Origin of the sequence: Alkalihalobacillus sp. FSL W8-0930 (assembly GCA_037965595.1) — a bacterium.
Classification (GTDB): domain Bacteria; phylum Bacillota; class Bacilli; order Bacillales; family Bacillaceae_D; genus Alkalicoccobacillus.
Genome location: CP150183.1, coordinates 3,573,014 through 3,630,684 on the forward strand (window position 1 = coordinate 3,573,014; position 57,671 = coordinate 3,630,684).

The window sequence follows — 57,671 nt, forward strand, 5'->3', positions numbered from 1 at the left end:
CCATTGCTCTAGTCACAAATGAAGGAAATGCTCACTTAACAGCAGATTTGCCAAACACTCAGATTGCCGTGATGGGAATGGAGCGGATTGTTCCAACATGGGAAGAGCTTGATGTGATGGTAACGATGCTATGCCGCAGTGCAGTTGGACAAAATCTGACGAGCTATGTAACCGGTCTGACTGGCCCTAGGCGAGAAGGCGAAACGGACGGTCCAGAAGAATTTCATTTAGTGGTGGTCGACAATGGCCGTTCTTCTATTCTAGGTACTGAATTTCAATCCGTCTTACAATGTATTCGTTGTGCTGCCTGTATTAACGTATGCCCGATTTATCGGCATATTGGAGGTCACTCCTACGGATCCATTTATCCAGGTCCAATCGGTGCAGTGCTCTCTCCATTACTTGGTGGGTACGATGATCATAAGGAGCTCCCTTTTGCTTCAAGCCTTTGCGCCGCCTGCACAGATGCATGTCCGGTGAAGATTCCGCTCCATTCTCTTTTAATAGAACATCGTCGCAAAATAGTCGAGGACGAGAAATTGAGTACGTGGGGTGAAAAGCTTGCAATGAAAGGCTTTGGCATGGCGATGAGTAACTCTAATCTGTTACGTACGGGTACAAAGCTTGCTCCAAAGCTAATGAAGCCACTCGTGAAAGACGGGAAGATTGTTCGCGGTCCTGGCCCTATGAAGCCATGGACTGACATCCGTGACTTCCCTACACCTGCTAGCGAATCATTCCGAAGCTGGTTTAAGAAAGAAAAAGGAGGTGCCTCACATGACAACTAAAGAAACAAACCAAGAGACCTTTTTAAATGAAATCGCTAAAAATCTCGGTCGTCCTAGAAAAAAAGAAGTCGTTCGTCCAACATGGAAAAAGCGTCCTCAATGGGAAGTATTAAAAAGTGCGAGCCAAGACGAGCTCGTATCCAAGCTTAAAGACAGATGTCTTGCCATCCACACTCAAGTGGAGGAAGCTACTCTTGATACGCTTGCAAGTACACTTGATAAGGTCCTGAATGATTACGAGGCTTCTTCTATTATAAGCTGGCAGGATCCTCGCTTTGCCGAGTATGGACTTGATTCGTTTTTTGAACAGCATAGAGAAAAGGGACACAATGTTCGTGAGTGGGACTCAAGTGATGAAAAAGGAAACATAACCTTCGCAGAACATGCGGATGTAGGCATTACGTTTTCCGATATGACACTTGCAGAGTCTGGAACCGTCACGTTGCTCCACGATTCGGGCAAAGGCCGATCTGTGAGCTTTCTTCCAAAATCGTTTATTGCCATCATTCCTAAAAGCACGCTTGTACCACGCATTAGCCAAGCAACCCGGATGCTTCATCAAAAGGTGGAAGCGGGAGAAGACATTCCTTCCTGTGTGAACTTTGTATCTGGACCCAGCAATAGTGCCGACATTGAAATGAATTTAGTGGTTGGAGTGCACGGACCCGTTCGCGCTTGCTATATCCTAGTTGATGACCAATAACATAAAACGGAGAGACTCAGTTAGTCGACTGAAATCTCTCCGTTTTTCTGTTTATATTCAACGAGAAGCTGGTTAATTGTGTCCAGATGGATCGCCATTGCTTCTTTTGCATTTTCTGTGTTCTTTTCTTTTATAGCTTTTGCGACTGCGAGGTGCTGGTCCATTAGCTTTTGTTGGATGGAATAGCCTTCAATTACTTTTGCCATCCAGACCTTTGTCACGACACTTGATATCTGAAGAACTTCCGTTAGAAAGGAGTTTCTTGCCATCTCTGCGATCAATCGGTGAAATTCTAGATCTAGCTCCAGAAACGCATTATGGTTACTCGCATTCCGCATTCGTTCAACGACATCATCAAGTCGTACATGATCTTCGTCTGTTGACTTTTTTGCAGCCATTTCAGCTAGGATTACTTCAACCCCTACTCTTGCTTCTACAAGCTCAAGAATGTTATCAAAGCTGATCTTCGACATAAGTTCAAGATGCTTTGTAAAAAAGTCCCCAAAGCTTTCCGCTACGAAGGTACCCTCTGGCACACGTACTTCAATCAATCCAAGTGCGGCTAAAGCACGATTCGCTTCTCTTAATGTACTCCGCCCCACGCCAAACATTTCCATTAGCTTTCTCTCGCTTGGCAGCTTCCCACCAGGAGGAATGGTTCCATTTATGATTAACTCCATCAACTGTTGAACAATATTCTGAGACATCGTTGTTTTCTTTACTTGATGAATCTGATCTTCAAGCATCTGCTCACTCCAATGATCTGACCTTAAGACCTTAATGATAACGTACGATACCACAAACAACAAGATGATCAGTTGCTCTCTTGTGGCGCCTCGTCCTTCTCGATTTGGCGGACAACCTGGTCCACTGTTGTTTTTTCTAATGATCGCTCTAAGGCTTGCTGTGCCTCATTGAAATGCTCACCAATGGAATGCTGTATGTTGCGTCCGACAATACACTTTGGATTCGGTTGATCGTGAATACTAAACAATTGATTTTCCTTCACTGCTTCTACGGCCTTGTACACGTCAAGCAGCGTCACCTCGGATAAATCCTTTGCAAGCTCCGCCCCTGCTTTACCTGGCCTTGTCTTCACAAGTCCAGCATTCCTGAGCATCCCGATGATTTTGCGAACAACGGCAGGATTTGTATTCACACTTCCTGCTAAAAACTCCGATGTATTTATTTCTGGTTGATCCTTATCTATATCTAAAAGAGATAACAGATGTATCCCTACTGAAAATCGACTACTAATCGACATATTGCACCATCCATTCTTGTAACAAATGCTATTACAAGTATAGTACAGTTTGGTAAGACGAACAATATGTGGGCTTATGAATGGGTCATACAATATGTTGACAAAAACAAAACTTGTAACTATTATAGATACATGTAATAAAAGTAATTACAAGTTGATTAAAAACTTAGGAGGCTTTTCATATGAAAACATTAATCACTGGTGCAACAGGCCGTCTTGGATCTAAAATTGTTCAATCTGTTCTTACTCGCATTTCTGCAAGTGAACTCGCAGTTAGCGTGCGTAACCCCGAGAAAGCTAAGGATCTAAAAGAATTAGGAGTTGATGTTCGCCAAGCGGACTTTAATGACCCTGCATCTCTTGAAAAAGCATTTACCGGTATTGATCGTCTGCTTTTAATCTCTGCAGACGGAGACAATGAAACAAGAATCAAGCAACATACCCAAGCAGTTGAAGCCGCAAAACAAGCAGGTGTTTCGTTTATTGCATATACAAGTTTAGCGGATGCAACCAACAGTCAAAATCTAATGGCACCGCCACATGTAGCGACTGAAGCTGCTATTAAAGAAACGGGTATTCCATATTCTTTCTTACGTAACAACTGGTATTTAGAAAATGAAGCGGACAGTATTAAAGCCTCCCTCCAAGGTGCTCCTTGGATTACCTCAGCTGGTTCAGGGAAAGTTGGCTGGGCACTGCAGCAGGATTATGCAGAGGCCGCTGCACGTGTGATAACAGAAGAGGGGCATGATTTTACAACGTATGAGCTTGCTGGTCCTCTTTACACGCAGGAAGAACTCGTTGGACATTTAGAGTCTGTTACTGGAAAAGATATCACTTTGAAGCAGGTTAGCGACGACGAGTATGCAGAAGCCATGAAACAAGCTGGCGTACCAGACTTTGCGATTCCGATTGTTGTTGGCATCCAAGAAAGCATTCGCGTAGGCAGTCTAGCAACAGAGAAAAGTGACTTTGAGACAGTTCTTGGTCGCCCTGTCACTCCAATCGAGGACGCATTAAAGCAACTAGTTTCTTCTTTGTCATAAGAAAAAGGACGAGCCAACTATCATTTGGTTCGTCCTCTTCTTTATTACCTTGTAAATGCTGCAGGAACTCCACCATCTACGGTAATCATGCAGCCTGTTGTTTTTTCTGATTTTGACGAGGATAAAAACAGAATAGCATCAGCAATATCCTTTGGAAGAATCATCACACCAAGTGTCGTACGCTTTTTGTAGTGATCCTCAAGCTCTTCTGGTTTAATGCCGTATGCTGCGGCACGCTCTTCGCGCCAAGCAGATCCCCAGATCGCTGACCCCTGTAAGACTGCATCAGGTAATACCGTATTCACACGGATTCCGAAGTCTCCACCCTCTGCAGCAATGGTACGTGCCAAATGAGCTTCAAGCGCCTTCACCGAGCTGTATGCAGATACATTTTTTCCTGCATACACTGAGTTTTTCGAACCGATAAAGACCATGCTTCCCCCAATGGACTGCTTCTTCATTAGCTTAAAGGCTTCACGAGAGACGAGGAAATAGCCCGTTCCAAGCACATTCATGTTCAAATTCCATTCTTTTAAGCTTGTTTCGTCAAACGGGCTTGATGTAGCTAGCCCTGCATTATTAACAAGCATGTCCAGTCCACCATATGTTCGGGCAACCTCAGCAAAAGCAGACACGATTGCATCCTCATCTGTTACGTCCATCTTAATGGCAATGGCACGTCCCGCACCATGTTCTGCATTAATCTCATCAGCCACCTTCTGTGCGCCCTCGAGATTTAAGTCTGCAATGACTACATGTGAACCCTGACTGACGTACTGACGGCATGTTTCACTTCCGATTCCTCCTGCTCCACCTGTAACAAAGGCAACTTTACGTGAAAATTCAGCCTCTGCTGGTGCAAGCGAAAGCTTATATAATTCAAGCGGCCAGTACTCAATTTGGAATGATTCTTCTTCATTTAAAGAAACGAATTGACCAAGAGCAGTTGTCCCTTTCATAACGGAGATTGCACGCGTATAAAGGGCTCCACTTACCTTAGCATTCGCAAGGCTTTTCCCTGTGTTCACCATTCCGATACCAGGTATTAAAATGACACGCGGAGATGGATCAAACATGATGTCGCCTTCTGACTGGTTTGCTTCAAAGTAGGCTTTGTATTCTTCTTTGTATGAAGCAATGCCCTCAACAAGCTTTTCCACCAAACCAGCTGTATCCTTTGCATCTGGCTCCCAATCAATAAAAAGTGGTACACGTTTCGTATGAACAAGATGATCCGGGCAGGCCGCACCTACTTGAGATAACGCTTTTGCATCGTGACTATTTACAAACTCAAGAATATGTTCACCATCATCATATGTGAGGAGCGCCTTTTCCTGCTGGCTTACTTGACCACGAATGACAGGCATCACGCTAGATAATAGATCTTTGCGTTCTTCTCCGGATAATGAGCTTACTTTTTCCCCACCAAAAGGGACATCCTGCTTTGACTGAATAAACGCTTCTGCTTCATTAATGGTTGAAATCGTTCGTTCATAGCTCTCTTGTGCCGTGTCTCCCCAAACAACCAGACCGTGTTTCTCCATCAGAACAAGCTCAGCGTTTGGATTGTTTTGCACACCTTCTGCAATCATTTTAGAGAGCGTGAACCCAGGGCGAATATAAGGCACCCATACAAAGCGGTCTCCGTAAATCTCCTTTGCAATCTCTTGACCATTGTCTGCGCAGCACAGGCTAATGATTGCATCAGGATGCGTGTGATCTACATGCTTAAAAGGAAGAAATGCATGAAGCAATGTTTCAATCGATGCACGCGGATGCTTTTGACTCAGCATGCAATTCTCTAAGTATGCCACCATTTCTGCATCTGGCATTTCATCTTTTTCAAACAGAGGATGAATGTCATCAAGGCGCAGCCCGGTAAAGTTCTTCGCACCCATCGTTGCTAGATCGGATCCGCTACCCTTCACCCACATGACGTCTACTTCGCGTCCACGAAAATCAATTTCTGTTGTTTTCATGGACGTATTTCCACCACCCCAGTTACATACTGCTCGGTCTGAACCAATTAGGTTAGAGCGGTAGACCAGTTCATCTAATCCTTGTTTTTGTTCTGCTTCTTGTTGATTCCAAAGGTTTTTTACCATTCTAATCAGTCCTTTTCTATTGGGTTTAACTATGCGCGTTTAGATTGAACGTTTTCCTCGTATTGCTTTACCTCGTTTAACCAGCTTTCTTTCACAGGCACTTGTTGTCTCAGGCAGTATTCATCCCAGATTGCTCCAAACGGATACGTCTTAAATTCCTCAAGTAATGCCAATCGCTCTGTGAAATTTCCTTGTTCTTGCAGTTCTTTTAAATGATCAGTTGGTTCAAGCAATGCATAGAGCAAGGCCTTCACTGTGTTCCGTGTACCAATGGTCCAAGCTGCGACACGGTTGATACTAGCATCAAAGAAATCCAGACCAATGTTCACTCGTTCATGTGCATCTGCTCGGATGATTTCATGAGCAATTTCTTTTAGTTCATCATCAAATGTAACAACATGATCACTGTCCCAACGAACAGGGCGTGACACGTGAAGTGCTACCTTTTCATTAAACAAAAGTAAGGATGATAGTTTATTTGAAATCGTTTCTGTTGGATGAAAATGTCCTGAATCAAGCAAACACAGCTTGTTATTCTGTTGAGCATAGCTTAGATAAAACTCATGAGACCCAACAACATAGGCTTCTGAACCAATACCAAATAGCTTGCTTTCAACTGCATCTAGGACAAGGCTCTCATCATATTCCTCTGAAAAAATTTCATCTAATGATTCTTTTAATCTCTTTCTAGGCGTTAAACGGTCACTAGGAGTGTCCTTATATCCATCTGGCACCCAAATGTTAACTAAGGAAGGTGTTCCAAGTTCTTTGCCAAAATAAGCGGCAATTTTCCTGCTTGCCTTACAATGGTTAATCCAAAACGTACGAATCTCTGGATCAGGATGACTAAGTGTCAGGCCATCCTCGGCCTTTGGATGAGCGAATACGGTTGGATTAAAATCAAGCCCGATTCCTTTTTCCTTTGCCCAAGAAACCCACTTTTCAAAGTGTTTAGGTTCAATTGCGTCACGATCAATCTCTTCCCCGTCTGTTTCTGCATAAATGGCATGAAGATTCACACGGTGCGTACCTGGTATTAGCGACAATGCTTTGTCTAAGTCTGCTCGAAGTTCTTCCCCATTACGAGCTTTTCCCGGGTAATTACCTGTGACATCAATCCCTCCCGAAAGCTCTCTTTTTGTGACTTCAAATCCAGCAATATCATCACCCTGCCAGCAATGCACAGAAATAGGGATGGTTGAAAGCTTCTGAAATGCGTCTTCCACATTTACTCCAAAACGCTCATAATGAGATTTTGCTTCTTCAAATGGTGTGTTAGCCATGAGGAATCTCTCCTTTTTGTGGGATAAATTGTTTTAGTGAAAAAGATGCTGCTACTAGCTTACGAGCATCCGCCAATGTGCTGATAAGACCTGCGGCACGCATCTGAACTAATAGATTGCCTATTGCCGTTGCTTCGATGGGCCCTGAGATGACTGTCTTTCCCGTTACGTTTGCGACGAGTTGATTTACGTATTCGTTTTGTGCACCGCCACCGATAATGTTCACTTGATCATAAGACCTGCCTACCATCTCTTCTATCTGGAGTATGGCTGCTTGATAGCTTTTTACTAAGCTATGAAAGACACAGGCCGCTATCTCTCCTGACCTGACAGGCACTGGCTGGTTACTTTCCATACAAGCCGCCTGAATTTCTTCAATCATGTTCACTGGATTCAAAAATCGTTGCTGATCCACATCAATGATAGATGGATTATTCACTTTTTTGCTTGCTTGGACAAGTTCATCAAAGGAATAGATATCGCCATATAGACGCTTAACCTCTTGGATCATCCAAAAGCCCATAATGTTCTTTAAGAACCGAAAGCGATAATCTACTCCACCTTCATTTGTGAAGTTATAGGCTTGTGCTCTCTGATTACATATCGGTTCCGCATTCTCCACGCCAAGCAAAGACCACGTGCCAGAGCTTAAATAAATCGTCTCTTTTGCTTCCGGTATAGCTGCAACCGCGGACGCCGTATCATGTGTAGCTGGAACGATAACCTCCAGATCAAAGCCAAATTCATGGACAAGCCCTTTCCTCAATCCTCCGAGCGAGGTTCCAGGTAGAACAATCTCTTCAAACAAATCACGGCTAATGCCCAAATGATTTAATAGAGATTGATCCCAATCCTTTGAATCTGCATGTAGCAGCTGAGTAGAGGTTGCATTTGTGTATTCGTTTACTTTTTTGCCTGTAAGAAGATAGTGAAAATAATCAGGAATCATTAAAAACGATCGAGCCTTCTCAAGAATTTCTGGATTTGACTGTCTTAAAGCAGCAAACTGATAAATTGTATTAAACGGTTGAAATTGAATTCCTGTACTGGTGTAGATGTCATCTTTAGATAGAGTCTCCGTCACTTTTTCCATGATGCCTTCAGTACGTGCATCACGATACGCAACCACTGGTCCTAACGGCTGTTCTTCTTCGTCTAATAACACAAAATCCACAGCCCATGTATCCACTCCAATTGTCTTTGGATTAAACCCTTTTTCATGGCAGATACGGATACCCTTCTTTATTTCAGCAAAGAGATCGTCTACATCCCAACATAAATGTCCTGAGCGATGAATCATCGCATTTTGGAATCGGTGAACTTCCTGAAGGTCAATCTTTTGATCTTGAAGTGTACCTACAAGCAACCGACCACTTGAAGCACCAATATCCACGGCAATATGAGTAGAAGACATGTTTTCAACCCTCCTTTTGTAATCGCTTTCTTGTTTTTAGTATATAAAAACTGCCTACTAATCTCTATGTCCGGAAAGATCTAAACATATGTCCTTATTTGCAAAAAGAAGACCTCCATTGGATTAGAGGTCTTCTAGGGATTCACGATAATTTTTTGGTGTCATTCCATATCTCTTACTGAAAATCCGATAAAAATAACTCACATTATCGTAGCCGACTTGATTCACAATCATTGTGATAGGAAGGTCTGTTTTTGCCATCAGTTCACAAGCAACGGATAAGCGCTTTTCTTGTAACAGTTCTTTAAATGTTTGGTTGGTCATCTGTTTAATGGCTCTACTTAACACATAGTCATGCTGATTAAGAACAGATGCGATCTCAGTGAGAGTAGCCGTACTATACGATTGGTTGATATACGTGTGGATTTCTTGCATCCAGTTGGTGTGAAGGGTGAACATCTCGCCACCTTCAATCTCTTGCTCGTTCTGAGAAATTTCAACAAGGACCAACCCAAGAAGAAGCTTCACCTTTGTCTCTGACACTTGATTCGGATGAAGAATTTCATGGATGATCGTATGAATATGCGTTTGTAGAACTTCGTGATTGGCTGTTTTAAAGGTGAGATACTGACCCTGATATGAATAAGTGTACAGACTATCCATTAAAAAGCGGTATACCGGCCCGCGAATGTTTAAAAAAGAGAAGATATACTCAAAAAAACTTGGCTGAATAATAAAGTTGATGATAATATCGTCCTTCTGGCACGGTTCAATCTCATGTTCAATGTGTTGATTCAAGAACATAAGCTCTCCTTCTTTTAATTGCATCCGTTTCCCAGCAATTGTTTGAGTGAGGGAGCCTTGGAGAACATAACTCATCTCTATGTAATCATGCCTATGCTTAGGAAACTCAACAAATCGAGTATGCTTTCGTACCATAATCGTTTCATTGTTCGCCAGGAACTTTTTACTTTCCACTGTCGTGAAGTGCTCCTGTGATGAATAGCGCGTGTGCGAAACCTTTGGATTGGCGAGAATGTCTCGTTCCTCATCCGTTAGTGGCATGAGATGCTTAAGGATTTTATTCTTCATTTACTCACCTCTTTATTTGCTCTTCCCTATGAAATGGACGTGTGTCGACTTGTGATATACTTCCATCAAAGCTATTCATACTACTTGGTAAAGTGAGGCACCATCTATGTTTGAACTACTTATTACAATGCTCGAGCGTCTTGGGATTATTGTTATGATTGCTTTTATCCTAACTCGTTTTGGTTTCTTTCGCCACTTAATTACATCTACCAAGCTAACGGTTCGTCAACAAGTGATTGCCGTGTGCTTTTTTGGTCTCTTTGGCATTATCGGAACGTATTCAGGTTTTACCTTTAACACATCAACCTCTGAGTTTGCAATCTGGGCAACAGATATCCAGACAGATGAAGCCATTGCCAATTTTCGTGTAATTGGAGTAGTGCTGGCTGGCCTTCTTGGGGGATATAAAGTAGGAATGGGTGCTGGTCTCATTGCGGGAGTGCACCGCTTTTTCTTAGGTGGGTATACGGCATTTCCATGTGGCATCGCATCCATATTAGCAGGTTATCTTGCCGGACTCTTTCGTAAAGACAACCAGCGTCCTACACTATCCAAGGCTTTATGGATCGGTGCCGGTGCAGAAGCGATCCAGATGCTGTTAATCTTCCTCCTGGCTAGACCTCTTGATCGTGCACTTGCATTAATTGAGATGATAGCCTTGCCCATGATTATCGCGAATGGGTTGGGTTGTGCATTGTTTCTTCTAATTATGAAAACAGTCATCCAACAAGAAGATAAAATCGGAGCATCCCAAACACAGCTTTCTCTTCGAATCGCCGATCAAACGCTTGTTCACTTGCGTAAAGGGCTGACAGCCAAATCCGCGCACGCCGTTTGTGAGATCCTTCATAATGAAACGCAAACAATTGCTGTTTCCATGACAAATCAGACAAACATTCTTGCTCATGTGGGGATGGCTAGTGACCATCATCAAGAAAAAAGCCCCATTCAAACGCAGGTAACACGAGATGCGATTAGAAGTGGTCAGCTTGTAATAGCTAAAGATCAGATGATCCACTGTGCGCATGCCCAGTGTCCGTTAGGAGCTGCCGTCATTGCCCCATTAAAACAGCGGGACAAAACAATCGGGACGTTAAAATTTTATTTTCACTCTGCTAAAGAAATTAGTCCTCTCTCGATTGAGTTAATCTCTGGACTAAGCTCTCTTTTAAGTAGCCAATTAGAAATATCTAGTGCGGATCAAGCGTATAAGCTGGCACAAGAAGCTGAAATTAATGCCCTTCAAGCACAGATTAGTCCGCACTTTCTATTCAACTCATTAAATACAATTACGTCACTCATTCGTGTAGATCCCATGAAAGCACGGAAATTGCTTGTTTCACTCTCACACTTTTTACATCAAAATTTATCTGCCACAACAGAAAGCTCGATTACATTTGAGCAGGAGCTCAGGCATATGAAGGCTTATCTAATGATTGAGGAAACACGTTTCCAGAATAAGTTTACGGTTGTTTATGATATTGATGAGAGCTGTTTGCACGAAATGCTCCCTCCATTGACTCTTCAACCGATTGTTGAAAATGCGATCAAACATGGGATTTATCCATTAGACAGACACTGTACATTAACGATCGAGATTAAAAGGCTACAGGACTGTATTCACGTCATGGTCACAGACTCAGGACAAGGCATGGATGACGATAAAATTGAATTATTAAAACACCGTCATGTCCCTTCAGAAACAGGATCAGGGCTTGCCTTGCACAATATAAATCGAAGACTTACACTTATGTTTGGCTCTAGAGCTGCACTTCAATTTGAGAGCGAACCGAACAAAGGGACTTGCGTACGCTTTGTTATTCCTTTAATGGAGGAAAAAGAACATGTCACAAACCATCCGAACACTCATCGTTGATGATGAACGCTATAATCGCGAGGAACTGATCTATCTTCTCAAGTCTTATGATCGCATTGAAATTATAGGTGAGGCAGATACGGGGGAAGCCTGTATCGTCCAAGCCACTCAGTTGCAACCAGATCTCGTTTTTTTAGATATTGAAATGCCTGTTATGAACGGAATGAAGGCCGCAGATTCCTTAAAAGAACTTCGTAACGTACCACTCATCGTATTTGCAACGGCTCATCCTCAATTTGCAGCCGAAGCATTTCGTTATGAAGCCATTGACTATTTACTGAAGCCCTATGACGAGGATCAACTCAAGGAGACGGTGAATCGAATTGAACAACGATTACTAGTAGAACCTTCGAGTACTCCTGTTACGACAGGTAAGCTTGCAGTAGAAGCCGAGGGGGATATCTTTTTCTTAGATCCTTTTGACATTCTCTACATCTATCGAGACGATAAAGTCACTCGGATTGTTTCTTCTAAAGGGCATTATGAGGCAAAGACAACACTTAAAGAATTAGAAACAAGGCTTGTCCCTTTTTCTTTCTTTCGCATTCATAAAAGCTATTTAGTGAACTTACAAGCTGTTACAAAACTAACTCCTTGGTTTAATGGCGCGTACCAGCTTGAGGTTGAAGGCCAAAAAGAACAATTAGCTGTAAGTAGAAACTATGTAAGAGAACTAAGAAAACGACTGGAGCTTTAATTTCAAAGCTCCTGCAACTTAACCTCTTTCTTCTACATCATACAGCTTCATTTCAACATGTTACCCTTAATTTTACCAATCGTGCTCCAATTCCTATTACAATAATGTAAACGCATTCAGATAGTGATAGGGGGAGCAAGATGTTTACATTTCTTGGTGGTATCGTCTTACTAATCGTAGGATATTTCACATATGGCAAGATTGTTGAAAAGATATTCGTTCCAAAACCGGAACGTACGACACCTGCTTACACGAAGGGTGACGGTGTTGATTATTTACCGATGAGTATCAACAAAAACTCACTTATTCAATTAATAAGTATTGCAGGGATCGGACCTATATTCGGACCGATTATGGGCGCTCTCTATGGTCCCGTCGCTTTCTTATGGATTGTGTTTGGCTGTATCTTTGCTGGAGCTGTTCATGATTACTTAACAGGAATGATCTCTATTCGCCATGGTGGTGCCCACCTTCCAGCACTGGCGGGTAAATTTCTTGGGAAGGTCATGAGACATGTTGTTAACGCCTTTTCCATTCTGCTTTTATTGTTAGTAGGAACCGTATTTGTTACGTCACCAGCTGATCTTCTAGTAGATCTAACAAACGGAACCGTACCAGCTATTATTTTTATTGTCATTATCTTTATTTATTTTATATTGGCGACGATTCTACCGATTGATAAAATCATCGGAAGTATTTATCCGTACTTTGGTGCCCTGTTACTTATTAGTGCGCTTGGGATTGGGATTGGTCTAATTGTGAATCAAGCGGCTATTCCTGAGTTGTCTATTACAAATTTTCATCCTGATAATGTTCCGATCTTTCCATTGTTGTTCCTAACGATTTCTTGTGGAGCTCTGTCAGGATTTCACGCAACACAGTCTCCTATCATCTCAAGAACGACTCAAAACGAAAGTCAGGGACGTAGGATTTTTTATGGCATGATGATTGCAGAAGGTATCATCGCGATGATTTGGGCAGCTGCTGCCATGAGTCTGTTTGATGGCCCTGTCAGTCTGAATGAATTAATCAATACCATTGGAACAGCAGGTATCGTAGCAGAAGCTTCTACACTTATGCTAGGCTCTGTTTTTGGAACACTTGCTATTCTTGGTGTAATCATTTTACCGATCACATCAGGTGACACCGCATTCCGCAGTGCGCGGATGATTATTGCAGATTACTTTAACATTTCACAGAAAAAGATTGCCAGCCGCCTTTGGATTGCACTTCCTTTGTTTGTCATCTCGGTCTTTCTGACTACCGTTGATTTCACTATGCTATGGAGATATTTCTCTTGGGCAAACCAATCAACCGCGGTTATTGCGCTTTGGGTAGGCAGCATGTATTTATTTATCGCTAAACGAAACTACTGGATTGCCGTCATTCCAGGTGTCTTTATGACGATGGCTTGTGCGACCTATATTTTAAATGCACCGATTGGATTCGGACTGAGTATGAACATCTCCTATTTAGTTGGAGCAGTGATCACGCTTGGTATCACGGCATTATTCTTCAAAGCCGCAACAAAGGCAAGAGCCGACAACCTATCTCTTGAAGAAGATATTACCAATTGGAAAAACCCAGCATAACCGATAATTCCCTGTTGACTTGATAGGCCAACAGGGATTTTTATATTGTCTGTCATGCTTTTTCACGTTATAGTGATAAAGGTTCAGATTATAGAGAGAATTAAGAGGAGTGGAAAAATGCAAAAGAAGTCATTTTTGGGGTTAGGGGCTGTTGTCGCCTCACTCAGCGCACTTGTACTGGTTGGTTGCGCAAGCGATAGCACGGATTCAGAAGGAACAGCAAGCACGACAGGAGGAGATCTTGTTGTTGACATGCAATCAGAAGCTGTGACGTTAGATTTGCATGGCTCAAATGATACAGCATCAAGTAATGTAACCTCCAATATATTTGAGTCTCTTGTCACTCAAGATGAGGAGCTAAATTTAGAACCTGGTCTTGCTGAAGACTGGAAGCAAATAAATGATACGGAATGGGAATTCTATTTACGAGAAGATGTGACGTTCCATGATGGGACTGAGTTTAATGCAGATGCCGTAAAAGCGAACCTTGATCGTGTACTTGATCCTGAGGTTGCCTCACCTCGAGCATTTTTGTTTGAGATGATTAGTGAAGTTGAAGTGATTGATCCATATACTGTCCGTGTACATACTGAATACCCGTTTGCTCCACTGCCTGCTAACCTGGCTCATTACGGAGCAGCAATGATGAGTCCTGTTGCAATTGAAGAAGATTATCAAGCCATGGCTGATGGCGAAGCACCAGGTAGCTATTTAAATGAACACCCAATCGGGACAGGTTATTTTACATTTGATAGCTGGAATTCAGGACAATCTATCAAGCTTTTAAAAAATGATGACTATTGGGGTGAGCCTGCTAAGGTAGATAGTGTAACCTTCCAAGTCATTCCTGAAGGGGGTACCCGAATTGCCAATCTGGAGACTGGCGCAAGTCACATTGTTAATAACGTAAGTGCAAGTGACTTGAATCGTTTTGAAGCGACAGACGGCATCCACGTGAATCAAACAGAAAGTGTTGCCCTTTTATATCTTGGATTTAACCAAAAGAATGAGATTTTAGCTGATCCTCTTGTTCGTGAGGCTTTTTCTTTAGCCATTAATCGTACTGATATTTTAGAAGGAATTTTTAACGGAGTTGGCATTGAAGCAAAGACTCCACTAGCTCCTAAAATCTTTGGACATGATGATTCAATTGTATTTAACGAATATGATATCGAAAAAGCAAAAGAACTCCTTGCAGAAGCAGGATACCCAGATGGACTCGACATTACGCTCAACACAAGTGATCAGCGTGAGCGAACAGATATGGCTGAATACATCCAGTCAGCGCTTAGTCAAATTGGTGTAAATGTATCGATCCAAGTTAATGAATGGGGTGCGTTCCTTGATTTAACGAATCAAGGGGAACAGGAACTCTTTATCTTAAGCTGGTCTACCGTAAATGGTGATGCAGATATGGGCTTATCTCTTTTCCACTCTGCTAACCAAGGAGCACAAGGAAACCGTACATTTGTGGCTCGCGATGACATAGATGAGCTGATTGAAGAAGCACGTAAAAGCGAGGACGAAGACGAACGCCTTGAGCTTTATAGCGAAATTCAAACAATGATTGCCGATGATAGTATCATCCAACCACTCATTCATGAGGAATTTTTAGTTGGTGTCAGAGACGAAGTAAAAGGCTTCTGGGAAAGCCCAACTGGCGTCTTAGTTTTACATGATGTATCGATTCAATAGGTAAGTAGGTTTAAGCCGAACCATTCTTATGGATGTGTTCGGCTATTTTATTCTTGCCCTCTTTTGTATAAGCTCGGTCGGAGTCTGTCCACTGTATTTTTTGAATGCACTTGAGAAATAGGCAGGATTCGTATATCCAACCTTTTCTGAAATCTCATAGATTAGGTAGGAACCCTCGTATATCATCTTTTTTGCCTTCTCCATACGAACCCGAAGCAAATAGTCCTTAAATGACTCCCCTACAATCTTCCTAAAAATTTGTCCTAGATAATTTCTAGAGATGAATAGTTCTTCTGCAAGATCTGAAAGCGTAATATTTTCATTCATACGTTGTTGAATCGACTCTAGCATTTGCTCTACTAATTGACGGTGCTTAAGATTCTCATCCCATTGTTGGCTTTGACATACCTCAACAACAATGCCCTCAAATAATTGAACAGATTCATTCCAGGATTGGTAATGAGATAAACGATTATAGATATCATCATCGCTTAAAGATAAGTCATCTAACCGTATACCAATCTCATATAAGCTGTACGTAATAATTGTCCAGATCTGTATCCCCAATTGAATGGCAGTTTGTTCGTGATAGGTCTCGTTCTCGACTACTTCATAAATCGTTCGAATCAGTTTGATCGCTGTTTTTTCATCTGCTTGTTTTATAGAATCTTGTAAATGTTGATTGCTTGTTAAAAAACGATCCGTAACATTAGCTCGAGTCAGTGCACCTGATGAATGTAAATTACCTTCACGAATGAGCGCCCAATTGATTCTCATTGCGTCAGTCATCATCGACTCCAGCCATTCTCGTTCCATCTGATCCTCCTGCTTCTTCTCCTCCAAACGAGCAATTGTTTGTTGAAACACTGTTCGAATGGTTTCCTTTGAAGCTGGCTTAGAAAGATAGTCATTGATTTGAAGCCGTAACGCTTTTCTGGCATATTCAAAATCATTGTATCCACTTAAAACAATGACCTGACCATCATAGCCCCAATCCTGCAGCTCTTCAATCATATCTAATCCATTCTTCACTGGCATGTAAATGTCTGTCATAATAACATCGGGCTTTGTCTCCTTCACAAGTTGAATGCCTTCTACACCGTCTCTAGCTTGCCCGGCCCACTGACATTCTAGCTCCTGCCAAGGAATAATCATTTTTAACCCGCGTAACACCCGTTCATCATCATCAATTAACACCACTTTCCACAATTATGTTGCCCCCTCCTCATCTTGATTTAGCAAATGAAAAAAATGAGCATCTACTTTAGGAATGATCACTTTAGCTGTTACACCTTCGATTTGATTATTTTCTAATGTAATCGAGGCTTTATCACCAAAATAGACTGCGAGCCTTTCTTTTACATTTGCTATACCGTAACCGCCTGTATCAAAGGATGTTCGCTCGTTCTGATTCCTTGATAACCCTCTACCGTTATCTGAGATATCAATGAGTAACGACTGTGATTTTTCTTCTATTGTCACTTGAATAAAACCATCATTTTTATTCGTTAAGCCATGAATGACTGCATTTTCAACAAATGGTTGTAGTGTTAGCTTAGGGAGATAATAGGAAGATAGGTCCCCACTCGTCCGTATTTGATAGTCTAACTTTCCATCCCTATTAATCTTCTGAAGCTCCAAATAATGCTTCAGATAGTCTAATTCCTCTGGTATAGATAGATGACTGATCCCCTTTGATAAACCAATACGCAACATGTTTCCGAGCAGCTCAAGCATCTTACTCATATCATCGTCGCCTCTTTCAATCGCTCGCCAGTTCAGCTGATCTAACGTATTGTAGAGAAAATGCGGATTAATATTTGCTTGAAGTGCCTTACTTTCTGCAATTCGCTGCCTTTTTGTTTTTTGTAATACAGATGCATACAATGAATCGCTTCGTTCAACAAGCTGAAGGTATCCATCAAAAAGATAGCCAAACTCATTTTGATAATCATTTGGTAGTTCATGCGTCGCTGATGATGACTGAGGATAGGTTTGCATCACGTCTTTTAATTGAATAATTGGCTCTGTAAACTTCTTCGTTAAGTACAGCATGGTAATGGTCACAAAAATGATAGAAATGAGTCCAATTCCGGACAACCATATTGCGATCTTTTTACTTCCAGCCGTGATTAAATCTTTCGGTGTTACTTCCATTAACGTCCAGTTTGAGGATGGAACTGCACTAGAGACGACTAAATCCCCATCACTTGTTAGCTCAGCCTGTTCAGTGACTCCCCTTCTGTTCTGTAATATTGATGACAATTGTTTTAAGTAGGGTTGGAATTCAAGAAACTCATCATGATCTGGAGGATGGGAAAGCAGAGATCCATCTCCATCTAGAACAAATAAGTTAGACGTGTCTCCCTTATCTCGTAACCAATCTTCAATAAAGTCCTTTTGAATATTCAAGACCAGGACACCAATTAAGTCCCCTCTAGAAGAATAGACGTTTCTACCATAACTCACTACATCCTCTTCACCAAATAGAAGATTCACCTTCCTCTCTCCTAGCCATGCTGCTGTCACATCTGCAAGTTCATTTGCCCCTGGAAAAGAACGAAACATCTCCATTGTTTGAAATTGAACAGGATGTTGTGAATTTACTGGTGGATGGTCCATATAAATGGAAATTGAGTGAAGCCCAGGAACACTATAAATAACGTTTGAAAAATCAAGATCAACAAGTGTTCTTTGCCTTGATAACGCAGAACTAGAATCAGAATCCATTTCTCTAGATTGTCTCATCAACTCTTGAAATGCTTTTTGACGTGATAGCCCAATAGAGGTTTCCTGAAAGCTACTTAGCTCACTACTTAACTCTCGGCTTAAGAGGGTTAATTTCTCTACCTGATGGGAAATCGTTTTCTTGGTATTTTCTTCTGTAGTTAGTTGATAGGTAACGGCTATAATCGTTAAGAGAAGTAAGAGTGTAAAAGTAGTGATGCTACCAAATAAAATATGCCTAATCTTGTACCTCTTAAATAGATCCATAGTAATGATCCTATCTACAAATTATTTTGATATCGCTTTCAATTCATTTTATCAAATGCTGCCAACAAAAATAAAGGGAAGCCTAAGCCACCCTCTACATCGATTCTTGAATAATGGTAAAACCAATTCGATCAAAAATATGTGTGGCTACCTTCATGACAATGGCCGCAGGAACACTAATTCCGTAAAAAAGAATGAGCCCTGGGAAAAGGATACACAAAATAATTGATGAACCCAAAACAAAAAGTAAAACAACGACTAAATGAACATTTGCAATGCCAATCGTTAACGTACTTCGAATCGTCTGAACAAATGATTCGTTTCGATAAACGTTAAGCGGAAACGAAAAAAATAACACAGATAAAAAGAGGAAAAGAGTAGTGAGTAGGATCATTCTAGGAAACAATCCAGTCTCCATTAGAATCATCGCTCGGCCGCTTACTAAAAGCAGCAAAAGGGCAAGAAGAATTCCCCAACCCATTAGGTTAGCACGAATAAACTCATGTTTAAAACTTCTTCTAAATTGATGATACATTGCTTTAAGGGGGACTTCCGTTAACCCATTGGCACTGTACGCTTGCCCTATCATTCGAAAGAGTGCCTGTGATGCAGGTGCCCAGCCAAATACCCCTAAACCCAGCAGAGTAAATCCTAACCACAGCAGGTTTAGGATGGCGAGCCGCATCAGAATGTCACAATAGTACATGACACGATCTCCGAGCTTATGAACATTCATACCTTTTCCCCCTCTATATCGTATGTTGATTTATTTAAGGCCTGTCGTTGCGATACCTTCAACCAAGTACCGTTGAAAGAACATGAACAAGATAAGCTGTGGTAACAGAGAGAGCGAGGACATAGCGAGTAGAGGCCCCCAAGAGGTTCCTGCTTCCGCATCCATGAAATTACGTAAGCCTAGCGAGATCGTATGAATCTCAGCACTATTTAAGTAAATGAGCGGGGAGAGAAAATCATCCCATGACCACATAAACGCAAAGATTGCGACTGTGACAAGTGCCGGCTTCAGCAATGGTAAGATAATCCGCCAGAACACACCAAATGTCGAGCAGCCGTCAATAATAGCCGCCTCATCCAACTCTCTTGGAATCCCTCTAATAAACTGGATCAGTAAAAAGATAAAAAATGGAGTCCCCCCTAAAAAAGCTGGTACAATCAGAGGGTAAAACGTATTAACCCAGTTAAACTGCTGAAATAGGATATATTGTGGAATTAATGTAATTTGCATTGGGAGCATGACTGTTGACAGCAAACATGCAAAGAGAACCTTTTTAAATCGAAAACGTAATCTAGCGAAGCCATACGCAACAATACTCGATGATAAGATTGCTCCGACAACCACACTTCCCGTTACAAACAAAGAGTTCTTAAAGTACACATCAAACCCAAATCCTCCAAACCCTGCCCAACCTTCAGGGTAATTCAACCAATCAACTTCAATGGGTATGAGCGAAATCGCATTAGAAAAGATTTCTGTCTCTGGTTTTAGTGAGCTGCCAAACATCCACAAGATCGGATAAAGCATAAGGAAACTAAAACCAATGACGAAAACATAATAGATGACATCAGATAAACGTTTAGGCTTTTTCATCATTACTTCCCTCCATCCGAATCATAGTGAACCCACAAGCTTGATGTCTTAAAGATAATAAGTGTGAAAAAGCCGATGATAACAAGTAGAACCCACGCCATCGCTGATGCGTAGCCCATGTTTAAGAACTCAAATGCCACTTCATATAAGTACACAGCATAAAATAACGTAGCATCTCGCGGTCCTCCACCCGTAACAAGAAAGGCTTGCGTGAAAGTCATAAACCCACCAATCATCTCCATGATTAAGTTAAAGAAAATAATCGGGGTCAGCATTGGAATGGTAATTTTAAAGAATTGCTTGATTCGACCTGCACCGTCTACACTTGCAGCTTCATATAGGTCTTTTGGAATTTGTCTAAGACCTGCAAGAAAAATAATCATTGGAGCTCCAAATTGCCAAACAACAAGCAACACAAGAATAGACATGGCAGCGTTCGGTTCACCAAAGAAGCTAATGGTACTTAAACCAAGTGAATCGAGCATGGAGTTCACCGCCCCATTCCGGCCAAATAACTGTCTCCAGACTACGGCAATAGCCACACTTCCTCCTATAATTGAAGGAATATAATAAATCGTTGTAAACAGACCTGACCCTTTCTTTCCTGCATTAAAAATCAGCGCAAGAAACAAGGAAAAAGCGAGTTTTAACGGTACGGCAATCACTACAAATGTGAAGGTTGCTTTTAATGCCTGGATAAATCTCGGATCATTCGTAAAAAGTTTCACATAGTTACTTAGGCCCGTCCATACAGGGGCTGTAAGCATATTGTAATTGGTAAATGACAGGTAAAACGAATAAATCATCGGACCGATTACGAGTCCAAAAAACCCAAGTAACCAAGGTGATATCACAAGGTACGCGGTAAAGCTTTCTTTCCAGCTTTTTTTCCGTACTCTTTTCTTTTCTTCGGGCGTAAGCGTTACCTCAGTTGATTTGACTGTCTCCATTTCCCACCTCTAAAAGTATGATTTGCAAATGTATAAGAAAAGGTCAGTCCACAATTGGTCTGACCTCAATCTAGCATCATGCATATGAAGTCATTCTTATCCTAGAATTTGCTCTGCCTCAGATCGGAATGTCTCTACACCTTCTTCAGGCGTCATATCTCCATATTTCACTGCCTCTAGCACCCGATTAAACGAAGCTCTCACTTCTGCTTCACCCGGTGGTGGCAGTGGCTCCGACTCACCAGCGCGCTCTCCTACGACCTCAAGAAATTCAAATGTCTTTGCCACACTTTCATCTACTTGATCTAGAAGATGCTCTCGAACTTTAGATGAAATCGGAACACCGCGTTCCGCCATCAAAATCTCGTTTCCTTCGATGTCATTTGTCATAAAGTCAACAAACTTCGCAGCAGCCTCTTGCTTATCGGAGTTCGCAGAAATACTCCAAGACATACTAGGACGGATCCAATCTCCCGGGCTTGTTGCACCTTCTGCAACAGGAAGTACATTTACACCAATTGGATCTTCTGACATTGGCTGAATGCCAATTACTCCATTGCTCGCCCCAACTGCCATCGCCGCTTCTCGATTAGCAATCATGGATTCTCCACTGTCATTAATCTCAACCGTTACATCGTGAGGAGTAGAAACACCATTATCGATCATGTTCTTCTCCATTTCTAAAAAGTTCACTAATGTCTCGTTCTCAAATCCTAACGTCCCATCCTCGTTATAGAAATGTTGATCAAACTGACGAGCAAAATGAGTAAACGCTTCATATTCTGCTTTCACAAAATCAAATCCCCAAGCCCCGTCTCCTTCACCTTGAGAGACTTTATCCATTGCTTCGTACAGATCATCATACGTGTACCCTGGCTCTAGCTTGAGATCGTATTTTTCAAATAGCGCCTCATTGTAAAGAGTTGAGAAAGCATTAGCTCCCGAAGAAATAGCGAATGTGCCGCCATCCTTAATGTTCATTTCCTGATAGACATCATCAACATCTTCCAAATTGATTGTTCCGTCTTCTATTAATGAATTAAGATCCAATACTAGATCACTTGAAATGTATTGCTCTAGCTTTGACGTATCCATTTGAACAACTTCTGGTAAGTTACTACCCGCCGCTTGCGTCGTCAGTCGTTCCCAATAACTATCAAAACCTGTGTATTCTGGCTCAACTCGGATATCCGGATTCTTCTCTTCAAATAACGCAATTGCTTCGGTCGTCATATTATGTCTCTCGTCTGAGCCCCACCATGAAACTCTTATAACTGTTTGATCTCCCTCGGTATCTCCGCTTCCTCCCGCAGGTCCACCTGGTGTGCAGCCAGCTATAATGATACTTAAGGAAGTAACCGTAAAAAGTATGCCCCATCTTTTTTTCATAACGAATCAACCCCCACTATTTGTAAGTGCTTTCTTTTTATAATTATAAGCGCTTACATTTTGTATTTATATATAATAAATGTTAACTATGTATCAAAAAACAACACACTTTCTGCAACTCGCTCTCAAACTCATGCATCAAATATGCTATGATCGACATAGCCATTTATCTTGAATGATAAGAAGAATGACTTGGTCTACTAAAGGAAAGATAAACGAACATATAACGAAAATTCTGGAGGAAAAACAATGCTTAAACAGGATGATACCTTTGTATTAATAGGAGATAGTATCACTGAAAATGGACGTTTTGAGGATCCACAAGGGATTGGGATTGGATATGCTGCACTCATTCATGATTATTTAATGGTTAAGCACCCAGAACTACATCTTGCCATTTATAACAGAGGAATTAGTGGAAACCGAGTGACAGATCTTGAGGACAGATGGCAGCAGGATGTGTTAGATTTGAACCCGAATTGGGTCTCCATATCAATTGGCGTCAATGATGCTTGGAGTCAAACAAAGCATCCTGATCGAGACCAGGTTTACCCTGAATTGTTCGAAGAAATTTACGACCGACTGATTAGATACACACTTGAAAAAACAAATGCTAGGCTTATTCTAATGGAACCTACCATTATTAAAGAAGAATTGGATTCAGAAGAAAATCAAACGTTAAAACCCTATATAGAGGCCGTTCACAGACTTGCCATCAAGTATGATGCAATCCTAGTCCCAACAAATCAAGTGTTTCAAACCTATCTTGAAGCGGAATCAAATGTTCCTGTTACAACAGATGGTGTACATATGAACTCTAAAGGTGACGTTCTAATGGCCACCGCTTGGATTGATGCTTTTAACCAGAGCGATAACAAACAATAATAAAAAAAACATGCGGAGAACCTGTTGAAGGCTCGTTCGCATGTTTTTTTAGTTATTTTTTTATTGATTGACTCGGTACATCTTCTGTTAATTTTAATTCAAACAATCCTGCTTCTTTAGCTGAACGAATCGCGATATAGACAAATGGTCCAAGAATTAGGCCCATTACACCGAAGAATACATACCCAAAGTACATTGATAACACTGTCGGCAATGCGGCAAGTCCAATTGAATCTCCAAGTACTTTCGGTTCAATAATTCTTCGTACAATTAAAAGTACAGCCGCCAAGATGATTAGCTGAAGTCCTGTATTGGTTCCACCAAGCACCATTGCAAGAATGCCCCATGGTACAAGTATCAACGCTGGCCCCACATAAAGAGGGATAATATCAACTAGCCAAATTAAAATCGACATAATTAAAGCAGATTTAGGTGAAATAAAGAGTAAGCTCACGTATGTCACCACAAATACGCCTACACTTAAAATAAACTGAGCCTTCCAGTATCCTAAAAACACTTTACTCATACGCTGAAAAACATATCTAAGCTTACTTGCAGTTTCCATTTTAAACAGATTAAAGAACAAATTAAGTAGCCTTGGTAGGTCTAAACTAAACAAAAACAAGGTGATAAGATAAACCAAAGCAACAAAGAGCATATTAGGTACGGCTGTTAATAAAGACGTAATTCCCGCAAGAATATCAGAAGTAATCCCTACCGCTCGATCGAACAGGCCTTCCGACTGACGTTCAATCTCTCGAACAATTTGATTTCCTTGTGGTATTTCAGCAATTGTCTGATTAAAGCTAATAATAAAGTTATCAACAAAGATCTGAACCTCTCGCGCATACTGTGGCAGATCCAAAGACCAATCATAGATCGCACGAATGACCCTAGTAAATGTTAAATATAATGCGTAACCACCTAACAAGACAAATAACAGAAAGACAATGGTCACGGGCAGCAATCTCTTCTCTGTTTTCAACTGTTTTTTGAGCATTTTTACAAACGGCTCAAAAATCATCGCAGTCAGCAAGGCAAAAAAGATTGGTGAAAAGTATGAAAAATTAAAATACACGAATACAGCAATTCCAAGAATAGCAATCAAAGTCAATATTCGTTTGACTAGAACTTGATTAAACAATAAGCAACCTCCTGACCACAAATAAAAAAGGTGATGCTTCATTATTATATCAGTATCGAGAAATGATACACAATTTTTTTCCGCTATTTGCATTAAACTTTTTAACCTGCATAAAAAATAGACTGTCAACATCACTTTAGAAGCGTATCAACAGTCACACACTATTGTTTTAACCTTATACAGAGGTAGCGCCTTGTCCACCGTCTATTCTGTAGTACGATCCTGAGATAAATGAAGCGTCATCGGAAGCAAGGAAGGCCATTAGATTTGCAATTTCTTCTGACGTTGCGTAACGATTTAGCGGAACACTCGCTTCAAATTGTTTTCTTGGATCCTTTGCCCCAGTAAGCTCGGCATTCGCTTCAATCGATCTCATCATTTGCGTATCAACACCAGATGGAGCGACTGCATTCACACGAATATTGTTTGGAGCTCCTTCAAGCGCGGCTGTTTTTGTTAAACCGATTACACCATGCTTTGATGCTACATATAAGCCCATGCCTGGTGCACCTAGAAGTCCCCCGTTTGAAGCGGTATTTACAATCGCTCCACTCTTTTGCTCATTCATCACACGCATTACATGTTTTAAGCCGTAAAATACACCTTTAAGATTTACATTGATTACTGCTTCAAAGTTCTCCGTTGTTTGATCTACTAAATTGTTGAATTGACCATTAATTCCAGCATTGTTTACAAAGACGTCAATTCGTCCATATGTTTCTTTTGTTTTTGTAACAAATGCTTCAACATCTTCTTCTTTTGCCACATTTCCATCAAGTAATAGCAAGTCCTTTGCTTCTACTTCTTTGGCTGCTTTTTCTAGCACATCACGTTTTAGATCAACAAGAGCAAGCTTGGCACCCTCACTCGCAAACTTCTTAGCAGCAGCAATCCCAATTCCTCCTGCAGCTCCTGTAATTAATACGACTTTGTCTTTAAAATCCATCGTGCCATCCCCTTAGCGTTTCATTCATTTCTATACAAATAGAATATACTCCCACTTTGTCAAAAAGTGTAGTTTTATGCCTTCCCGTCCAAATACTCATTTGGTTCGCGGCTTTGTTCTGCATTATGATTCTTTTGCTGTGCAAGTCTACCATTACGGTGTTCCCCGTGATTGGTATTTTCCTTAAACTGATTGTTTGGCTTATGATCCTTTTTAGACATACTCAACCTCTTTTCTTCGATTTGTGAGTAGTTTTTTCTAAAATCGACATCCTATACATTAAAATAAAGCTTGTTATATCAATTAGTATCCTTTAGGAAACTATAATACTTTAAAGTGCGTACTATTACACATCACATTGGCGATGTATACTAACTACTGTTAAAGAAACTATCTAAACTAACATCTGGAGGAACATAAACATGTCTAACGTTTTATTTATCAAAGCTAACGACCGCCCTGCTGATCAAGCAATCAGCGTTATGATGTACGATGCATTTGTTGCATCTTATAAAGAAGCAAACCCAAACGATACAATTACAGAATTGGATCTTTTCAAAGCTGACCTTCCTTACTACGGTAACGATGCGATCACAGCTAATTACAAAAAGAGCCAAGGTATGGAACTTACAGCAGAAGATCAAAAGTACATTGACCTAACTGAGAAATACCTTGGTCAATTCTTTGATGCTGATAAAGTTGTGATTGCTACACCACTTTGGAACGGAACAGTTCCAGCACCACTTGTAACGTACATCTCTTATCTTGCTCAAGCTGGCCGTACGTTCAAATATACAGCTGAAGGTCCAGTTGGACTAGCTGGAGACAAAAAAGTAGCAGTTCTTGCTGCTCGTGGATCTGACTATGCGTTAGATTTCATGGCTGCTAGTGAAGCTGCCGTTCGCTACGTGAACACAAACCTTGCTCTATGGGGAATTCACGAGCCAACTCAATTGATCATTCAAGGACATAACCAATACCCTGAACGTTCTCAAGAAATCATTGCTGACGGACTAGTTGAAGTAACAAAAGCTGCTGCTTCTTTCTAATTCCATAAAAAAAAGCTGTCCATCACGGACAGCTTTTTTTCTTTTTTCATTAATCAAACATAAGCGGACGAGCGATTTTATTAATAGCCGCTCCATCAACCATCAGGGTTTGACCACTTACATAGGACGCCTCATCAGACACCATAAACAGACAGGCATTGGCAATATCATCAACCGTGCCAATTCGACCAAATGGTTGAAACTCTAACGTTTGGTTAAATGCTTCTTCGGGATTTTCCAGGCTTGCAAATGTCTTTTCTAGAAGTGGAGTATCCACCGTGCTTGGACAAACCGCATTTACACGAATGTTATGAGGGCCTAGATCTAGGGACATTTGTCTAGTTAAAGCAGTAAGTCCACCCTTTGATGCCGCGTAGGCTGCAAGTCGGGTGATGGTTTTCTCTGCGTGCCAAGATGCAATGTTCACAATTGCTCCGCCGCCTCGCTTTTTCATTTCAGGAATGGCATATTTTGAACAAAGAAATGCACCCGTTAGATTCACCCCTAAAATCTGCTGCCACTCTTCTAGCGACGTGTCCTCTACTGATTTGCGAACCGTTACGGCTGCATTGTTAACCAAAATGTCTACTCCACCATAGGTCTCAACTGTTTTAGCAATCAGCGATCTTACATGATCCTCATTACTTACGTCCGCTTCTACAAAATGAGCTTCAATTGTTGCTTCTGTTAATTCACGAACAAGCTGTTCACCTAATTCTTTATTTACATCTGCAACAATTACTCGAGCTCCTTCTCTAGCAAATGTTCGAGTAATCCCTTCTCCAATTCCTTGACTGGCTCCGGTTATGATCGCCACTTTATCTTGAAGTCTCATCTTCATCTCTCCTTATGTAAAAAGGAACCCTAAGCTTACCTCAGGGCTCCCTTTCATTAATTCAAATTGCTAAGGTCTAGTCTATACCCGTTTTCATCATTACTTTCTCGCTCAGGTGCGTTAAAAACCGTTTCTTTATTAATCTTATGCTTCTCCGCAGCACGATCTGCAAAAGCATCACCAATCTCCGTATCTTCATTTAAGACAAATTCAAGAGCATTAATTTGTGTGCGCAAACGTTGTACCGTACGATCAAGGTAAATATACACTTGTTGATCATACTGAGATAGATCTCTAAACGTCTTCTCGTCAACCTGCATTTCTTTTACTTTCTTAATGCAATTCACTAATTCGCTTCGTAATTCATTACGCGTTTCTTTAACTACTGCAAGATCTCTCATTTTGACAACATCCCTTCTATTTACACATCAGTCTTTTATATTTCCACTTTTCCAACTAATTCTAGTATATCGTGATAATGATTTGTTTTAAAGGAATATTTCATATTCTTTCCCTTCATCTAATAGTGGACGATTATTTCTCATTTTGGGGCATAATACAAATGCTTTAAAATGCTAAACAATACCGTTTGACATAATCCGACAAGAATATTATGATCTTCTTAACCCGATAAAACTACTAGACATTATCAGTTTACTATTAGTATAGATTTAATTGAAATGAGGAATGTATCGTGCAAAGCGATTCAACTAAAAAAATGAACCTAGGCGTCTTCTTGGCCGGAACAGGACATCATGTCGCTTCCTGGAGACATCCACGCGCCAAAAAAGATGCATCCATGAACTTTAACTACTTTAAAGAGCTTGCGCAAACAGCAGAAAAAGGAAAATTTGATCTTCTTTTTCTTGCAGATAGCTTATCGATAAACCCAAAATCTCATCCAAACGTCATGACGAGGTTTGAACCTTTTACGATCCTTGGAGCCCTGGCTCAAGCAACTACAAAGATTGGACTAGTCGCTACTGCATCTACAACGTACAGTGAACCATTTCACATTGCACGCCAGTTTGCTTCCCTCGACCACTTGTCCGAGGGACGTGCAGGGTGGAACGTGGTGACATCATCCATTCCTGATACAGCTAAGAACTTTAGTGGAACTGAACACCTCGAGCATAGCCTGCGATATGACCGGGCAGACGAATTCGTAGATGTTGTCCAAGGACTTTGGGATTCATGGGAAGAAGAGGCGTTTATTCGTAACCAAGAAGCTGGGGTATTCTTCGACCCAGCCAAATATCACGAATTGAATCACACTGGCAATCACTTCCAGGTTAGAGGGCCTCTTAACGTGGAGCGCACTCCACAAGGACAACCGGTTATTGTACAAGCCGGATCATCTAAGGATGGAATGGCACTTGCAGCGAAGTATGCTGAAATTATCTTTACTGCACAAAATAACAAAGAAGCGGCACAGACGTTTTATGCCGATATTAAGAAGCAGGTACAAGAAAACGGTCGCAATTCAGACGATGTAAAGGTTCTTCCTGGAATCTTTCCAATTATCGGAGCTACTGTTGAGGAAGCGAATCAAAAGTATCAAGAATTACAGGATCTCATTCAACCTGAGGTGGGACTTAGCATTTTATCAACAGCTCTTGGTGGCTTTGATTTATCAGACTACCCTTTAGATGGACCACTGCCGGAGATTAATGTTGAACACTCTAATGCTGTTAAAAGCCGGGCCCAGCTTATCATTGACATGGCCAAGCGCGATGAATTAACCATTCGCCAGCTTTATCAATATGTTGCTGGATCCCGCGGCCATCATATTTTTGTTGGAACACCTTCACAACTTGCAGACAAGTTAGAAGAATGGTTCAAAGATGAAGCTTGTGATGGTTTCAATGTGATGCCTCCACTTCTTCCAGAAGGCTTGGATCAGTTTGTTCAAGACGTCGTTCCCATCTTACAGGAGCGTGGACTGTTCCGACATGAATATGACGCGCCTACATTAAGAGGGAACCTTGGAATAGAAGAACCGTTAAATCGTTATACGAATGGGTCAAATCATGACTCATAATTCTTCTTATCGATTAGCTACAATTGAGGATGCAACAGAGATACTGGATCTCACATTACGAGCGTATGCACCCATCCGAGAATTAGGAATTCATTTTGCCGCTGCAACGGCTGACATCGACCTAGTGAAAAAGAACATAGCGAACAACGCATGCTATGTCATGATTCGGGACAATAAGATCATTGCAACAGCTAGCCTACGGATGCCATGGGGACTGCAGCCTGGTCCCTTTGGTGTCCCACATCTTTGGTGGTTTGCAACAGATCCGACTCATGCCCAAAAAGGAGACGGAAGCGACTTTCTTCATTGGATTGAAAACACGGTTGTCGCGGATCAACTTAAGGCTCCTTACCTTTCACTTGGTACAGCAGACAAGCATCCTTGGTTAATTGGAATGTACGAACGCCGGGGATACGAGCGTGCAGGTAGCGCTGACCTTGGGAAGGGTCACATAACGGTTTATTTAAAGAAAACCATCTTGCCACACCTTATTTTATAAACTACAACGAAGAACAATCAGGAGGACTCACATGAAACGTACACATAAAATCACTCTCGCACTAGGATTAACCAGTATTCTCGCACTAACTGCCTGTGGTTCAGGAGATTCATCTGCAGAGGGTGGAGAAGAAAGCAAAGTTCTACATGTAGGAGCAACAGGTCAGAGCTACCCATTCGCGTATAAAGAAGGAGACAAGCTTCAAGGTTTTGACGTTGAAGTCATTGAGCATGTTGCTGAGAAAATTGGCTACGATGTTGATTGGACGTTAATGGAATTCAGTGGTGTAATGGGACAGCTTCAATCAGGGAAGCTTGATACGGTCGCAAATCAAGTGGCAGTAACTGAAGAACGTGAAGAGCTCTACGACTTCTCTGATACGTACTCGTATGCTGGTACGCAAATTGTCGTTGCTGAAGATAATGATGAAATCAACGGACTAGAAGATCTGGCTGGCAAAGAAGTAGCTGCAGTGCTTGGTTCAAACCATGCCAAGAACCTTGAAAGCAAAGACCCGGATGGTGAGATCAATATCCGCACGTATGAAACTCAGGAAGGTACATTAAATGATGTGGCACTAGGGCGTGTTGATGCTTACGTAAATGGACGTAGTGTACTACTTGCTCAATTAGAATTAAACGATCTGCCTCTTAAATTAGTTGGCGATCCGATCGTATATGAAGAAGTAGGGTTCCCATTTTCAAAAGAGAACGCTGAGCTTAGAGAAGACGTAAACCAAGCATTAGCAGAACTTCGCGCGGACGGAACACTTTCTGAACTATCTGAGAAATACTTTAAAGATGATGTGACTGAGCCTATTAACGAAGAACAAGAGTAATCTGGGGTGTGAGCGATGAATTTTGATTTTGATTATATGATATCTGTCTTTCCTGTTTTATTAAAGGCTCTACCTTTAACTTTGTTAATGGCCATTGTTTCAATGATCCTTGCTGTCGTTATTGGAGGAGTACTGGCTCTCATTACAAAAGGAAAAATTCCAGTACTGTATCAATTAGCTTCTGTATACATTTCCTTTTTCCGGGCGGTTCCAACCATTGTTCAGCTCTTCTTAATTTATTTTGGCCTGCCTCAGCTCTTCCCGGCATTCAGCTCTTTGGATGCCTTATCTGCAGCCATCATCGGATTAAGCTTAAAGAACTCATCCTATCTAGCCGAAATCTTTCGAGCGGCGCTTTACTCTGTTGATGAGGGGCAGCTTGAAGCATGTATGACTGTTGGAATGACTAAAACACAAGCATATATTCACATCATCATTCCACAAGCGGTTCGTAATGCCATCCCTGCAACTGGGAACACCTTTATCGGCTTACTAAAGGAAACAGCGCTCGCGTTCACAATTGGTGTAACAGAAATGCTTGCATCCGGGAAAATGGCCGCCGCTTCTACCCTACGTTTCTTTGAAGCGTATATGGCCGTCGCTCTCATTTACTGGGTGTTAGTCATTGGCTATAGTGCATTACAAAGCTGGTTTGAACGAAAAATTAACAGGCCATATGTACGTTAGGAGGGTCTATTGTGATTGAGGTTAAACAAATTAAAAAACGATTTGGCGAGCATATTGTGTTGGATGGCATCGACCTTAATGTAAAAAATGGCGAAGTGGTCGCCGTAATCGGTCCATCTGGTTCGGGAAAATCAACCCTCCTGCGTTGCTTAAATCTTCTTGAACAACCTGAAGCAGGGATGATTCAGGTTGGTAACACACAACTCAATGCAGCGAGCTACTCAAAGAAGGAAGCTCATGCATTGCGGAGAGAATCCGCTATGGTCTTCCAGAACTACAATCTTTTTAAAAATAAAACGGTATTAGAAAATATTGCAGCTTCCCTACGTATTACGAAAAAAATGAGCAAAGCAGAGGCTCACAAAATCGCCTTTGAGTTGTTGGAGCAAGTAGGCTTAACTGATAAAGCACAGTCATACCCTATCACCTTATCAGGCGGGCAACAGCAGCGTGTAGGAATCGCCCGCGCACTTGCTGTGAACCCTACCGCTCTTCTACTGGATGAGCCTACCTCAGCACTTGATCCAGAGCTTGTCTCAGAGGTTTTACAGGTGATCAGGTCCATCGCTAAAAAAGATACAACCATGATTATCGTTACTCACGAATTAGCTTTTGCTCGCGAAGTAGCTGACCGCGTCATCTTTATGGCGGACGGTCACATCGTCGAAGAAGGCAATGCACGTGAGCTGTTTGACAATCCAAAGCAGGAACGTACGAAACGATTTATTAAACAACTGAATCAAACGGAAGAAGCAGACCGGTAAATACACCGGTCTTTTGCTATTAGGAGGGATATCTATGACATGCTGGACAAGTACTTTATCACACCTCGTTGCGCACTCCGAGCCGAGTGACGAGGCGATTTTATCAGCGAAAAAGGGATTGCTTGATTATCTTGCCTCAAGCCTGACAGCGGGTCAGACCGCTACCGGCAAATTACTCATGAGATGGTTTGATGAAGAAGGTGGACATGCAGATGTGCCCCTACTTGGAATGCACAAGAATGCGTCGGCAAGGCAAGCGACCTTATTTAATGGGTACTTAGGCCATGCACTGGATCTTGATGATGTACACACCGACGTACGAGGACATCCAAGCACCGTCATATTGCCAGCCCTGCTCTCTGTCGCTGCAACAGGTTCATACACTGGGAAACGCTTTTTGGAAGCGTATGTGGTCGGAGTTGAAGTGATGGCTCGTTTAGGACTCTCGATTGGGAATCAGCACTATACAAAAGGTTGGCATAATACGGCGACACTCGGAGGCATTGCTGCGGCATGTGCCTGCGCCTATTTACAAGAGTTCACCGCTGAAAAGATAGAGCGCGCAATTGGGCTCGCCGCAACCCAGAGCTCAGGGATGCGCAATCAGTTTGGGACAGAGGTCAAACCATTACATGCAGGGTTCGCTGCAGAAAATGGTTATACTGCTTCCAAGCTAACAGAGCTAGGTTTAGCTGGTTCAAACGATACGTTAGACGGGGAAAGTGGATTTCTTACACTCTACGGTGACGGCGCGGAACATGCTAATCAACTAACGGAGGGATGGGGCGACTCATGGAAGATCTCAAAGCCCGGTCTTTGGTTTAAGTTATATTCATTCTGCTCAGCCGCCTTCCACGCAGCCGATGCATGCAAGGAACTAATCAGCCAATACACATTCACCCTAGAAGACATCCAAAGGATTGAGGTCATCTACCCGCCAAAAGGCGATTCAGCGCTCATTCACACTCGCCCTCAAACAGGTGATGAAGGCCGGTTTAGTGTTGAGTACATCGTCGCTTTGTTCCTTACCAATCGGACAGCAACTCTATCAGATTTCACTGATGAAGTCATACCAGAATCTATCCGCCATGTGATGAACATGGTAACGAGGCAGTATGATGCTACGATTAGGCCATCGCCTCACGCTGTGCCAAAGGGACGATTTACAATCGTGCGTATTCATTTAGAGAATGGAACCACCATTGAATCAAGAGTTGATGCCCCACTCGGATCAACGGACAAACCACTTTCAATCGATCAGCTTATACAGAAACTGAATGCGGCCTGTAGCGCAGTACAAGTAAAACAAATCAAGCAGGCTGTGCACGGTCTTGATGCAGCATCTACAATGGATGAACTCATTGAAGCTATTCGTTAATTCTCTGATAGATGTTGTCTAAACATTCACTTGTTTCTATCTTCTCCCTCTGCTAACATGAAATAATGCTTTAAAGAGGAAAAGAGGACGTAAACATCATGTCAAACGCAACCGAACAATGGTCATCTAAGCTTGGATTTATCTATGCAACAGCCGGCAGCGCAATTGGTCTTGGCGCAATCTGGAAATTCCCGTACATTGCCGGTCAAAGTGGAGGCGGCGCTTTCTTTCTCGTCTTCCTATTACTTACACTGTTTTTAGGTGTACCCTTATTAATTGGAGAATACATTCTTGGTCGTCATTCTGGAAAGGACGCCATTCAAACATATAAAACACTGGCTCCGCGATCACCCTTTCAAGTAACCGGATGGCTTGGGGTTGTCTGCTGTTTTCTCATCCTGTCCTTTTACAGTGTGATTGGCGGTTGGTCCTTGTTATACCTCGGATCTTCAGTCACTGGCCAGCTTTCTAACCTATCATTAAATGAATCACAGGACTATTTCGGTCAGCTTATTGCAAGTCCTGGACTCGCACTAGGTGCTCAGCTTGTCTTTATCCTACTAACCGCACTTGTTGTAGCGAAAGGTGTTCAAAAAGGAATCGAACAAGTCAGCAAATGGATGATTCCATCCCTACTCGTGTTATTAGTGATTCTAGCCGCTTATTCCTTAACACTTGATGGCGCAGTCGAAGGCATTCAATATCTGCTTGCACCTGATTTTTCAGCAGTTGATGGAGAGACGATTCTTTTTGCCTTAGGGCAATCCTTTTTCGCATTATCTGTTGGGGTTTCGGTTATGGTTACCTTTAGCTCCTATGCCTCAAAACAACAGAATCTTCCTGCCTCAGCGATGACACTGGCCATTATGAATGTCTTAGTTGCACTACTGGCAGGGCTTGTGATCTTCCCGGGTGTGTTCACGTTCGGCTTCCAGCCAGATGAAGGACCTGCCTTAATTTTCGCCGTATTACCTGCAATCTTTGAACAAATTGCCTTTGGACAAATTTTGTTAATCGCGTTTTTTGTTTTATTTTTATTTGCTGCATTAAGCACGGCCTTCTCATTACTTGAGATTATTGTTGCTGCATTTGTTCGAGGAAATCAGGACAAGCGCAAACAGGCAAGCTGGCTTTTTGGATTCCTCATTTTTCTAGTTGGAATTCCATCTACATTATCGTACGGCGTACTTTCCGACTTTTTTATCGGAGGTCGATCCTTTTTCGATGCAGTCGATTACATGACAAGTAATGTATTAATGCCACTCGGCGCCTTGTTAATCTGTCTATTTATTCCTCGGAAAATAAATAAAGACATCCTCTTGCAGGAATTTCAATCCGGCTCCAACGCCGGCAAAAAACTATTTGTCCTCTGGTATGCTCTCGTCAAATATATAGTGCCATTTGCGATTGTCATTGTTTTTATTGATCAATTATTTGGCTTAAATCTAATCACACTCATATTTGAATAATGATGAACAGACCTCTTGCAGTTGCAAGGGGTCTGTTGTGTCAGTATGAGCCTTTTCACATCTCGAACGCTTCAGTCTTCCTGCTAATGCTCCAGTTTTCCCGCTAATGCTACAATTTCATTCCTTAATGCTCCAGCCTTCCTGCTAATGCTCCAATTTTGATCCTTAACGCTCCAATCCTCCTGCTAACGCTCCAATCCCCCCACCCACAAAAAAGCAACGAACCTCACTTTCAGATTCATTGCCTACACTTCTTTATGATTGTTCGTCTAACTCTTTCTTAATCTCCTCAGGAACATCCGATTCGTTCACTTCTTGATAGGTCTTTGCTTCACCATTTCTCATTGTGACGGTGAGATACGCTCCCATACGTAATTTTTTCATACCACTAAATTCAATCGTTTCACTATCTCCATCTTTTGTTATACCAAGTGTTTCGTAATTTCGATTGGTCGCCTCTGGTGGAGCATCAGCGGGCTCAACTCCCTCATCTACAATCTTTACATAATAGTCTTCTTCTTGAAAGCTAGTAAAGACCATGTACCCCGCAATGGCTGCGACGATTACTAAAATAAACGTAATTCCTACTTTTTTCATCATCTAGCACCTCTCTTCTACTTCTTAGTTTACTATTCACGAAGAGAGGAACCTATAGATTTCACTTACAGAAACCTTACATCTCTGTTAGGTTTCTTAAAACAAAAGTTGACTGAAATAAATAAAGAAGGTCACGGTGAAGCAGCTGGCAATCGTTGAAACGAGTACAGCCTGCGCTGCATACTCCGGATGATTGTTGTACTCCAAGGCAAATAGTGCACTATTTCTCGACATGGGGAACGAGCTTGCAATTAAAAGACCCTGCGCCACGGTGCCGTCCAATCCCATCACCCAGATAACGAGGAGTCCAATAAGCGGAGCTGCCACAAGTCTCCCGACAATCGAAACAAAAAACAACAGAGAGAATTGCTTAAGGGTTGGGTAGGCAATTTGCGCTCCCAATACAATTAATGCTAGCGCAATAAACCCATTCGAAACTTGCTCCATAGGTGTCTGAATAAAGGCTGGAATCTCCCAAGGCACTTGATAAAAAATCAATCCTACTACAAGAGCATAAATAATCGGTGTTTTAAACAGCTCTAATAGGTTGCTCCAAGAGCCATTTGATTTAGTTGATGCCGAGATCATGAGGCCATATGTATACGTAATTAAATTTTGGAACATCAGTACAATAACCTGTACGGAAATACCAAGTGGGTTTCCCGCAAAGACCAATTGACTAACCGGCAACCCAAAATTCCCAGAATTCATTAGCACAATACTATTTTGAAAAGTTGGTGCAAGGCTTGAATCGATCTTTAAAAGCTTCACCAACCCCCAGCTAAGAAAAGCCAAAATAACAAATTGAATCACTAAGAATCCACCAATATCAAGTAATAATCCAGCATCCAAATTACTATTTGAGATATTAACAAACACAACGACAGGAAGGAAAAAGTTCGTTAATAGCTTTGAAAAGGAAGCTAAGTGAAAGGAAAACTTTCGATGAAGCAGTGCTCCTGCTAGTAGTAAAACAAAGATTGGAAGCATGACTTGAATAACGATCTCCAATAAAAAATGCCACATACCCTATCCCTCTTCTATCTCTATTTTTCTAAAATCGATTGGACCGTTTCAGTAGGTACTTCTTGAACAGATTGGTACTCAAACGTTGGCTCTGTTCCTTTATCGACTAATAAGCAGCGAACCCCTTCATAGAAGTCATCACACTCCATAAACCGGGAGGCTACGTACTTATCAATTACTAATGCCTCATGAAAAGAAGTAAGATTGGTTCCGTTTGTTACATGAGCAAATGTCACACATAATGAGAGCGGCGACCTATTTTGAAGCTTGTTATATACACATTTAGCATCACTCGAAGCGTCTTCTCTTAAAGAATTCATGACTTCAGTTATTGAAGAATGAGAAAAATGCTTTTCAATGAAAGGGGTTAAATGATGGAGTCGTTCACTTTCTGGAGCTGGTTTGCCGAGCTTCCGCACACAATCATCTATGCTTGTACGAATTTCTTTTACCTCTCTCCATTCACGATGTATCAATTCATCTCTAAGCTTTGCTACGTCTTCTGATTGAACGTACCAATCCGCCACACCTATGGCTATTGCATCACCCGCTTGAATGGTTTCTCCAACAAGACCCAAATACATTCCAGTCGATTTAGAAGCTTGATTTAGAAAGTAAGCTGCACCGACATCTGGAAAGAAGCTAATCGCTGTTTCTGGCATGGCCCATTTTGTTTTTTCAGTTACTATGCGAACATCCGCACCGTAGGAAAGACCAACACCGCCTCCCATAACGATTCCGTCCATAAGAGCAACAATTGGCTTAGGGTAATCGGATACCAGTTGATCTGTATCATATTCTAATTCAAGAAAGGCAGTTGATTTAGCTCTACCCTCATCACTATTTCCATTATAATAGAGCTCCTTGATATCCCCACCTGCACAAAAGGCTTTCTTCCCTGAACCTTCTAACAGGACTATATGTACATCACCCGCCCCCCTCCACGCATGCAGGGTTTCATTTATCATCTTCACCATTTTTGATGAAAGTGAATTCAATGCCTTTTCTCTATTTAAGGTAATGATCCCAACTCCGGTTTTCGTTACATATGTCTGGACGTCTGCTGTCATATCGATTCTCCTTTTCCAAAAAAACACGACCTGCTTCGACCATAGCAGATAAAACAGAAAACGTGCAAGCGCTTAAACACAAAAAAACCTAACACCCTTGGATGTTAAGCTCTTACACCGTTCTTCGATACACAAAGAAGTAGATGGCTAAAGGCCACCATAACACCACAAAAATTGGATACACCGCCCAAACCACATCTGGTGAGGTCAGTGCATTCACATTCCAAAAGAAAATGGTCACAAGTATTGCGCCAAATACGGAAAAAAGCATGGGCCTCCTAGCAAACGTCACCGCTAAAGGCCACCAAAGAATGACAAAGGCCGGAAAAATGAACCATGGAAAGCCTGTTTGAAAAAATATGTTTAACGCAATGTAATAAAGAATAAACACGAGACTAGCAAGGATAGAAAATGTAGCCTCACCTGCTCGTCGACCAGCAAAGACAATAAGTGGCCAATATAGTAGTGGCAACCAAGCATAAAGGATCCAATAATAATCTGGTGTCTGTACGAGATTAATAGCGAATAACACAGTAATTAATAGAATCGAAACAATAAGTGCGTACCACTTGTGTCCATCAGAAAACTTAAATAACACATTAAGCGGCCACAATATTAGGAACAATGCTGGATAAATGGCCCAAAGATTCGTCGGAGTCGTTAACCAGTTCACCACAAATAGAAATGCAATCGTAAATAAAGATGCAATGATGGAGAATGGAAAAGATCTCATGCTTTTCTTCCTCCTTGCTTTAACCAATGAAAATACATAGATAAGGGCCACCATAGAATGGCAAAGGTCGGATATACAAACCAAATCGTTTGTGGAGAATATTCAAGATTCATAAAGACCATTAAAGCAATGATTAACGCACTGCCCCAAATAGAAAAGAGTAGATTTAGCTTTGGATGTGTCTTTTTACGTGATTTTATGGGTGCAGGCGTTGTCGTCCCTTGTAGTTCAGCTTTAATTTCATCAATGTCGCCAAAGTCTACAATGGTTTTGTTAATCGCATCTTCTTCATTTTTGCCCTGCTCCATTAAGTCCTGTGCTTTCTCCTCCAGGTTCATAATGATTTCTTCTTTTACTTGTATCACTTCTTCTGTATCCTGCAAATCCTGAAACAAACGCTCGACATGCTGTTTGATTTTCTTCATTAATCTAACTCCTCCATAAATAAATTCAATATCTCCTTCATTTCCTTCCACTCATTCATGGTTTCTTTTAAGTACGCCTTCCCAAGGATTGTGATCGCGTAATACTTTCGCTTGCCACCTTGTGATTGTTGACCAAAGTATGAGGCGATTAAGTCTTTCTTCTCAAGTCTCTGAAACACCGCGTATAATGTGGCTTCCTTTATCTCGAATTTCCCTTCGGTTCGCTTGCTAATCTCTTTAGAAATCTCATAGCCATAACGATCTTTTTCATAAACTAACCGAAGAATGATGGAGTCAACATGACCCCTTAACATATCACTACGGATAACAGACACCTGCTTTCATAATTACTCTACGTGATAGAACTATATGTGATAAAGTAATTATAAAATGGATTACTCTATCTGTCAAAGTAATTTCAGATAAGAAATATACACAGATATAGCGACAAATTCGCTTCGGGAGCAACTCTCGCTTTCGGTGGGTACGGTCTTAGCCTCTTACATGGAAAAACACTACCACTTTAGAAACTTCACCACATGTTGTATCCACTGGAGTCCGCAGCTCGATTTCTTCTTCATATTTGTTTCCTTGTCTCCGTGAAACTTTCTTTTTCTATGTAAACACCCATGAGATTCACTCTTCGATCAATAAGTGATATTATTACTCGTATTCTAATGTAAGAAGAATAAGGAATATCTAGAGGATAATATCTTAAACCAGGACTAAGGCAGGAATGTAAGGAGGCTGGCTGATGTTTGCCTGTAAAGTAAGGTGCCGAACAACCGTCTTTCTAAAGGTTGAAGAAGACGAACTAACACTTGAGGAAGCAAAAGCACGATTTAACAAATTAAAAAAGCAGTCCAAAGTCATCTCAATTAAGAAAATCTACGACTACAAGCATTGGAAGAATGATCACGGGGAAATAGCTGCCACAATGGAAGTCGACGTGCTGGTGCGTAACGACCCCTATGTTGATTACATGGCTGACTATGAATTAAGAGCCTGCCGTGTGATACGAGAAGAATTTTTCACAGCAGGTACAGCAATACAGGCACTTGATTCGCAGCGTTTTCAACCGTTACGGAAGCGTCCTTTTAGATAGAAAAAGAAGCGAGCTCCCTGGCCCGCTTCTTTTTATTTATTGACTGCTTCGATTAGTTCTTCTTTTGTATTGACATTCATTAAGTTGAGAGCACTATCTCCGTAATCATCTTCTACTTCTGGATCTGCTCCGTATTCAAGTAGAAGGGCTGCTGGCTCGTACACTCTGTTATACACCGTATAAATAAGTGGTGTCGTCCCGTAGTCATCTGGTACATTTGGATTTGCTCCTGCTTCCAACAACGCTTCCATTATGTCTAACTCTCCAAGATAAGAAGCTTGATGCAATGCAGTATCACCATAATAATCTTGTTCGTCCAGGTCCACATCTTCTGCAATCAATCGGTTTACTTCTTCTAAATCTCCATTACTTACCGCATTACCTAGTTCAGTCATATCATAATCATAATAACTGTCCTCATACTCTTCATATTCGGTAATCGAACTCAACTCTGAGCCGACCTCAGTTAGGACCGTTCCGAACACAACGCCTCCGAAAACTAAACTAATAATAAGACCAATATAAATAGCAATCCCTACAGCACCCAATATAACAATACCAATAACCACTTTCCCTGCATCTTCTGTATAAACAGGTTTATCTGTTTCACCCATAAACACACGCACAGATTGAATACGTTTTGGTAAGTTAGGATGAGTAGATAAGACTTCACTTAACCAAACCACACCATGTGACTCAGTAGATATTTGCTCAACAAACGCATCCTCATTCACTTCGGTATACGTTTTTTTACCGATACTTAAAATGGTTAAGGCTCGCTTAGCAGCGACAGGGTTATTTGTGATAAACGCTGCCTCACGGTCACACGAGTATTCGCATGAACGACTGTACGCCTGAGCTAAGAAGGGAATAAACTGGGCAGGTGCAATAAGGATGTTCTTCCATACATGTCTGCGTCTCACGTGAGCCAACTCATGTGCAATAATAAAATCAAGCTCTTCCTTCCCTTGCTCACGTCCTAAATCAAAGATTTCAGAATATAACACAACCATGTTGCGTCCCCAGAAGCGTGTGGCAAATGCATTTAAGATCCCTTCTGACTGAATGACAAACACATCAGGCACTTTTGCTAGTCCCATTTGCTCTGACATAACTTTTACTCGTTCGTATACCTCTGGAAACTGATGCTCACTAATCCGCACACCATTGCCACGGATTGAACCGAGCATCATCATATTTAGGAACATCATAATTGCAAAAAGAACAAGGGCAATTCCGATTCCAATAACGGAAAAGGCTGCGATAAGATAAACAAACACACTAAAAATAATAGCTAATACAAAGTAAACCGTTTCTCTTGAAGACGTCATTTTATTCTGATCCAACGTTTTGTTCCTCCTGCTTGTACATATTTCTCTTCCATCATATCGGCTAACTCAAGATAATAATAGATAATATTGTCATAGATAAGTAACTTTTTTTGTTGGAACTTCAGACTTTTCCGATAGAATATTGGAATGATCTAGATCTTTTCAAAAAAGTTTGATATATTTTAAATGATAATGATATTCATTACTAATTAATCCGGAGGTACATTCATGCAGTGGAATAAACGAACAAGTCTAGCATTCATTCTTGGCCTCACTCTCATCCTTGGGGCGTGTAACGCAAACTCTGAAACAGAAACTACTACTGAAGGAAATACAGATTCAGAAAACACTGAAACAAAGGTCTTTGAATTAAACGGTAGTGAGGTTGACATTCCAACTAACCCTGAACGCATTGTGACGGACATCTATGCTGGAGAGTTCTTTTCAGTAGGAGCAAATGTCGTTGGTGCCGGTTCTTGGAGCTTTGGGAATCCCCTCCTTGAGGAGCAATTAGCTGATGTTACAGACATTGGAGACCCTGTAAACCTTGAGACAGTATTAGCTGCTGAGCCCGATTTAATCGTCGTGATGAGCGACGAGAATCTTGATGAGCTCGAAGCCATTGCTCCAACTGTTGTTATTCCATATAACACTACAACGACAACTCAGGACACAGTTGCTTTATTTGGTGAAATTGCAGGACGCGAGCAAGAAGCGGAACAATTTATTTCTGACTTTGAAGAGAAAGCAGCTCAAGGTCGACAAGAGCTTGAAGGCGTAATTGAAGATGGTGCCACAGTTGGTCTTTATGAAATGACAGACAAGGGTGCATTTTGGGTGTTCGGTGATGCTGGAGGCCGTGGGGGTCAAGCGTTATACAATGCTTTGGGACTCGAGGCACCTGAAACCATTCAATCAGACATTATTGAAACCGGTGAAGTAAAGGAACTATCCATGGAAGTTGTCCCTGATTACGCAGCAGACTATATTTTTATTACCGATTATAATCCTGAAGGGACAAGCAATAGCCTTGATCAATTCACTGAGTCTGCGATCTGGAACGACCTTGATGCAGTAAAGAATAATCGCGTGTTTGTAAATGATTTTGATACGTTTTATCCATATAACCCGATTTCTGTTTCTCATCAAATTGATCTGTTTGTTGAGATGATTAAAGAGCGAGCCACAGAAAACGGAGAATAATCCTATTCCCCTTTCGGCTTCTGTACATTGTGCTTTGAATATTGTATGGTTAAGGCAAATCAATCAGAACCGTACAAGATCAAAGCTAGGATGTGTCAACATGCGAATCAACAAATTTATTAGTGAAACTGGAAAGTCCTCTCGTCGGGGAGCTGACAAGCTGATTAACAGTGGCCGCGTGACGATTAATGGTAAAGTAGCGAAGCTCGGGGACCAAGTGAACCCTGGTGATAACGTGGTCGTAAACGGTGAGTCCATTAACATTGTAAAAAACAACGTGTATATTGCGCTAAACAAACCAGTGGGCATCACAAGTACATCAGAGAAAAAGGTAAAGGGGAATATCATTGACCTGGTGAATCACCCACTCAAAGTTAACCATGTAGGGCGATTGGACAAGGATTCAGAAGGTCTCATTTTACTGACAAACGATGGTGACATTGTAAATGAAATTCTTCGCGCAGAAAATCGTCATGAAAAAGAGTACATTGTCTCTGTCGATAAACCAATTACTCCGGAATTTCTGAAACAAATGTCTGAGGGTGTTCATATTCTTGGTACAAAAACCTTACCGTGTAAAGTGACTCAGCTCTCGAAGTTTGAGTTTGAGATTATCTTAACACAAGGCTTAAACCGACAAATTCGCAGAATGTGTGAAGAACTAGGATACGAAGTGTATCGCCTTCAACGTACACGTATTATGAATATTCACTTGAAGAACCTACCCGTTGGTCAGTGGCGTGATTTAACAAAAAAAGAACGGACGCAGCTTTTTAAGGAGTTAAATTACGAACCTAGAGAATGGTAAGTTGATAAATGAAGAGGACGCCGGGACATAACATTAATGCGGATAACAAAACACGAACGTAGCACCAAATCCGCTTCAGGTGAAGCCCTTGCACCTGCGGGAACGGCCTCAGCCCCTTTCGCGGGAAAACGCCGCTACAGTGTCTTCACCGCGTTATGTTCCGTAGGAGTCTCGGGTTCACACCCGCTCGTTCAAATAAAAACACGAATGGCGAATGATTCTGCAATTAAATCATTCGCCATTTTTTAATTTAGTTATATCCCAAGCCCTTTTTTGTTCGTTAAAACCCATCCACAACAACTTTGCCAATCATGCTCCCACTCTCGACCATTTGATGCGCCTGCTTAATGGTTTTTGCTTCGATTGGGTGTAGTGTTTCTGTGAGCGTTGTTTGCAGGTGACCTTCTTCAACGAGGTGACTCACTTGGTTTAACAGCTCTTGTTGCTTTTTCATATCGCTTGTTTCATACATCGCACGAGTGAACATAAACTCCCAGACAAACGTTGCACTCTTGCTTTTTAACACATTTAGATCAAGTGGATCTTTGTTTTCTACAATGGAGCATATCTTTCCTTGTGGCTTAATGATTGTAGCCATAGCATCCCAGTGTTGATCCGTGTTATTTAAACAGAAAATGTAATCAACTTCTTCGGATAATTGTTCTTCTAGAGAGTGATGGTGATTAACCACTCCGTCTGCCCCAAGCTTACGAACCCATGTTGATGTCTCTTCGCGTGATGCGGTTGCGGTCACATGTAAACCAGCCCACTTCGCCAGTTGTATTGCGATAGAACCTACACCACCTGCTCCACCAATAATGAGAAGATGCTTCTCTTTATTTTGCTCCGTCTGCTCTGGATCAATGGCTAACCTTTCAAACAAACCTTCCCAGGCTGTAATCGTGGTTAAAGGAAATGCAGCAGCTTTTGCAAAATCAAGCGTCCGCGGTTTTTGTCCTACAATTCGTTCGTCCACCAGCTGGTATTCGCTATAAGAGCCTGGTCGCGTGATACTTCCTGCATAATAGACTTCATCTCCCACTCTAAAGTCTGTACAGTCTTCACCCACGGCCTCAACAATCCCACTTGCATCCCAACCCAGAACACGCGGCTCCTCTTCCACATCATCCTTTGGTGCACGTTGTTTTGTGTCAACAGGATTCACTGAAACCGCCATAACTTTAACAAGGAGATCCCGGCCAGTCGGTTCAGGTTTCTCAAGTTCCACATCTAGGAAGCTTTCTTCATGCTCAATTGGTAAGTAGCGTTTTAGTCCAACTGCTTTCATCATTTTATCGTCTCCTCTTTATTCATCTATGTATCTCTATACCCTTGCATGCAGTCGTGTAACTTCTTTTATACCCGCTCCCGGTTTAGCTGACACGCTTTCCTAGGGAGGACGGTGAACTAACCCTGGCTTTGCCAGTCTTATTTCACCCCTGTCCTTTGTTCCCTTAGGAGTCGGTCAGCCAACCCGTCCGCTATCATATTAACAATCGATTTAGCCTCATGAATAAAGCGGGACATGCATATGCTTGTACAAAGCATTGTGAAAGGAATGGAATGTATGTCACTATCTACACCTTCTTCTGCTGCATCAATGTATGCTCTTCTCTCAATCAGCTTTTGGGGTGTTTCCTTTGTCTCAACCAAAGCTGTTCTTCATACACTTGACCCCTTAACACTCTTAGTTCTTCGCTTTGGCATTGGGGCTTTGTTTCTATTTTTTCTAATTATTTCCCAGGGAATAAGTTTACGAATTCAGCTAAAGTACATGCCTCACCTTATCATACTCGGCGTACTTGGTGTATTTGTTCACCAGCTCCTTCAAGCGTCTGCCCTGCTTACGATCGATGCCTCTGCTGCCGGATGGATGATTTCGTTTGCACCGGTCTTCACGATGTTTCTATCCATTCTTTTTTTACAAGAACGCATATCGCCTTTTAAAATAGGTGGGGTCCTTCTTGCAGTCATTGGCGTCCTACTTATAACAACCGCCAGATCGGGACATTCCCTCTCATTTGGTCTTCAAATAGGCTACTTCCTAATGCTTGCGAGCACATTTAATTGGGCGGTTTATTCGATTTTACTAAAGAAATTAGCCGTTCCCCTCCCTTCAATTGTAATTACCTTTTATATGTGTACATTTGGATTTGTACTCACTCTTCCCTTTCTTTTTCAAACAAAGGGTTGGCAGGCACTGCCTCTATTGTCCGGGTCAGAATGGCTTCATCTTATCTTTTTAGGCGTATTCGTATCAGGGGTTTCCTATTGGTTCTGGGCGAAATCATTAGAAGTGATGGAAGCATCGAAGGTCTCTGCTTTTCTCTATCTTGAACCACTTACCACACTTATTGCCGCTGTCCTTTTACTACACGAGGAAATCTTACTCATAAGTGTACTTGGCGGTATCATAGTTATCTTAGGAGTCATCATTGCCAATCGTCCAGTTGTATCTAATAAATAAGGAGGTTTCCATGGATTACCTTCAAAGAATTGAACAAGGGCTGAAGCAGCTAACCTCCCCTACAAAGGAAGAGCTGAGGGGAGCCCTCATTTCCTTAAATACAACCATGCACGATCTCAAGCCCTTTTTACAAATGGATCCCTACAAGCCTTATTACCGTAAGCTTTTATTTCAAAATGATGAAGTGGAACTGCTTCTCATGAATTGGTCTGACCTCTCTTGTGCTCCTCACGATCATGGACACTCCTCCGGTTGGATTCAGATCATGACAGGATCAACGATTAACACCGTGTACAGAGTAGATATAGGAGAACTGCCCGAAGCCTACTTTTCACGGCTGGAGCAACACGGGACCATATTCTTTGCCCCAAAATATGGGGTACACAAGATGCGTGCAAAAGAAGAAACGCTCGTTACACTACACCTGTACTCCCCACCTATTAAAGATATGATTGTTTATGATCTCAAGAAGTGTGCTGCATGTATGGTATCAGATCAATGTGGCGCATGGTGGCCAGAGGAGCAACGAGAAAAAGTGAAGGAGTGGAGACTAGACCAATAGAGGCTCCAATAGACGAACCAGTTTAAGTAATAGAATGACCGTCCCCGAAGCGGCAAGAGTTGTAAGTAACACCGAAACCGTAGCAAGCTTTGTATCACCGCCATAGGTCTCAGCAAATAAACAAATCGTCGGAGCACAAGGAGTAGCTGATAAAACCAGCGCTACTGCTATCCATTCAAAAGGCAATCCTAGAAATAAGACAGGAATCATAAAGAGCAAAGGTAAAACAATGAGTCTTAAGACAACGATCAGCCAAGTAAGCTTCGAACGCATATACTGCGTCCATTCACCAATGGGGATCGATGCCGTGAAACACCCAATCACAAGCATGGAAAGCGGGACTGTCATCTGTCCTATATTGGAAACAGCATGAAGTATAAAAGGCGGGAGAGAAATAGGTAAAAAGAAAAAACACAAACCGATCAGTGTAGCCAGCAGCCCTGGATTTTTCCAAAGGCCAAGTACACGAGAGCGGTCTGCCGTTTGCTTCATCAACCAAATGCCATAGGTCCAAATGAAAATAAAATACACCAGATTAAACACCATGGCTAAAAATAAATAGTCCGGTCCAAGCAGCTGGGTCACCATCGCAACTCCAATAAACCCTTGATTGCCAAATAACAACAGGTTCTGAAACACGCCCGCCGTCTCACTCCCTAACCGTAGCCACTTGGACATGAGTCTCACATAAATCGCCGTAGTAGCTAGAAAATAAACAGACAGGAGAATAAGCACACCTATCCCCACACCTACACTCCGGTCAAATGGAACATGGAGTGAAGAAATAATTAAAGAAGGCAATGTCACATACAAAAGCAGGTTGGTGAGCACAGGCCGACTCCCTGTGCCAAGCCACCCTAGACGATAGGCGACAAACCCGATACAGAAGATAACGTACAACTCTACCATGTGCGACCCTCCCTCGCGTTTAAGATGATCGTTTATCTTATTCAGGAAAGAGGGTTTAGGGAATGAAAAAGAGACCAGGCATGTGCCTAGTCTCCATTATTCTTCCTTTTCATCTTTTTTTGCTCTCGTAATTGTGCCATCTTGCCTCGAATCCGCTTTGTTTGTGCGTGTGTTGCACTCTCGTCTAATTGAACGGATTTGATTTCATGATCCTCACACTTAACGAGCAAAAGACTTCCTTCCTTTGCCTCGCTCGGAAGGAGATCTCGCTTTAAATGGAATTCTTTCTCTTCACTCCCCACTAACAACACGGCGATGCTTTGATCTTCAAAACGATCAAGAACTGCTTTTTCCAACATAACATGCTCCCTTCATTTGGAGTGGCCGTCATTAAAATTCAGTTTCTACTCGTACCGTTTGTCCATCCGTCCGAACGTTGACCGTACCGTTCTCCATTGTACCGTAGATGTCCGCTCCTACTTTTTCTACCCGTCTGATGGCAGATTCTCCTGGGTGACCATAGCTATTATTCTCTCCGGCTGAATAAATGGCGATGTCCGGCTGCACTTCTTCAAGAAAAAAGTCATGGCTTGACGTGTTTGATCCGTGATGTCCCATGATCAATACCTCACTTTGTAGATCCAACCCTGTATCAACCATTTCTTGCTCTCCAGCTCTTTCTGCATCACCAGTGAAAAGAAACGAAACCTCACCATATGTAAGCTTAAGGGATACAGAATCATTATTTAAATCACCTGTAAGCTCCTCTGATGGATGTAAGATATGTATTTGAAAATCTCCCTGCTCATACGATTCACCAGCAATCGGTTCGATGACCTCTGCATCACTTTCTAACAGAGAATCCACCAATCGTTCAAATACTTGAGATGTTGTTTCGTTTCCATCAATCCAAACGGTTTGAGGATCGTACATTCGAACGATCTCATCTGCATTTCCAATATGATCTGCATGTGGATGAGTCAGGACAAGTAGATCAATGTGTTCGATCTCCTCAGCGGCAAGATGATCAAAGATAGCATCACTGTCATGTCTACCTGTATCAATTAAAATAGTCGCCTCATCCGATTGAACAAGTGCACTGTCCCCCTGGCCAACGTCAAAAATCGTTACGGACGCCTCGCCATCGACTAACGGAGCAACTGAATTTCTAATGTCTCTTGGAGCATCAGCTGCACTAGTTGCCGTTTCATCAAATAATCCATCCAGTAATTCAAACAACTCTCCCTCACTACAGGCTGTTAAACAAATCGTAGCAAGTAAACTCATAATGATCATTCTACATTTCTTCACTGGTGTCCTCCCATAAGATGTATGTATGAAAATAGAAAGGGGCAAGCTCATCCGCAAAGAATGGCTTGCCCCATGTTCCACTTACGCCCCTGCGTAATCAAAATCAAACTGAGCCTGGTGAAGTCGGCTGTACGTCCCTTTTTGCTGAAGTAGCTCCTGGTGCGTCCCTTCTTCTTCTATCCCGTTTTCAGTGACCACAAAAATGCGGTCGGCTTCCTTAATCGTTGCAAGTCGGTGCGCAATCACGATCGTTGTGCGACCAACAGATAGCTCGGCTAGTGCCTGCTGGATTGCGGATTCGGTCTCTGTATCTAGTGCAGACGTCGCCTCATCCAAAATTAAGATGGCAGGATTCTTTAAGAACATGCGTGCAATGGAAAGGCGCTGCTTTTGACCACCAGATAGCTTCACGCCTCGTTCGCCAATTAACGTATCCAAGCCCTCAGGAAGCGATTGAATAATCTTCGTCATTTGAGCTTGCTCAGCTGCTTTCCAAATCTCTTCATCTGTCGCACCAAGCTTACCGTAAGCGATGTTTTCACGAATGGATGCATCAAACAAGAACACATCCTGCTGAACCACACCAATTTGCTCCCTGAGTGACGCCATCGTGAGATCGTGGATTGACGTATGATCAATCAGAATCTCTCCACCTTCTATTTCATAGAAACGAGGGAGTAAACTCGTAATCGTTGTTTTCCCTGCTCCCGATGGACCAACAAGCGCAACGGTTTCTCCTGCTTTTATCGAGAAATTCACTCCATTAAGAACCTTGTCTTTGTTCTCATACCCAAACACAACATCCTTGTACGTAATCTCTCCCTTCACTTGATCCACATGAATCGCATCAGGACGGTCCTCCTGCTCAGGCTTCATGTTAAGAAGGTCAAGATAACGTCTAAATCCTGCAATTCCCTTTGGATACATCTCCATGACCGCATTAAGCTTTTGAATTGGTCCAATCATTACATTAGCAAGTAGTACAAACGCAACAAACTCTCCATACGTTAACTCACCCTGGATCACAAACCATGTACCACAAAGCAAAACAAAGATTAAAAGAAACTTCATTAAGATTTGGCTAAAAGCTGTGTGCTTTGCCATAATTTTATAAGATTCAAGCTTCGAGAAACGGAAATGATTATTATTTGTTTGGAATTTATCCATTTCATGCTTTTCATTAACAAATGCTTTTACAACACGAATTCCGGTTACATTGTTTTCTACACGCGAGTTAAAATCAGCAATACTTCCGAATAACATCGTCATAGCCACTGACATCTTTTTACCAAAATAATACGTAAATAAAATTAAAAATGGCACAAGTACAAACGTTAAAATAGCAAGCTTCCAATTGATTGTCAACATGATTCCAAACGCACCAAGTAGTGTCATGATGGAAATAGCAAGCTCCTCAGGACCATGGTGAGCGATCTCTCCAATGTCCATTAAATCATTTGTCAGTCGAGACATCAGATGACCCGTTTTTGTATTATCAAAATACTGAACCGATTGATTTTGAATGTGAGAAAACAAATCCCTTCTCATATCTGTCTCAATATTAATCCCAAGCTTATGCCCCCAATAGGTGACCACATAATGAAAGCCCCCATTAAAGATATACATAGCAAACAGGCCAACCCCACCCCACAAAATCAGCTGCCAATTCCCTGAAGGTAGAAGATTATCTATTACATAATTAATAGCGAGAGGAAACGCGAGCTCAAGAGCTCCTGCTAAAATTCCACAAGCCAGAGTAAACGCAAACAGTGCTTTATACGGTTTGTAATACGACATAAACGCTCGTAGCATAATTGACTCCTTTTCTACTATCTGATATTCATTCTCAATTATATAGTGTACGCTACTCCATTATACATAGCAATCATTACTTTCAGACTGTTTACACAAAAAAGAGGTGGAGAGGGATTGGTGCGGTGGCGCGCAGCTCGCGCACTCTCCCTTCATTCCCGCGCACTTCTATCCCAACTCGCGCACCTCACCTTCATTCCCGCGCATTTTCATCCCGACTCGCGCACCCACACCTCATTCCCGCGCACTTCTATCCCAACTCGCGCACCTCACCTTCATTCCCGCGCATTTTCATCCCGACTCGCGCACCCACACCTCATTCCCGCGCACTTCTATCCCGACTCGCGCATCCCACCTTCATTCCCGCGCATTTTCATCCCGACTCGCTCACCTCACCTTCATTCCCGCGCATTTTCATCCCGACTCGCGCACCCACACCTCATTCCCGCGCACTTTCTCCCCGACTCGCGCACCTCACCTTCATTCCCGCGCATTTTCTCCCCGACTCGCGCACCCACACCTCATTCCCGCGCACTTTCTCCCCGACTCGCGCATCCCACCTTCATTCCCGCGCATTTTCTCCCCGACTCGCGCACCCACACCTCATTCCCGCGCACTTTCTTCCCGGCCCGCGCACCCATCCATCCAGCCCCGCACACAAAAAAAGATAGACCCCATGGCCTATCCTCCACTCTCATCTTCTACAATTTCTCGTATCACTTCTGTTACTGTCCGCACTAAAAATTCAAGGTCCTCTTCTGTTGATGTGAGGGGCGGAGCTAATATGAGAACATTACTTCCGTTTGGAATCGTATCGCTGTTTTTACCGATAATAAGTCCCTTCGCCTGACAGGCTGCCACTACAGATATCAACATTGCATCCGGGGCGGGCGTCTTTGTTGTTTTGTCGCTCACAAGTTCAATGCCATATAAAAATCCAATACCCCGGACATCCCCTACCGTCGGCCATTCTGTTAGCTGTTTTAATTTACCTAGAATTCGATCACCTAGCTCCTCCACTCTTTCTACGATATGATCTCGCTCAATAATCTCAATGGCTTTTAATGCTACAGCGCATGAGGCAGGGTGGCCTCCGTAGGTAGAAATATGCCTGAAATGGTTATCTTCCGACTGTTCTTTAAAGGATTCATAGATACTTCGCTTTACACAGGTAGCTCCAAGAGGAAGGTAACCACTTGTTAAGCCTTTTGCCAGAGTGATGATATCTGGTTTAAAGTTCTCAGCATGTAGATGACCAAACATTCTACCTGTTCGGCCAAATCCAGAAACAACTTCATCTAGGATTAACAGTACATTGTACTTGTCACAAATTTCTCTAACCCGGTCATAATACAGCGAGGTCTGCGGATAGAGGACTCCTCCTCCTGAAATAATGGGCTCCATTATAAAAGCAGCAACCGATTCTGGTCCTTCCCAAAGAATTGTTTGTTCTAAAAAATCTGCTGCCAGCTCATCATCTCTTAATGGATCTCCAAAGCTTGACCGATATGCATAGGGTGGTGGTACATGTAGAAATCCAGGTGCGATGGGGTCGTATTTCATTTTTCGATTGGCCTGTGCAGTAGCACTTAAAGCCCCTAATGAATTCCCGTGGTATGCGCGATACCTTGAGATGATCTTATATTTCTCTGGATGCCCCGTCTGCTTGTGATGCTGCCTTGCTAACTTGAAGGCTGTTTCATTTGCATCGGATCCGCCATTTGCAAAAAACGTACGATATCCACCTAAAAGCTGATCCAGCTTCTTTGCTAGTTTAATCGCCGGCTTATGGCCGAGGGATAGAGGAAAATAAGCGAGCTCACTCATTTGTTTGGTCGCTGCATCTATAATTTCTGACTGACCATGCCCTAGATTCAAACACCAAAGTCCAGAGACCCCGTCCATGTACCGCTGACCCTTTGTATCAAAAAACCAAGAGCCTTCTCCTCTCTCAGCAACCATTGGTTGTTTATCTGGTTGGTACCGATGCATTGCATGCCACACGTATTGTTGATCCTTCTCTTCATGCGTTTGACCTGTCATGGATTTCATCCGAGCAACGCTCCCTTCACTCATCATGATCCTGAAAGCTCTAAGACTGTCTCAAGCAACAGATTAACTCCATTCTCACACTCCTCCCATGATGTATATTCATCCTCGTCGTGGCTTTTTCCACCCGCACTTGGCACAAAAATCATGGCAGTAGGCATCACAGTCGAGATAAATTGTGCATCATGCCCTGCACCGCTGACCATTCGCTTATAAGGTAATTCAAGCGTTTGAGCTGCTCTTTCAATTCTATGAACAAGCTCTGGATCAAACCAGACTGTCTCTCTTGACCATAGCTTTTTGACTGTATGCTGGCATTCAATTTCCCGTCTGTTAACGATCTCATAGACGATATCTTCCACTTTTTGAAGAATGTCCGCACGTTGATGCCTAGCCTCAAGTGAGAAGATGACCTTATTTGGGATCACTGTATGAATGTTTGGATATACATTAAACCTCCCCATCGTATAGACTAAGGCCGAATCAAGCGCACCAAGCTGTTCATGTAGTGCAGTCATGCAGCCGTTCGCTGCAGTTAACGCATCTCGCCTCATCTGTTGAGGTGTTGTTCCTGCATGATTGGACTCACCAATAATTTCAATTTCATAGCAGCTCATGCCGACAACACAATCTACTGCACCAATTTTAAGAGATTCCGCTTCTAAAACCGGCCCTTGTTCAATATGAAGCTCTAGAAATGCCCTTCCATCAGTCAAACGATTTTCTACTAAACCTACAAAACCGATGTCCTCTAATGCTTCTTGAACGGTGACACCGTTTGAGTCAGGAGTACCTAGCATTGTGTTTGTATCGAATTTTCCAGCTATCACTCCAGAGGCCATCATGGAAGGTTCAAATCTCGCTCCTTCCTCATTCGTGAAGTTAACGACAACAATCGCACATTCTGGTTTAATGTCCTGTTCTACGAGATAGCGTACAACCTCAAGTCCAGCAACTACGCCTAGAACACCGTCAAAGCGTCCTCCTTTTTTTACCGAGTCAAGATGTGATCCAAGATATATGGCAGGTTGATCTGGGTCCTTCCCTTCCAGCCTGCTATACATTACACCTAAGTCATCTATGGTTGTGACCATTCCGAGCGCATCACATTGCTCTTTAACATAATTCCTTGCTTGTAAATCTTCCTTTGTAAGCGCAAGCCTTGTTACACCTTGTCTTTCAGTCGCACCAAATGTAGCCAGGTCTTCAAGCGTTTGCCGTAAACGCACACCGTTTATCGCTAGCTTTTGTTGATTCATGTCACCTTCCTCCTATTTAAAAGTTGTAGGCAAAGCATCGTTGCAAGATACTTTCTTGAATTGGCGTTTCCGATATGAATGATCTGTTGTTCACCACTCTTAGAATGTTTAAACTGAACGTTGGTCCCATTTAAATCATCGTTCACTTCTAGAATGTCATACCCGTCTTCAAGATACTGATCTATTAACTGTTTTTCTGATATAAAGTATCCGTACTCTGCCATTCCACCTACTCCCTTCTATGCCTCTTCAGCAAGTTGTTCAATCTCTTCTACACCCTCCTCGTCAATAATCCATTCTCTTCCTACAGTTAACCCTAAAAATCGTTCATCGCTTGGATCCTCAAGTTCCTCCTGTCTATACCTTTTAAACCACCAATACTTGGCACTCACGTAATAAAGCAAGCCCCCTACTGCGAATCCAACTAAGTAAGAGTAGCTAGGTACGAGGAAGGATATGCCTCCTCCTATCATCCAGGAGAGCAATCCCGCAAGATTTAACCCTTTCCAATAGTGATATTGACCACCTTCTTCATAGAGATCAGGAACATTGACACGACGCTTTCTGATGATGTAGTAATCAACTACAAGTATTCCGACAATCGCTGCTAGAATTCCACCTACAATTAACAAGGCAGGGACAATAATCGAAAAGAGATTCCATGGTTGAACCAAAATACCGATTAAACCTGCAATCATCACACCAATCCAGTGAGGTACTTTTGGTCCGCCTACATTAGAGAATATCGTTGCAGCTGGAATTAAGTTAGAAGACGTATTCGTAGACCATTGTGCCAACGCAATCATGAGCATTAGAATTCCTAGAATCACAACATTGCTGGAGGTTTCAACTAATGCATCGACTGGGTTTGAAATAAAAACAGCTATATAGGAAACCGCTCCTACTATGACCATACATGTGTGTACAATGGGCATCGCAACGATACTTCCAATCAGTTGAGCTTTGTTTCGTTTAAACCAGTTACGTTCGTGTTTAGGTGCCTTGATGAACCTTGAAATGGAAGGCATATCTGCAGCTAATGTTCCCCAGAAGCCCATTGTAGCCATTGCAGTGATTGCAAAAGCTCCAATCATCGCAGTACCTGTAGCAGGATTTTCAACCCACCCCCATATGTTTCTTCCTGCAGCCTGGGCTTGATCTGATAGCACCAGATACATCCAGCCAGAGATGATGACGATAATTGGCGCCGCTAAGTTTGCAAATTTTTCAATGGCTCGAATGCCAAACGCTGTGTTTAACAGCTGAAGTGCGGCAAAAACAAGGAAGCATAGGAACCATTGATCGATTCCATACAAGATAAATAAAATCGCATTAATTCCTGTTGCTCCAAAAAATGTATTTACCCCAAACCAACAGGAGGCTACAAACCCTCTGATAATAGAGGGAATGTGTGTGCCAATCGTGCCAAATGGTGCTCGCATGTAAACAGGAAACGATAGCCCATGCTCAATTCCAATATCACCTGTTAGCGTCATACATACTCCAATTCCAATGGATCCAACAAGTGTAGCAAGGATGACTAAATGCAGAGGTATTTGTTGAATGGCATCCCCGCCTATAGCAAAGGCTGCAAGAACAACTGCCATACTAGTCCAGAGAATGGCAAAACCAAATGAACTGATCGAACGGTTTTGCTCAGTAACGGGGAACAAATCTGGAGACTTTAAATATTCATTCTTAGCCATTCCTGCTCTCACCTTCCTTAAATGGAATCAAAAAATCCCTTAAACCTGCTCTACATAGGTTTGATTGCGGAGTTGTTCGTTGTATTTTGAGCGTTTAATGTACTGACCGTCTCCTACTTTTCCTTTATACAATTGGTCCTGTATAATGACCTTTCCTTTAGATAAAACTGTTCGTACAATCCCCTTTACCTGCTTCCCTTCGAATGCGTTATAATCTACTTTCATGTGGTGGGTCGCTGCTGAGATTGTCCGCACAGCAAACGGATCAAAGATAACAAGATCGGCATCAGAGCCAACTGCGATGGTCCCCTTTTTCGGATACAAACCAAACAATTTGGCTGCTCGAGTGGAGGTGACATCAACAAATTGGTTTAACGTAATACGTTCCTCTGCTACGCCTTCTGAGTACAAAATGCTCATACGATCCTCAATCATCGGTCCCCCGTTAGGAATCTTTGTAAAGTCATCCATACCAAGTGATTTTTGACCTTTAAAGTCAAAGGAGCATTGATCACTTCCGATCGTTTGCAGGGAGCCCGTACGTAAGGCATTCCACAGAACGTCTTGGTGTGCTTTTTCCCTGAGAGGGGGTGACCACACGTATTTTGCGCCTTCAAAATCGGGTTTTCGCAGGTCTTCAATATCAAGTGTCAAATACTGCGGGCATGTTTCTCCCCATATGTCTGCACCTGCACGACGCGCTTCTTCAATTTTCCGAACTGCCTCCTCGCAACTAACATGAACAACATACAACTGGGAATCAGCTAGGGCTGTGAGCTGGCAGGCGCGCCCAGTGGCTTCACCTTCAGCCTCAACCGGTCTAGTCAGTGCATGATAGATTGGATCAGTCTGGCCATTTACTAACGCTTCTTTTGTTAAGTAGTCAATGACATCACCATTCTCTGCATGCACCATTACTAGTGCACCTAGTTCCTTTGCCTTTTTGAGTGTGTGGAACAAGGTTGCGTCATCTGCTTGAAACACATCCTTGTAAGCCATAAACACTTTAAAGGAGGAAATGCCTTCTTCGTTTATGACAGAAGGTAGCTGCGCCAACACGTCCTCAGTCGCCTCTCCTATCATCAGGTGAAAGCTATAGTCGATAGCCGCTCTACCCTTCGATTTGTCGTGCCAGGTTTGGATTGCATCAGTTAGAGGCTTTTTCTTTTCAGTTAAACAGAAATCAATAATGGTTGTTGTTCCTCCAAACGCGGCGGCGATCGTGCCTGATTCAAAATCATCAGCGGTAACCGTTCCTCCAAATGGCATATCTAGATGCGTATGGGGATCGACTCCTCCTGGGAAGATATAACACCCTTCCGCGTTAATAATCTCTGCTCCTTCTTCTTGCAACCCTGTCCCAATCGCCACAATTTGTTCTTCATGGATTAAAAGATCTGCTTCAAACGTGTCTGAGGCCGTTACAATAATCCCGTTTTGAATTAATGTACTCATTCATTTCCCTCCCATATATGATGACGTTTGTAACGTATTTATTGCATGTTGCCGGTCGTTCCACGATAAAGTTGGAAGTCCATTTGCTATTGGAACCATCTCAATGGCTCCTTCTACCGGACAGACGATGGAACAGAGATTACACCCTACACATTCTTCTTCATTAACTGCTAAATATGATGCGCCTGAGGCATCTTTATAGCGACTAATACACTGATGAGCCGTATCTTCACAGGCAATCTGACACTTATTACAGTTAATACAAGTATCCGTTTGAATACGAGCAACAACCTGATGATTCAGATTGACGTTCCCCCAGTCCGAATATTTAGGCACAGAGCGACCTATCAGCTCTGATACAGACTCAATTCCTTTTTCATCTAAGTAGTTAGATAAGCCATCAATCATATCTTCAACGATTCTAAATCCATGGTGCATGGCAGCTGTACATACCTGTATGGTTGTTGACCCCATTAGCATAAATTCAACAACGTTTTGCCAGTTTGAAATTCCACCAATCCCTGAGATCGGTACAGTGACCAGGTCATTTCTAGCGCATTCACCAAGCATGTGTAATGCAATCGGTTTAACAGCTGGACCACAGTAACCGCCATGTGTCCCTAGCCCATCTACGTTTGGTACTGTGTTCCATGTATGAATGTCCACAGAAGCTAAACTATTAATTGTGTTGATCAAGCTGATCGCGTCCGCTCCACCCGAGACGGCCGCTTCTGCTGTCGCTGTAATATCTGTTATGTTCGGAGTTAGTTTAACAATAACGGGGGTTTGCGCTACCTCCTTCACCCAATAG

At 42.2% G+C, this 57,671-nt stretch carries 56 protein-coding genes (2 of these 56 running past the window's edge); 21 read left to right on the top strand and 35 right to left on the bottom strand.

Going from position 1 to position 57,671, the window contains the following annotated elements; genetic code table 11:
* Positions 1–788: the 3' portion of a LutB/LldF family L-lactate oxidation iron-sulfur protein gene (locus NSQ54_18525; protein WYP26300.1), read on the top strand. Its footprint begins 646 nt before the window's first position; only the last 788 of its 1,434 coding nucleotides appear in the window; its start codon lies beyond the left edge, outside the window; its stop codon occupies positions 786–788.
* The gene (locus NSQ54_18530; protein WYP26301.1) at positions 778–1,491 is read left to right on the top strand and encodes a lactate utilization protein C; all 714 of its coding nucleotides are present in this window, start codon (positions 778–780) and stop codon (positions 1,489–1,491) included. Before NSQ54_18525 ends, NSQ54_18530 begins: the two co-directional genes overlap by 11 nt.
* A gap of 20 nt (positions 1,492–1,511) precedes the next feature.
* Here the strand turns inward: NSQ54_18530 and NSQ54_18535 are convergent, their stop codons facing one another.
* Both NSQ54_18535 and NSQ54_18540 read right to left on the bottom strand, forming a co-directional pair.
* Entirely contained in the window at positions 1,512–2,237 is a 726-nt protein-coding gene (locus tag NSQ54_18535; GenBank protein ID WYP26302.1) for a FadR/GntR family transcriptional regulator, read from the bottom strand.
* Between the two features lie 68 nt (positions 2,238–2,305).
* Positions 2,306–2,755: an Rrf2 family transcriptional regulator gene (locus tag NSQ54_18540; GenBank protein ID WYP26303.1), complete on the bottom strand. Its 450-nt coding sequence runs from the start codon at positions 2,753–2,755 to the stop codon at positions 2,306–2,308.
* A gap of 182 nt (positions 2,756–2,937) precedes the next feature.
* Here NSQ54_18540 and NSQ54_18545 point away from each other — a divergent pair, with 182 nt between their 5' ends.
* On the top strand, positions 2,938–3,801 hold the full coding sequence (locus NSQ54_18545; GenBank protein ID WYP26304.1) for an SDR family oxidoreductase: 864 nt from the start codon (positions 2,938–2,940) through the stop codon (positions 3,799–3,801).
* Positions 3,802–3,845: 44 nt separating this feature from the next.
* Here NSQ54_18545 and NSQ54_18550 read toward each other — a convergent pair whose 3' ends face one another.
* From NSQ54_18550 to NSQ54_18565, 4 genes are all read right to left on the bottom strand, one after another.
* The gene (locus tag NSQ54_18550; GenBank protein ID WYP26305.1) at positions 3,846–5,906 is read right to left on the bottom strand and encodes a bifunctional aldolase/short-chain dehydrogenase; all 2,061 of its coding nucleotides are present in this window, start codon (positions 5,904–5,906) and stop codon (positions 3,846–3,848) included.
* Positions 5,907–5,935: 29 nt separating this feature from the next.
* Complete coding sequence (gene rhaA / locus NSQ54_18555; protein WYP26306.1) at positions 5,936–7,189, bottom strand: L-rhamnose isomerase; 1,254 nt, start codon at positions 7,187–7,189, stop codon at positions 5,936–5,938.
* On the bottom strand, positions 7,182–8,603 hold the full coding sequence (gene rhaB / locus NSQ54_18560) for a rhamnulokinase (GenBank protein WYP26307.1): 1,422 nt from the start codon (positions 8,601–8,603) through the stop codon (positions 7,182–7,184). Before rhaB ends, rhaA begins: the two co-directional genes overlap by 8 nt.
* Before the next feature lie 123 nt (positions 8,604–8,726).
* Positions 8,727–9,695, bottom strand: coding sequence for an AraC family transcriptional regulator (locus NSQ54_18565; GenBank protein ID WYP26308.1), 969 nt, complete (start codon positions 9,693–9,695; stop codon positions 8,727–8,729).
* 106 nt (positions 9,696–9,801) lie between these two features.
* Between NSQ54_18565 and NSQ54_18570 the strand changes: the two genes are divergently transcribed.
* The 4 genes from NSQ54_18570 to NSQ54_18585 all read left to right on the top strand — a co-directional run bounded on the left by NSQ54_18570 (position 9,802) and on the right by NSQ54_18585 (position 15,555).
* Positions 9,802–11,571, top strand: a complete 1,770-nt coding sequence (locus NSQ54_18570) for a LytS/YhcK type 5TM receptor domain-containing protein (protein WYP26309.1) — start codon at positions 9,802–9,804, stop codon at positions 11,569–11,571.
* Positions 11,540–12,268, top strand: coding sequence for a LytTR family DNA-binding domain-containing protein (locus tag NSQ54_18575; protein ID WYP26310.1), 729 nt, complete (start codon positions 11,540–11,542; stop codon positions 12,266–12,268). Before NSQ54_18570 ends, NSQ54_18575 begins: the two co-directional genes overlap by 32 nt.
* A gap of 140 nt (positions 12,269–12,408) precedes the next feature.
* The gene (locus tag NSQ54_18580) at positions 12,409–13,860 is read left to right on the top strand and encodes a carbon starvation CstA family protein (GenBank protein ID WYP26311.1); all 1,452 of its coding nucleotides are present in this window, start codon (positions 12,409–12,411) and stop codon (positions 13,858–13,860) included.
* A 117-nt stretch (positions 13,861–13,977) separates the two neighbouring features.
* Positions 13,978–15,555 carry a glutathione ABC transporter substrate-binding protein gene (locus NSQ54_18585; protein WYP26312.1) on the top strand — a complete coding sequence of 526 codons (1,578 nt, stop codon included), beginning with the start codon at positions 13,978–13,980 and terminating at the stop codon, positions 15,553–15,555.
* 42 nt (positions 15,556–15,597) lie between these two features.
* Here NSQ54_18585 and NSQ54_18590 read toward each other — a convergent pair whose 3' ends face one another.
* The 6 genes from NSQ54_18590 to NSQ54_18615 form a co-directional block, all read right to left on the bottom strand.
* Positions 15,598–16,755, bottom strand: coding sequence for a response regulator transcription factor (locus NSQ54_18590; GenBank protein WYP28590.1), 1,158 nt, complete (start codon positions 16,753–16,755; stop codon positions 15,598–15,600).
* Between the two features lie 9 nt (positions 16,756–16,764).
* Positions 16,765–18,549 (bottom strand): sensor histidine kinase, encoded by a 1,785-nt coding sequence (locus NSQ54_18595; protein ID WYP26313.1) that lies wholly within the window; start codon positions 18,547–18,549, stop codon positions 16,765–16,767.
* 94 nt (positions 18,550–18,643) lie between these two features.
* Positions 18,644–19,285, bottom strand: a complete 642-nt coding sequence (locus NSQ54_18600; protein WYP26314.1) for a DUF624 domain-containing protein — start codon at positions 19,283–19,285, stop codon at positions 18,644–18,646.
* 30 nt (positions 19,286–19,315) lie between these two features.
* Positions 19,316–20,158 (bottom strand): carbohydrate ABC transporter permease, encoded by an 843-nt coding sequence (locus NSQ54_18605; GenBank protein WYP26315.1) that lies wholly within the window; start codon positions 20,156–20,158, stop codon positions 19,316–19,318.
* Between the two features lie 2 nt (positions 20,159–20,160).
* Positions 20,161–21,108: a sugar ABC transporter permease gene (locus NSQ54_18610; GenBank protein WYP26316.1), complete on the bottom strand. Its 948-nt coding sequence runs from the start codon at positions 21,106–21,108 to the stop codon at positions 20,161–20,163.
* A 96-nt stretch (positions 21,109–21,204) separates the two neighbouring features.
* Entirely contained in the window at positions 21,205–22,497 is a 1,293-nt protein-coding gene (locus NSQ54_18615) for an ABC transporter substrate-binding protein (GenBank protein WYP26317.1), read from the bottom strand.
* Between the two features lie 249 nt (positions 22,498–22,746).
* Here NSQ54_18615 and NSQ54_18620 point away from each other — a divergent pair, with 249 nt between their 5' ends.
* The gene (locus NSQ54_18620; protein ID WYP26318.1) at positions 22,747–23,382 is read left to right on the top strand and encodes an SGNH/GDSL hydrolase family protein; all 636 of its coding nucleotides are present in this window, start codon (positions 22,747–22,749) and stop codon (positions 23,380–23,382) included.
* 52 nt (positions 23,383–23,434) lie between these two features.
* Here NSQ54_18620 and ytvI read toward each other — a convergent pair whose 3' ends face one another.
* From ytvI to NSQ54_18635, 3 genes are all read right to left on the bottom strand, one after another.
* Positions 23,435–24,526: a sporulation integral membrane protein YtvI gene (ytvI, locus tag NSQ54_18625; GenBank protein ID WYP26319.1), complete on the bottom strand. Its 1,092-nt coding sequence runs from the start codon at positions 24,524–24,526 to the stop codon at positions 23,435–23,437.
* 175 nt (positions 24,527–24,701) lie between these two features.
* A complete protein-coding gene (locus tag NSQ54_18630; protein WYP26320.1) occupies positions 24,702–25,472 on the bottom strand; it encodes a glucose 1-dehydrogenase in 771 nt (256 codons plus the stop codon).
* Between the two features lie 74 nt (positions 25,473–25,546).
* The gene (locus tag NSQ54_18635) at positions 25,547–25,693 is read right to left on the bottom strand and encodes a hypothetical protein (GenBank protein ID WYP26321.1); all 147 of its coding nucleotides are present in this window, start codon (positions 25,691–25,693) and stop codon (positions 25,547–25,549) included.
* Positions 25,694–25,894: 201 nt separating this feature from the next.
* On the opposite strand from NSQ54_18635, the gene NSQ54_18640 reads away from it, so the two are divergent.
* Positions 25,895–26,521, top strand: a complete 627-nt coding sequence (locus tag NSQ54_18640) for an FMN-dependent NADH-azoreductase (GenBank protein ID WYP26322.1) — start codon at positions 25,895–25,897, stop codon at positions 26,519–26,521.
* Between the two features lie 49 nt (positions 26,522–26,570).
* Here NSQ54_18640 and NSQ54_18645 read toward each other — a convergent pair whose 3' ends face one another.
* Complete coding sequence (locus tag NSQ54_18645; protein ID WYP26323.1) at positions 26,571–27,356, bottom strand: SDR family oxidoreductase; 786 nt, start codon at positions 27,354–27,356, stop codon at positions 26,571–26,573.
* Positions 27,357–27,412: 56 nt separating this feature from the next.
* On the bottom strand, positions 27,413–27,757 hold the full coding sequence (locus tag NSQ54_18650) for a hypothetical protein (GenBank protein WYP26324.1): 345 nt from the start codon (positions 27,755–27,757) through the stop codon (positions 27,413–27,415).
* A 317-nt stretch (positions 27,758–28,074) separates the two neighbouring features.
* Here NSQ54_18650 and NSQ54_18655 point away from each other — a divergent pair, with 317 nt between their 5' ends.
* The 7 genes from NSQ54_18655 (at position 28,075) to NSQ54_18685 (ending at position 35,032) form a co-directional block, all read left to right on the top strand.
* Positions 28,075–29,397 carry an LLM class flavin-dependent oxidoreductase gene (locus NSQ54_18655; protein ID WYP28591.1) on the top strand — a complete coding sequence of 441 codons (1,323 nt, stop codon included), beginning with the start codon at positions 28,075–28,077 and terminating at the stop codon, positions 29,395–29,397.
* Positions 29,387–29,896 (top strand): GNAT family N-acetyltransferase, encoded by a 510-nt coding sequence (locus NSQ54_18660; protein ID WYP26325.1) that lies wholly within the window; start codon positions 29,387–29,389, stop codon positions 29,894–29,896. The genes NSQ54_18655 and NSQ54_18660 overlap by 11 nt, the downstream gene beginning before the upstream one ends.
* Before the next feature lie 31 nt (positions 29,897–29,927).
* Positions 29,928–30,734, top strand: coding sequence for an amino acid ABC transporter substrate-binding protein (locus NSQ54_18665; protein ID WYP26326.1), 807 nt, complete (start codon positions 29,928–29,930; stop codon positions 30,732–30,734).
* Between the two features lie 15 nt (positions 30,735–30,749).
* Positions 30,750–31,421, top strand: a complete 672-nt coding sequence (locus tag NSQ54_18670) for an amino acid ABC transporter permease (protein WYP26327.1) — start codon at positions 30,750–30,752, stop codon at positions 31,419–31,421.
* 11 nt (positions 31,422–31,432) lie between these two features.
* Positions 31,433–32,185: an amino acid ABC transporter ATP-binding protein gene (locus NSQ54_18675; GenBank protein ID WYP26328.1), complete on the top strand. Its 753-nt coding sequence runs from the start codon at positions 31,433–31,435 to the stop codon at positions 32,183–32,185.
* A gap of 34 nt (positions 32,186–32,219) precedes the next feature.
* Positions 32,220–33,563 (top strand): MmgE/PrpD family protein, encoded by a 1,344-nt coding sequence (locus tag NSQ54_18680; GenBank protein ID WYP26329.1) that lies wholly within the window; start codon positions 32,220–32,222, stop codon positions 33,561–33,563.
* Positions 33,564–33,661: 98 nt separating this feature from the next.
* Entirely contained in the window at positions 33,662–35,032 is a 1,371-nt protein-coding gene (locus tag NSQ54_18685) for a sodium-dependent transporter (protein WYP26330.1), read from the top strand.
* Positions 35,033–35,287: 255 nt separating this feature from the next.
* Here NSQ54_18685 and NSQ54_18690 read toward each other — a convergent pair whose 3' ends face one another.
* The 6 genes from NSQ54_18690 to NSQ54_18715 all read right to left on the bottom strand — a co-directional run bounded on the left by NSQ54_18690 (position 35,288) and on the right by NSQ54_18715 (position 39,197).
* Entirely contained in the window at positions 35,288–35,632 is a 345-nt protein-coding gene (locus tag NSQ54_18690) for a YxeA family protein (protein ID WYP26331.1), read from the bottom strand.
* Positions 35,633–35,725: 93 nt separating this feature from the next.
* A complete protein-coding gene (locus tag NSQ54_18695; GenBank protein WYP26332.1) occupies positions 35,726–36,655 on the bottom strand; it encodes an AEC family transporter in 930 nt (309 codons plus the stop codon).
* A gap of 20 nt (positions 36,656–36,675) precedes the next feature.
* Positions 36,676–37,725, bottom strand: coding sequence for a 3-hydroxyisobutyryl-CoA hydrolase (locus NSQ54_18700; protein WYP26333.1), 1,050 nt, complete (start codon positions 37,723–37,725; stop codon positions 36,676–36,678).
* Positions 37,726–37,837: 112 nt separating this feature from the next.
* A complete protein-coding gene (locus NSQ54_18705; GenBank protein ID WYP26334.1) occupies positions 37,838–38,458 on the bottom strand; it encodes a hypothetical protein in 621 nt (206 codons plus the stop codon).
* On the bottom strand, positions 38,455–38,883 hold the full coding sequence (locus tag NSQ54_18710; GenBank protein WYP26335.1) for a permease prefix domain 1-containing protein: 429 nt from the start codon (positions 38,881–38,883) through the stop codon (positions 38,455–38,457). The genes NSQ54_18705 and NSQ54_18710 overlap by 4 nt, the downstream gene beginning before the upstream one ends.
* Entirely contained in the window at positions 38,883–39,197 is a 315-nt protein-coding gene (locus NSQ54_18715; GenBank protein WYP28592.1) for a PadR family transcriptional regulator, read from the bottom strand. Before NSQ54_18715 ends, NSQ54_18710 begins: the two co-directional genes overlap by 1 nt.
* 440 nt (positions 39,198–39,637) lie before the next feature.
* On the opposite strand from NSQ54_18715, the gene NSQ54_18720 reads away from it, so the two are divergent.
* Complete coding sequence (locus NSQ54_18720) at positions 39,638–39,988, top strand: hypothetical protein (protein WYP26336.1); 351 nt, start codon at positions 39,638–39,640, stop codon at positions 39,986–39,988.
* Positions 39,989–40,020: 32 nt separating this feature from the next.
* On the opposite strand, the gene NSQ54_18725 is transcribed toward NSQ54_18720, so the two are convergent.
* The gene (locus NSQ54_18725) at positions 40,021–41,334 is read right to left on the bottom strand and encodes a M48 family metallopeptidase (GenBank protein ID WYP26337.1); all 1,314 of its coding nucleotides are present in this window, start codon (positions 41,332–41,334) and stop codon (positions 40,021–40,023) included.
* Between the two features lie 213 nt (positions 41,335–41,547).
* Between NSQ54_18725 and NSQ54_18730 the strand changes: the two genes are divergently transcribed.
* Together NSQ54_18730 and rluF are read left to right on the top strand one after the other, a co-directional pair.
* Positions 41,548–42,522, top strand: a complete 975-nt coding sequence (locus tag NSQ54_18730; GenBank protein ID WYP26338.1) for an iron-hydroxamate ABC transporter substrate-binding protein — start codon at positions 41,548–41,550, stop codon at positions 42,520–42,522.
* 100 nt (positions 42,523–42,622) lie between these two features.
* The gene (gene rluF / locus NSQ54_18735; GenBank protein WYP26339.1) at positions 42,623–43,330 is read left to right on the top strand and encodes a 23S rRNA pseudouridine(2604) synthase RluF; all 708 of its coding nucleotides are present in this window, start codon (positions 42,623–42,625) and stop codon (positions 43,328–43,330) included.
* A gap of 280 nt (positions 43,331–43,610) precedes the next feature.
* Here rluF and NSQ54_18740 read toward each other — a convergent pair whose 3' ends face one another.
* The gene (locus NSQ54_18740) at positions 43,611–44,618 is read right to left on the bottom strand and encodes a zinc-binding alcohol dehydrogenase family protein (GenBank protein ID WYP28593.1); all 1,008 of its coding nucleotides are present in this window, start codon (positions 44,616–44,618) and stop codon (positions 43,611–43,613) included.
* Positions 44,619–44,861: 243 nt separating this feature from the next.
* On the opposite strand from NSQ54_18740, the gene NSQ54_18745 reads away from it, so the two are divergent.
* The gene (locus NSQ54_18745) at positions 44,862–45,797 is read left to right on the top strand and encodes a DMT family transporter (GenBank protein WYP26340.1); all 936 of its coding nucleotides are present in this window, start codon (positions 44,862–44,864) and stop codon (positions 45,795–45,797) included.
* Positions 45,798–45,807: 10 nt separating this feature from the next.
* On the top strand, positions 45,808–46,359 hold the full coding sequence (locus NSQ54_18750; GenBank protein ID WYP26341.1) for a cysteine dioxygenase family protein: 552 nt from the start codon (positions 45,808–45,810) through the stop codon (positions 46,357–46,359).
* Here NSQ54_18750 and NSQ54_18755 read toward each other — a convergent pair.
* From NSQ54_18755 to preA, 10 genes are all read right to left on the bottom strand, one after another.
* On the bottom strand, positions 46,348–47,268 hold the full coding sequence (locus NSQ54_18755; GenBank protein ID WYP26342.1) for an AEC family transporter: 921 nt from the start codon (positions 47,266–47,268) through the stop codon (positions 46,348–46,350). The two genes, NSQ54_18750 and NSQ54_18755, sit on opposite strands and share 12 nt — an antisense overlap.
* A gap of 86 nt (positions 47,269–47,354) precedes the next feature.
* Positions 47,355–47,624 (bottom strand): DUF3006 domain-containing protein, encoded by a 270-nt coding sequence (locus tag NSQ54_18760; GenBank protein WYP26343.1) that lies wholly within the window; start codon positions 47,622–47,624, stop codon positions 47,355–47,357.
* 34 nt (positions 47,625–47,658) lie between these two features.
* Positions 47,659–48,579: a ComEC/Rec2 family competence protein gene (locus tag NSQ54_18765; GenBank protein ID WYP26344.1), complete on the bottom strand. Its 921-nt coding sequence runs from the start codon at positions 48,577–48,579 to the stop codon at positions 47,659–47,661.
* Positions 48,580–48,660: 81 nt separating this feature from the next.
* A complete protein-coding gene (locus NSQ54_18770; protein ID WYP26345.1) occupies positions 48,661–50,391 on the bottom strand; it encodes an ABC transporter ATP-binding protein in 1,731 nt (576 codons plus the stop codon).
* Between the two features lie 681 nt (positions 50,392–51,072).
* Positions 51,073–52,443 carry an aminotransferase gene (locus NSQ54_18775; GenBank protein ID WYP26346.1) on the bottom strand — a complete coding sequence of 457 codons (1,371 nt, stop codon included), beginning with the start codon at positions 52,441–52,443 and terminating at the stop codon, positions 51,073–51,075.
* A gap of 23 nt (positions 52,444–52,466) precedes the next feature.
* Positions 52,467–53,699 carry a Zn-dependent hydrolase gene (locus NSQ54_18780; GenBank protein ID WYP26347.1) on the bottom strand — a complete coding sequence of 411 codons (1,233 nt, stop codon included), beginning with the start codon at positions 53,697–53,699 and terminating at the stop codon, positions 52,467–52,469.
* On the bottom strand, positions 53,696–53,923 hold the full coding sequence (locus NSQ54_18785) for a hypothetical protein (GenBank protein WYP26348.1): 228 nt from the start codon (positions 53,921–53,923) through the stop codon (positions 53,696–53,698). The genes NSQ54_18780 and NSQ54_18785 overlap by 4 nt, the downstream gene beginning before the upstream one ends.
* Before the next feature lie 15 nt (positions 53,924–53,938).
* A complete protein-coding gene (locus tag NSQ54_18790) occupies positions 53,939–55,405 on the bottom strand; it encodes an NCS1 family transporter (protein ID WYP26349.1) in 1,467 nt (488 codons plus the stop codon).
* Between the two features lie 39 nt (positions 55,406–55,444).
* Entirely contained in the window at positions 55,445–56,860 is a 1,416-nt protein-coding gene (hydA, locus tag NSQ54_18795) for a dihydropyrimidinase (protein WYP26350.1), read from the bottom strand.
* Positions 56,861–57,671, bottom strand: the 3' portion of a protein-coding gene (gene preA / locus NSQ54_18800) for an NAD-dependent dihydropyrimidine dehydrogenase subunit PreA (protein WYP26351.1). The gene runs 476 nt beyond the window's last position; 811 of the gene's 1,287 nt are visible here — the last part of the coding sequence; its start codon lies beyond the right edge, outside the window — the gene reads right to left on this strand; it ends in the stop codon at positions 56,861–56,863.

Excerpts from the sequence above, each read along its gene's own strand:
- NSQ54_18695 (WYP26332.1), bottom strand. The coding sequence starts at position 36,655 with ATGTGGCATTTTTTATTGGAGATCGTTATTCAAGTCATGCTTCCAATC.
- NSQ54_18575 (WYP26310.1), top strand. The coding sequence starts at position 11,540 with ATGTCACAAACCATCCGAACACTCATCGTTGATGATGAACGCTATAAT.
- rhaB (WYP26307.1), bottom strand. The coding sequence starts at position 8,603 with ATGTCTTCTACTCATATTGCCGTGGATATTGGTGCTTCAAGTGGTCGG.
- rluF (WYP26339.1), top strand. The coding sequence starts at position 42,623 with ATGCGAATCAACAAATTTATTAGTGAAACTGGAAAGTCCTCTCGTCGG.
- NSQ54_18610 (WYP26316.1), bottom strand. The coding sequence starts at position 21,108 with ATGGAGACAGTCAAATCAACTGAGGTAACGCTTACGCCCGAAGAAAAG.
- NSQ54_18605 (WYP26315.1), bottom strand. The coding sequence starts at position 20,158 with ATGAAAAAGCCTAAACGTTTATCTGATGTCATCTATTATGTTTTCGTC.
- NSQ54_18665 (WYP26326.1), top strand. The coding sequence starts at position 29,928 with ATGAAACGTACACATAAAATCACTCTCGCACTAGGATTAACCAGTATT.
- NSQ54_18630 (WYP26320.1), bottom strand. The coding sequence starts at position 25,472 with ATGGATTTTAAAGACAAAGTCGTATTAATTACAGGAGCTGCAGGAGGA.
- NSQ54_18740 (WYP28593.1), bottom strand. The coding sequence starts at position 44,618 with ATGAAAGCAGTTGGACTAAAACGCTACTTACCAATTGAGCATGAAGAA.
- NSQ54_18660 (WYP26325.1), top strand. The coding sequence starts at position 29,387 with ATGACTCATAATTCTTCTTATCGATTAGCTACAATTGAGGATGCAACA.
- NSQ54_18755 (WYP26342.1), bottom strand. The coding sequence starts at position 47,268 with ATGGTAGAGTTGTACGTTATCTTCTGTATCGGGTTTGTCGCCTATCGT.
- NSQ54_18615 (WYP26317.1), bottom strand. The coding sequence starts at position 22,497 with ATGAAAAAAAGATGGGGCATACTTTTTACGGTTACTTCCTTAAGTATC.
- NSQ54_18655 (WYP28591.1), top strand. The coding sequence starts at position 28,075 with ATGAACCTAGGCGTCTTCTTGGCCGGAACAGGACATCATGTCGCTTCC.
- NSQ54_18570 (WYP26309.1), top strand. The coding sequence starts at position 9,802 with ATGTTTGAACTACTTATTACAATGCTCGAGCGTCTTGGGATTATTGTT.
- NSQ54_18650 (WYP26324.1), bottom strand. The coding sequence starts at position 27,757 with ATGAGAGATCTTGCAGTAGTTAAAGAAACGCGTAATGAATTACGAAGC.
- NSQ54_18780 (WYP26347.1), bottom strand. The coding sequence starts at position 53,699 with ATGAATCAACAAAAGCTAGCGATAAACGGTGTGCGTTTACGGCAAACG.
- NSQ54_18745 (WYP26340.1), top strand. The coding sequence starts at position 44,862 with ATGCTTGTACAAAGCATTGTGAAAGGAATGGAATGTATGTCACTATCT.
- NSQ54_18585 (WYP26312.1), top strand. The coding sequence starts at position 13,978 with ATGCAAAAGAAGTCATTTTTGGGGTTAGGGGCTGTTGTCGCCTCACTC.
- NSQ54_18580 (WYP26311.1), top strand. The coding sequence starts at position 12,409 with ATGTTTACATTTCTTGGTGGTATCGTCTTACTAATCGTAGGATATTTC.
- NSQ54_18710 (WYP26335.1), bottom strand. The coding sequence starts at position 38,883 with ATGAAGAAAATCAAACAGCATGTCGAGCGTTTGTTTCAGGATTTGCAG.
- NSQ54_18715 (WYP28592.1), bottom strand. The coding sequence starts at position 39,197 with ATGTTAAGGGGTCATGTTGACTCCATCATTCTTCGGTTAGTTTATGAA.
- NSQ54_18635 (WYP26321.1), bottom strand. The coding sequence starts at position 25,693 with ATGTCTAAAAAGGATCATAAGCCAAACAATCAGTTTAAGGAAAATACC.
- NSQ54_18640 (WYP26322.1), top strand. The coding sequence starts at position 25,895 with ATGTCTAACGTTTTATTTATCAAAGCTAACGACCGCCCTGCTGATCAA.
- NSQ54_18620 (WYP26318.1), top strand. The coding sequence starts at position 22,747 with ATGCTTAAACAGGATGATACCTTTGTATTAATAGGAGATAGTATCACT.
- NSQ54_18600 (WYP26314.1), bottom strand. The coding sequence starts at position 19,285 with ATGAATGTTCATAAGCTCGGAGATCGTGTCATGTACTATTGTGACATT.
- NSQ54_18690 (WYP26331.1), bottom strand. The coding sequence starts at position 35,632 with ATGATGAAAAAAGTAGGAATTACGTTTATTTTAGTAATCGTCGCAGCC.
- NSQ54_18730 (WYP26338.1), top strand. The coding sequence starts at position 41,548 with ATGCAGTGGAATAAACGAACAAGTCTAGCATTCATTCTTGGCCTCACT.
- NSQ54_18540 (WYP26303.1), bottom strand. The coding sequence starts at position 2,755 with ATGTCGATTAGTAGTCGATTTTCAGTAGGGATACATCTGTTATCTCTT.
- NSQ54_18550 (WYP26305.1), bottom strand. The coding sequence starts at position 5,906 with ATGGTAAAAAACCTTTGGAATCAACAAGAAGCAGAACAAAAACAAGGA.
- NSQ54_18685 (WYP26330.1), top strand. The coding sequence starts at position 33,662 with ATGTCAAACGCAACCGAACAATGGTCATCTAAGCTTGGATTTATCTAT.
- NSQ54_18565 (WYP26308.1), bottom strand. The coding sequence starts at position 9,695 with ATGAAGAATAAAATCCTTAAGCATCTCATGCCACTAACGGATGAGGAA.
- NSQ54_18645 (WYP26323.1), bottom strand. The coding sequence starts at position 27,356 with ATGAGACTTCAAGATAAAGTGGCGATCATAACCGGAGCCAGTCAAGGA.
- NSQ54_18545 (WYP26304.1), top strand. The coding sequence starts at position 2,938 with ATGAAAACATTAATCACTGGTGCAACAGGCCGTCTTGGATCTAAAATT.
- NSQ54_18720 (WYP26336.1), top strand. The coding sequence starts at position 39,638 with ATGTTTGCCTGTAAAGTAAGGTGCCGAACAACCGTCTTTCTAAAGGTT.
- NSQ54_18775 (WYP26346.1), bottom strand. The coding sequence starts at position 52,443 with ATGAAATCCATGACAGGTCAAACGCATGAAGAGAAGGATCAACAATAC.
- NSQ54_18705 (WYP26334.1), bottom strand. The coding sequence starts at position 38,458 with ATGAGATCTTTTCCATTCTCCATCATTGCATCTTTATTTACGATTGCA.
- NSQ54_18535 (WYP26302.1), bottom strand. The coding sequence starts at position 2,237 with ATGCTTGAAGATCAGATTCATCAAGTAAAGAAAACAACGATGTCTCAG.
- NSQ54_18680 (WYP26329.1), top strand. The coding sequence starts at position 32,220 with ATGACATGCTGGACAAGTACTTTATCACACCTCGTTGCGCACTCCGAG.
- hydA (WYP26350.1), bottom strand. The coding sequence starts at position 56,860 with ATGAGTACATTAATTCAAAACGGGATTATTGTAACGGCCTCAGACACG.
- NSQ54_18750 (WYP26341.1), top strand. The coding sequence starts at position 45,808 with ATGGATTACCTTCAAAGAATTGAACAAGGGCTGAAGCAGCTAACCTCC.
- NSQ54_18785 (WYP26348.1), bottom strand. The coding sequence starts at position 53,923 with ATGGCAGAGTACGGATACTTTATATCAGAAAAACAGTTAATAGATCAG.
- NSQ54_18670 (WYP26327.1), top strand. The coding sequence starts at position 30,750 with ATGAATTTTGATTTTGATTATATGATATCTGTCTTTCCTGTTTTATTA.
- rhaA (WYP26306.1), bottom strand. The coding sequence starts at position 7,189 with ATGGCTAACACACCATTTGAAGAAGCAAAATCTCATTATGAGCGTTTT.
- NSQ54_18595 (WYP26313.1), bottom strand. The coding sequence starts at position 18,549 with ATGGATCTATTTAAGAGGTACAAGATTAGGCATATTTTATTTGGTAGC.
- NSQ54_18700 (WYP26333.1), bottom strand. The coding sequence starts at position 37,725 with ATGACAGCAGACGTCCAGACATATGTAACGAAAACCGGAGTTGGGATC.
- NSQ54_18530 (WYP26301.1), top strand. The coding sequence starts at position 778 with ATGACAACTAAAGAAACAAACCAAGAGACCTTTTTAAATGAAATCGCT.
- NSQ54_18770 (WYP26345.1), bottom strand. The coding sequence starts at position 50,391 with ATGCTACGAGCGTTTATGTCGTATTACAAACCGTATAAAGCACTGTTT.
- NSQ54_18790 (WYP26349.1), bottom strand. The coding sequence starts at position 55,405 with ATGGCTAAGAATGAATATTTAAAGTCTCCAGATTTGTTCCCCGTTACT.